The organism is Herpetosiphon geysericola (genome assembly GCF_001306135.1).
Classification (GTDB): domain Bacteria; phylum Chloroflexota; class Chloroflexia; order Chloroflexales; family Herpetosiphonaceae; genus Herpetosiphon; species Herpetosiphon geysericola.
In genome coordinates, this window is sequence record NZ_LGKP01000032.1 from 1 (window position 1) to 57671 (window position 57671).

Here is a 57671-nt window from a genome sequence, read left to right on the forward strand (position 1 = left end):
GTGTACAGGAATGTATGAGAGGCACCGTCGAGACGAGGCGGACAACTGGGGTGCTGTGGAGGCCGTGTGAACGGTAGAGCAGACACCCGCAGAAAGCCAAGCGATCATCGGTTGCCGCGCGTCGGCAGGACGCGGTGTGGCCAGAGGATGGTTGCATGGCAGGCAAGACTGGCATTGATGTGCGCTATGCGAATGAAGAAGTCGTCAGCTATGGGTGATTGGAGCGAGGGCGAACAATTTGGTACGTGTCGAGGTGGTTGTGCCCCACGCTGCTCCATCCCGAACCAGGCCGTGAACGCGACACACACCGAGGCTACTGCAGCACCCGCTGTGGGAACGTAGGGGGATGCGTACCATTCCAGATAGACTCCGTTGGATTTCCAACGGAGTCTTCTTTGTGGTTAATCTAAATCTAAGACCTGCTCTAAACCACGCTTCAAGCCCACAAATGTATTGACTTTGCGAATTGCCAATAACGCACCATCAATATATGGCTCTGCTCCATTGCCTGCCTCATGGCGCAGGATCAGCTTTTGGTCGGGCATACCAAATATTGCTTCAATACTAATCACGTAGCCTGGCAAGCGCACTGAATGCACTTGTTGCTCAGCCATCCGCGCTCCTCGGGTTGCTTGTTCGCCTACAATCTCTTCGGTTGGCACGGTTTGGGCTGATTCGCGCACTTGACCTAAGCGAAAGGCCAGTTCTCGGGCTGTGCCGCTTGGCGCATCGATTTTCTTGTCGCTGGCATAATCAATAATTTCGCTATGCGCAATGTAGCGGGCTGCAATCGAGGCAAATTTTTGCAATAAGACGACGGTTAATGCAAAGTTGCCGACTGCTAGCACGCCACGTTGAGCTTTCAAGGCTGCTTCGTGAATTGTGGCATAGGCATCATCATCTAAGCCCGATGTGCCAATGACCACATGCGCTCCGCTTGCCAAGGCTTGCAACACATTATCCAAGGCAACAGCTGGCTTGGTGTATTCGACAAAGACATCGCAGGGCTGGCTCAGCGCCTCGCTGGCCGTAGCAAAGACTGGACAATTCAGCGCAGGCTGATTCAACACAGCCCCCAACTCTTGGCCTGCATGGCTGCGTGAAACCGCCGCTACCAAGCGCAAATCATTGGTTTTGGCAAGGCCTTGGGCCAGCGCCGAGCCTGCCCAGCCTGTTGCTCCTGCTAAACATACACGAATCGACATAAGCATTCTCCTAGTAAGTTGATGTGATTTAATAATACAAGTTAAATGAAAACCCCCGTTGCTCAATTGAACAACAGGGGTTTGGTGTTGCCGATTGGGCTGGATTAGAAATCCATGCCGCCCATGCCACCCATACCGCCACCAGGAGCTGGGGCTGCATCCTTTTCAGGAATATCGGCGACCAAGGCATCGGTGGTCAAGATCATCGAGGCAATCGAGACGGCATTTTGCAAGGCCGAACGGGTTACCTTAGCTGGGTCGATGATGCCCATTTCAACCATTGAGCCATATTCGCCAGTGATGACGTTGTAGCCAAGGGTTGAGTTATTTTGATCTTTTTGCAAGCGGCGCACGGTGTCGATAATTACGGCACCATCTTCACCTGCGTTGCGAGCCAATTGGCGAATTGGTTCTTCCAAGGCGCGGCGCAAGATCAAGATTGCAGCTTTTTCGTCTTGGTTTGCTGGCTCAACGCTATCCAACGCTGGCAATACGCTCAACAAGGCAATCCCGCCACCAGGCACGATACCTTCTTCAACTGCTGCCCGAGCGGTTGAGAGCGCATCTTCGACGCGGTGCTTGCGTTCTTTCAATTCTGGCTCGGTTGCAGCCCCAACTTTGAGCACTGCTACGCCACCAGCCAATTTGGCCAAGCGTTCTTGCAGTTTCTCGCGATCGAAATCGCTGGTGGTGGTTTCAATTTGAGCACGAATTTGTTCGATCCGAGCTTTGATTGCATCTTCGTCGCCGCGGCCTTCGATAACCGTGGTTTCGTCTTTGTTGGCAATCACGCGGCGAGCGCGGCCCAAATCTTCGACCGTGGCGCTATCAAGCTTGCGGCCAATTTCTTCGCTGATAACCGTACCACCGGTGAGGATGGCGATATCTTGCAACATGGCTTTGCGGCGATCGCCGAAGCCAGGAGCTTTGATTGCCAATACGTTGATCGTGCCGCGCAATTTGTTCAACACGAGGGTTGGCAAGGCTTCGCCGTCGATGTCTTCAGCGATAATCACGAAGTTCTTGGTGAATTGCAAGACCTTTTCGAGCACTGGCAAGATTTCTTGGATCGAGCTGATCTTCTTGTCGGTGATCAAAATGTATGGGTCTTCCAAATCTGATTCCATGCGGTCGCTGTTGGTTACGAAGTAGGCTGAGATGTAGCCACGATCGAATTGCATACCTTCGGTATATTCGGTTTCGTAGCCCAAGCCTTTGCCTTCTTCAACGGTGATAACACCGTCTTTGCCAACTTTGTCCATCACTTCAGCAATCAAATCGCCAATTGACGAATCGGCAGCTGAGATGGTAGCAACGCTTGAGATATCGGTGCGATCGTTGACTGGCTTGGCCAAATCGCGGATTGCTTGCAACAAGACGGCGGTGCCTTTGTCCAAGCCACGCTTGATCATCATCGAGTTAGCGCCAGCAGCCACTTGGCGCAAGCCTTCGTGGACAATTGCTTGAGCCAAAACGGTAGCGGTGGTGGTACCGTCACCAGCAACGTCGTTGGTTTTGGTTGCAGCTTCAACCAACAAGCGTGCGCCCATGTTTTCAAATGGGTCTTTCAATTCGATTTCTTTAGCAACAGTAACGCCGTCATGGGTTACGGTTGGTGAGCCGAATTTTTTATCGATAGCGACGTTGCGACCGCGTGGGCCCAAGGTCGTCTTAACTGCATCTGCAACCACGTCCACGCCACGTTTGAGGGCGCGGCGGGCATCTTCATTAAAAGCAACTTGCTTTGCCATTGTTAAATAATCCTCCTAAGAAGCGTCGCGAATTAGCCTTAGCCTTGAACGACGGCCAAAATATCTTTTTCAGCCAAAATCAAATAATCTTCGTCGTCCAACTTGATCTCGGTGCCAGCATACTTGGCAAACAACACGCTATCGCCAACTTGCACTGCAACTGGCACTCGCTTGCCGTTATCATCCAACTTGCCTTCACCAACAGCCACAACGATGCCTTCTTGAGGTTTTTCTTTGCTCGCTGTGTCGGGCAGGAACAAGCCACTCTTGGTTTTTTCTTCTTTGGCTTGAGGCTTGATCACCACACGATCGGCCAAGGGGCGAATCCGGAAATCAGACATGATAATGTGTCCTCCTTAGTTGACCATTTAGCAATCTACTGTGATGAGTGCTAAATCCAAGTGTTAGTGTATGTGCTTCTGTTAAGCTTGTCAAGGCTTGGTTTATCACTCTTGGGCTGAGAGTGCTAAAGCGATTTAGCCCATTCTGAAGGTCAAAAACCGTGCTACTTGGCTCATTTATTTGCGTTAAGCGATTGTTAGAATTTAGCAAAATCGTGCTGCGAGTGCTAATTTGCCCAAGCTTGTTACTTTTTGGGCGTGCCCAACGATGTATTGAGTGCAAGGCCATGGCGATTCACACACCAGAGGAGGCTGACGATATGGCATTGATTCATCGCTTGGTTGCTGAACGGGCGCCATTCGATCAGCAAACGTTGGAGGATCACCGTGATGTGGCGTTGGCAGTGGCGGGCGATCACGAGGCCTTTGTGCGCTTGTACCAACGCTATATCACGCCGGTCTATCGCTTTCTTGTGGCTCGTTTGCAGCAGCACCACGATGCAGAGGAAGTCGCAGCCCTAGTCTTCGAGCGCGCGTGGCAAAGCCTTGGTCAATTCAAGCCCAATGGCCCATTCATCGGCTGGTTATTTACGATTGTGCGCCGCTGTTTAGCCGATTTTTATCGGCGCGGCCAACGCCGTCAACAGCAAACCCAATTATCCGATGACCTTGCCAGTCAGCAATTATCGCCCGAATTGACCATGCTGGCGCTTGAACAACAGGCCTTGTTGCAGCAAGCTGTGGCCCAACTTAACCCTGAACAACAGGAGTTGCTTCAACTGCGCTTTTTTGCCCAACTGCCCTATGCAACGATTGCCCAAATTGTCGGCAAACGTGAGGCTGCGGTCAAAATGGCCGCCTATCGCGCGCTTGAACAACTCAAACGGAGGCTCGCCGATGACCAATAATTTCGATCTTGAGCGCGCGTTGGCTGAGCTAGAAAACGGCGCACTTGGCCAACAGCTCAATGGGCAAGCCCAGCGGTTTAGCCCAGCACCAGCAACAATTCAACGAATTCAGGCTGGACTTCAGCCACCAGTAAAGCGAGGCAATGGTATGCAAGCATTCTTTCAACGTCGCCCAGCGCGGGTTTTGGCACTGGCTGTCTGTAGCGTCGCGGTTGGTTTGGGCTTAATATTTGGGCTGAATCAACCAACCAGCAGCGTTTCAGCAGCCGAGTTGATTCAACGCGCCGAAACCTTCGCCAGCCAGCCAATTGTGGCCAATGGCAAGGCGCGGCATATTGCAATTGAAATTTCAACCACCCGTAGCGATGGCCAAATTGGTGAGCACTATCGCGATGAGATTTGGCTAGTGCAAGGCCAATCGCATATTTTGCTCTATCAGCCAGCCCGCCAATCGCTGAACGGGCAACCAGTTGGCTATCAAATGGGGCCAACGATCGTCGATGAAAACTACTTTTGGAATTACAACGCCCACGACAATACTTCGGTCAAAGCGCCGTTCGATGAATGTTCGTTGAGCTTGGAACAGTGGGTAGGCGAAGGCGCTTTTGGCTCAGAGAGTAATTTTTCCAATGCCGCAATTATTGGCACTGAAGAACTTGCTGGGCGTCAGCTTACCATTGTCGATCTTGGCAGCACTATTGGTAAAGCCTGGATCGATGCCAATACTGGCCAGATTTGGAAATTTACCAGTAGCCAGACCTACGAAGGCATAACAACCGAAACCTTGGTGCAATTTGTGGTTGATGAAACGCTTGAATTGGATGCACTGCCTGCTGAATGGCAAACTTACACTGCGCCTGCTGGTAGCCCAATTATCGAACAAACCACGCCATACTGCATCTATGGCTAGCTTTCGAGCGATTCGAGGCGCAGTACCGTCGCGCCTTGATCGTTAACTTCGACAATCATCACCGCGCAGCCTGCCTCAATTGCTCGGCCACCGATCGCCCGGGCGTTAATGCGAGCTGCGCCTTTTTGATGTTCATAGGCAACAACCCCAAAGCCCTCTGCTGGCAGCGCTTCGACCACCACGCCTAGCTGGCCGATTGGCCCAACGTTGCTGGCAGCTGAACTAGCCTGCTGGACAATGCTGCGCTCGATAATCATGCGATAGAGCAATAAACCCACTGCCAAGCCACCAGCCAGCGCAATCAGGCCGCTGAGCCACCAATTGACCCCAGCACCACGGGCCAAAAAGCCCACCCCAGCCGCCGTAATCAGCCAACTTGCCAACACCAACGGCTGAATAAACAACCAGCGCGATGAGCGTTGCATTTGTTCGAGCGAGGGCCAGAGCGCTTGGCGGCGAGCCTTGGTAATGATGATGATCAGCAAACCCAAGCCAAATGCTGCCAGATAAAACCATTGATCAAGCGTCAAAGCGAGCGATCCTTTCAGCAATTAATCAGCAAGCTGCGCCCAACCTGTTGCAAGCCAGCGAGCTAGATTTTCGCGCCCGTTGTGGCGAGCAGTAGCGGCGGCCTCGTGCCACGCATAGCAAATCGCATAGTGCTCAACTTGCCAGCCATGAGCGTTGCGCTCGACGATCGCATAGCGTGCATGCGGGCTGCCTGCTTGCATAACGTGAGGGTACGGTAGATCATCATTATACGCGGGAATTCCAACACTGCCTGGATTGACGATTAATTGGCCGTTGGCCAGCTGAACTATGCGCGCACTATGGCTATGGCCACAGACGATCAGCGATTGGCTGATGCCTTGGATTGCGGCGCTAATTGCTTCTTCAGAATGTAAAAACACTCCGTGTGGTGTTACATGCTCCAACAAATAGGTGGTATCGCTGGTTGGTGTGCCGTGGCAACAAAACATATCATCAACAATTGCGGTTGCTGGCTGCTTGGCAAGCCAAGCTCGCTCGTTTGGGCCTAAATCGGCCTGCACAAAGCGATAACTGAGGTTTTTTTGCGCTGATGAAACTTCCTCGAATAGCAGGCGATCTTGGTTGCCACTAATTGAAATGTTGGCAATGTGCGCCAGTTGTTCAGCGCACCAGCGTGGTTACAGCACACTATACACACTATCGCCAAGATTGATGACCTGATCAACATTGCGTTGAGCAAGATCAGCCAAAACTGCGGCTAAGGCCAAGCGATTGCCATGAACATCGGCCAAAAGTGCCCAGCGTGGCATATGCAATCCTCCAATTTGATTGTATGGTTTGCTGATAGGCTCTGATTATAGTCGAGATAGACTGTTTGATGATTTTCCCTAGCAGCTGGCAGGGCGGGTATAGCCGCGATTGAGCCAATTGATGATCGTGCCACTTTGATAGAGTTCGAGGCACGAAAGGCTGCCAAGGTCGAATTTCCATTGCCAATAAAGCTCGAGCGGCGTTTGAAATACGTGGCAGCATAAGACTTGCAGGCTGGTGGCATGGGCAACCAGCAGGACACAACGTCCAGCGTAATGCGCAATGAGATCGTTGGTGGCTGCTTGAACCCGTTCGGCGACAGCTAAGAGGGTTTCGCCTTGGGGAGCGGGAATGTGCAATGGGTCGGCCCAATGCGCGCGGGCTTGCTCAGGATTTTGATCTAAAACTTGGCGATAGGTCAAGCCTTCCCATTCGCCATGATCAATTTCGTGCCAACGGGGATCGCTGGTAGCTTGATGTTGCGGTAGCGCACGCGCCAGCGTTTCGGCTGTGCGGCGTGCGCCACTGTGAAGCACAATTTCTGGAGTTTCCTCGCTGAGCCACCGCCCAAGCTGCAATGCTTGAGCATGGCCGCGCTCGCTAAGCCCTTCATCAGCACGACCTTGGTAGCGTCCCGCTTCATTCCAAGCGGTCGCACCATGACGGGCGAGTAGCAAACGCAGGCCTCGTGGATCGGTCATATTACTTGACGCGCTCCAAAATTGCGCGCATCCGTGGGATACATTGCTCGACATCGGCGATTGAAACCGCGCCAACCGAGAGCCGCATCCAGCCAGTTTCTTGGCGCAGGCCAAAGGCTTGGAATGGCACCAAGGCCACGCCTGCTTGCTCCAGCAAAATATCGCCAATTTGGGCGTTGCTGGTAATTGGCACGCCATCAAGGCTCTTGCCAACCAAATCGAATTGAGTTGAAAGATAAATTGCGCCTTGCGGGGCAATTGCATCAACTGGCAAGCCAGCAGCCTTCATTTCTTGCACTGCGTTGTAAATCAAATTCAGGCGGGCGCGAACTTCGTTATGCATATTGGCATAAAAATCGTCGAGCACTTCGACTGAATTCAAAATATGCGCCGTGGCTTCTTGCTCTGGGTGGGGTGCCCATGCGCCAACGTGATTCAAGAACGCTTTGATGCGATCGGTGATGTGGGGTGGTGCTACAACCCAGCCAACCCGCAAGCCGGTCGCTGCCCACGATTTAGAAATCCCATCAATGAAAATCGTGTAGGCAGCCATTTCGGGCATTACTTCGATTGGCGTAACGTGGCGAATATCACCAAGCTGCAATTCCCAATAAATTTGATCGTAAACCAAATAGAGCAAACGTAACCCAAGCTCTTTGCGGCGAGTATTTTCATTCACGATCAATTCGCTGATTTTGCGCAATTCCTCTGGCGAGATCATCGTGCCAGCTGGATTGAGCGGCGAGTTAATCGAGATCAAGCGCGCTTCTTGGATGAATGGCTCAAGCAAGGCAGCGGTCGGCAAAAAGCCGTCTTCTGGGCGGGTTGGAACCTCAATCGCCTTTGCGCCACACAAATAGGCATAGTGATTGTTGTTCCACGATGGCACTGGGTAAATCACCGTTTCACCTGGATCGATCAAAACGCCATAGGCGGCGTAGAGGCCAGGCCGCGCGCCAGAGATGATCTGAATGCTTTCCAAGGGATAGCGCAGACCCAAACGCTTTTCGTAGTGGGCAAGCACTGCTTTGCGCAATGCCAACACTCCTTCGGCGGGCGGGTAATTGGTGCGGCCAGCGCTATACGATTCAATCGCTGCATCGCGCAACGCTTCAGGAATAGGAAACTGTGAAGGCGCAAAATCACCGACGGTGAAATTACAGACTGTGCGGCCTTGGGCTTGCAACGTGCGGACATTACCGGCAATTCGCAAAATTTCAGAACCAACCATGCCACGCGCCATTGCGGAGATCGATTGGCTGCTCAGTTCAGTTGATGTTGGCTCGAAATATTCAGCAGCATCAACCGTTTCAATCAGTGTCATTGCTACACTCCTCGATGTTTGGGAGGAACAGTTTGGCTTGCGGGACGATTTCGCGTCCCTAAGTATAGCAGATGTGCTACGGGTACAATCAGCGACAACTTTGTGAACGAATGTAGGACAAATCGGCGATTAATCCACGAAGGGCACGAAGAACGCGAAGGCTATGTTTCGCCACGAATTCCACGAAGAATTGACTAATAGCCTCAAACCAAGAGCCATGCTTTCTCTGCGCCTCTGCGTTAAAGGTTTGATCCACGAAGGGCACGAAGAACGCGAAGGCTATGGTTCGCCACAGATTGCACAGATTTTTTAGGATTATGTTCTCTGTTCTATGCTCTATGTTCTTACTCCCTGACCTCTGACCCCTATTTATACCGATCGTAATATTTGGCCCGATAGGGCGAGCGCAACAGTTCCAAACCATCTTTGAGCCGAAAACTGATTTTTCGCAAGCCCATTTTGAGGCTAGTTGGTAAGCGGCGACGAACTGGCGTGGTGAGCCGACTAGCCAATGATGGTCGGCGGGCGCCAGTGCCAGCCTGCCAAACACTCACATAATCGCTTTGTTGCACTTTGAGGCGTTCGATTGGCGTGGCGCTAATTCGTTTGGCTTGAACCAATAAAAAGGCTGGACGGCGATTTTGCAACGTAACCCGCCCGCCAACTGCCTTGGGGTCGTGCACCCGATACCACGGCGCATGCGGATACATCTCGAAAACATACATTTTTTCCAGCTGATAGCCATTGTCGGGCGTCAAAATGCGCCAAAATAACTCTGGCGAAAATTGATAAAAGCCATGGCCAGCCATATTGTTGCACGGCGTAATCGCCAGAAAATGGCCACCTTCAGCAACCATGTTTAAGCTATTTTGTAGCGCGATTGGCAAATTGAAGATATGTTCAAGCGTGCCACCATCAATCACACAGCTAAATCGGCCATGCAACTCAGTGGGAATTGGCTGATTCAGATCGTGCAATATCGTTGCTGATTCATAATCGGAAAAATCGATTGAATCGGCGCTGCTGGCTCCAAGGTAATGGAGCAGCGGCTCGGCAAAAAGTGGCTCGCCATCAACAGCATCGCGGGTGAGGGTTTGGGCCACAATCGGTGGTAAGGTCTCACCTACTTCGGCAAAAACTTGTTGTAAATCGTACACCCCAAGGTGCATTCCCTGACGGCCTAGGGTTAAACTCTGTTTAAACTGGACACCAGTACTTCGGGCTTCCAAAAGGAAGCGAATAGTATTAGTTTCAAATCCCATAAAAGCTCCATAGTCAGGGCGAAAACCATCGCCTATAATGACCATAATCAGCGGAGGTTGCCTATGTCACAGCTTGCCGATCATACCATGCTCTTGGAATGTCCGATCGCAAACGCCCCGCATAGCCAGGTTGCGGTCAAGCTCACTGGCTCGGATACCGATGGCGCGTTTTCCTTAGTTGAATATACTAGCTTGCCTGGAACCGATGTTATGCAGCATATGCATACCCGCGAAGATAAAACCTTTATTATTCAAGCTGGAGTTTTTGAGTTTTTGATCAATGGCGAGACGATTATTGCCAAGGCTGGGGCTACGATTGATCTGCCGATGGGCGTGCGACATGGCTTTCGCACCCTTGGAACCAGTCCCTGTGTTGCATTAATAGTTGCAGCTCCTGCTGGTTTCGAATACTATTTCCATGATTTCAGCGATGCCATTCAACAATTTGGTTTGCCACTGCCTGCTGCCGCCTTAGCGCAGTTGAATCAGGCGTATGGGATTATTTTTGAAGAATAAGGATTCATCACTATGCCCCGATTGCCAATCCTAGCGCGGGATCGGCGGCGATTGCAGATCGCTGGCTGGTTGCTTGGCGCTGGGTTAACTGTGCCTTTGCTGCTGTGGTGGACGTTTCCCGCAACCTCGCTCGCCCCAATTCCGCCAACTGCAACGCCGCAAATCGTTCGGGTTGGTGCCACCCTCGATGAGCCGATTCCTGCCGATTGGCAAGCGCCGGTGTTGAATCCTGAACTCGAAGCCCAAGCTTTGGCTATTCCCGAAACCTTACCCTTAACCAGCAGTTTGTTGGCCGCGCCAATTTCTGCTGATACGGTGTTTACCACCACGATTGCAGGCTTGGTTGCAAGTGATGAATTGAATTTGCGCGATGGCCCAAGCGTTGATTATTTGCCCATGGCGATTTTGCCCAACACCACGCCGCTAACCGTGGTTGGCCGCTTTGAGGGCTGGCTGCAAGTGGTCACACCGCAACGGGCTTTGGGCTGGGTTGATGATAATTATGTGGCTTTGGCTAGCTCGGTGCAAGCGTTGCCCCAAATTGCTGAGCACGCCGACCCAAATCCGGCTTTATTGGCTGAACTAAATGTTGAACGAGCGAATGTGCGAGTCGCGCCCCAAACTGGCTCGGATATCATCACGACCTTGGGCTCTGAGCAAGGCCAGGTTAATTTGCTGCAACAACGTGCTGGCTGGTTTAATGTGCGTACCAACGATGGCACTGAGGGCTGGGTTTCAGCTGAGCTTTTACACGCAGATGACTATATTTTACGCCGCGTGCCAACCTTGAGTGCCTCGCCCAACGCGCTTGAGGCAGTGCGTTTGGCCAGCAAATACGTTGGCTATCCCTATGTTTGGGGTGGCGAAACTCCGCGCGGCGGCTTCGATTGCTCAGGCTTGGTGTTGTATGTTTATGGCAAATTGGGCATTGATATGCCGCACAGCGCCGCTGAACAATGGACTGGTGGCTATGGCCAAAAAATTACTAGCCAACGCGATTTAGTGCCCGGCGATATTGTCTTTTTCAAAAATACCTATAAAAAAGGCGTGAGCCACGTCGGGATTTATGCTGGCAATGGCAACGTGATTCAGGCTCTCTCCGAAAATTTGGGCATTCGCGTTTCCGATTTATCGAATAGCTATTGGAATAGCCGCTTCGTGGGGGCAATTCGGCCTTTTCCCTAGTTCATGGCCGATTGCAAATCGCGGTAGATTGCTACATGCTCAAACACAATCCCCAAGTTGACCAAGGCTTGGGCCACTTCAGGCCGCACGCCAATCAAGGCAACCTTGGCTCCTAGCAACTGCGCCGAATCAACCAAGCGCAATAAACCAGTTGCCACATCGTTATCAAACCACGAAAGCCCCGTCACATCGAGCAATAAGCGTTGAGCACGGCGCTGTTGAATTTCGCCCAATGCAATCACCTGCAAATCGCGCAAGCGTTCGTTATCAAGCGTCCCAACAATTGGCAACACCAGCGTATCGCCGCTGACTGGTAGCACTGGCACGCTGAGTTCGCGAATTGTTTGGCGTTGTTGCTCAATTTGGGCCACATAGGCTGCTTGTTCTTGATTCCGTTGTTGTAATTCGACAAGCGTGTGTTGCAATTGCTCTGTTCGCTGGCCAACTTGTTGCTCCAACGAAGCCCTTGATTCCTCCAGCGAATAATTAATTCGTTTGACCTCGCGCACGGTCAAATTCAAGCGTCGATGAAAACTAAATAATAACGAAATGATCATGGTCACAATCGGCGTTCCAGAGGTAATCATAATCAACAAGACATTAATTTTTGGGTAATTATATTGATCATTGAAAATAAAACCTAAGAAAGTTACAATGATAACCGAAATCCATGCCATAATGCTAATTTGTTTGAGATGATGGCTATTGACAAATTGTACAGCAATAATCAACATCAAAAAAACATATAAAACACTCAGTGGCCATTCGATTGGGTTGAAAAAAGTAATGATCATTGGCAATACAGTACAACCAATAATCATCAGATAGATACTTTGCTTAATTTGATTACGTCGAGCAAAAAAGCGCCCAGCAATAAAAAATAAGCCTTGGACAAGCACTGCAAAGCCACTTAGGGGGATTTTTGATTGCATGATGAAATCTGATGCATCAGGGATGATCACGGTGAGCGTCACGCCAATCAATAACCCGACATAAATCGCGATGGCAGTTAATCCCAAATAACGGCCTAAACGCAGGTGATCAGGCTGTTGATCGGGATCAACGGTGCGAGTGCTTTGCATAGATTTAGTTCCTTTAGCAACACAGTAGTGCTATTGTATCAAATTTTGGCCACTTGCAGACATAACAAAAAGGCAGCCAAGCTTGGCTGCCTTGCATTGATTAGGTAGTGACTGAAATTATTCTTTGTTGCCAAATAGCCCGCCGAGCAAGCCCTTGGCTTTGTCGGCAACATCCATCACGTTTTCGCCAGTTAGGAAGCCTTCAACTTGACCACGCAAACCTTCTGGCAATTTGTCACCCAAAAAGCCCTTGACTACTTCAACCGCCTTGTTGGCTTGTTCTTCGCTTAAGTTGGCCTTTTGGACGAGTTGGGCAATTAATTCTTTCATTGGTCACTCCTACGCTGCAAAAATCCTAACACTCAGAGTGTAGGCTCAAAAGTTTACCTCAACGTTAACGAATGGTTAGAAAGCCTTGGCTTTGGCTCGCTCGCGGCCATAAACCAAAATATCGTCGAGAAAGCGCGAAGGATTGCGGCTGTTGCGCTGGCGTTTTTTGGCATGCGAAAGATAGAGTTGTTCGCCAGCCCGCGTCAAAGCGACATAACACAAACGGCGTTCTTCTTCCACCCCGCCTGCTTCAACCAACGAGCGTTCGTGGGGCAGCGTGCCTTCTTCTAAGCCCGCCACATAGACGATTGGCCATTCCAAGCCTTTGGCTCCATGAATTGTCAGCAGTTGTACCGCATCGCGCTCATCTTTGTCCTCGACATTGGTCAGCAAGGCAATTTCTTGCAAAAATGCCGCAAGGTTGGTATGTTCGCCCGCAGCCACCCGCAACTCTTCCAAGTGGGCGAGGGCATCGCTGCGCTCAGGGTCGTTCCAATCCTTTTCGATCATGGCTTGGTAGCCGCTTTCTTGCAAGACGGTTTGCAGCAAGCCTTCTGGCGGGTAGGTTCCGCTGGCCAATTTGCGCCAACGATAGATTTTGCGTGCCCAATCGCTGACAGCTTGGCTCGCCCGATCGCTGAGTCCTTCCCAGGTCTCGCGCTTCAAAATCGCTTCGCCAAGCGGTAAGCCCAAGGCCGCAGCTTTGCTGGTGAGATGGGCAATTGTGTTGGCGCTAATGCCACGGGCTGGCACATTGATAATTCGATTCATGCTCAGGCTGTCGCTGGGATTAGCAATAATTCGCAAGAAGGCCAAGGCATCGCGAATCACCCGCCGATCGTAAAAGCCTGCTTGGCCTTTGAGCGAATAGGGAATCCGCGCTTGGCGTAAGGCGGTTTCCAGCCCTCGGCTCATATGCCGCGAGCGATAGAGAATTGCAATATCTTTGCTGCGGCGGCCTGTGCTGAGCAAACTGCCAATTGATTTGGCGATAGCATCGGCCTCAGCACGATCGTCTGCTGCTTCATTGATCACCAAAGCTGGCACTGGTGGCGAACGGCGAGCCGCTTTCAAGGTGAGCGCTGGCACGGCCACCGAATGGCGCATCACAGCGTAGGCTGCATCAAGAATTTCTTGGCGCGAACGATAATTGGTCAGCAACTCAACAACCTGCGCTTCGGGAAAATCGCGGGTAAAGCGATTGATAATCGTGTAATCGGCGTTGCGAAAGCCATAGATCGATTGTTGGGCATCGCCAACCGCAAATAATGAGCGTGGACGCTTGCCAACAGGTCGCGAAAGCAACTCAAGCAAGGCATATTGCGCCGAATCGGTATCTTGATATTCGTCGACCAGCACATGCGCCCAGCGCGATTGAACTTCGTCGAGCACATCGTGATGCTCAAACAGCAGCTTATAGGTCATCACAATCATATCGTCGAAATCGACGGCATTCGAGCGCTCAAGTTGGCGTTGATACGTTCGATAAATCGCCGCCGCATACTGGCTCAGCGGATCGTTGGCCATCTGGCGGGCGAGAGTTGGCGGCTGCATACGGCTTTTGAAGCGTGAAATCAAATTCAGCACTTGCGGCGCTTCAAGATCATGCGGCATGCGCCCAGTGTAGCTATCCATAGCTTGTTGCACGAGTTGCAACTGCTCATCGCCAGCGTAGATTGTAAAATTGGCGGTGTAATTGCGAATGCGCCCAGTAATATGCTGGCGTAACAATTTGCCACAGATGGCGTGAAAAGTTCCGGCGGTGAGGCCACGGCTGCGCTTGCCCAGCAAATCGCGCAAACGAGTGCGCAACTCACTAGCCGCTTTGTTGGTAAACGTCACCGAAACAATCGAATCGGAGCTTGCGCCCTGTTCGATCAGATAGGCGATGCGGTAGGTGAGGACGCGGGTTTTACCGCTGCCTGCGCCAGCCTTGACCAAAACAGGCCCAAGCTGCGCCATAACCGCCGCCCGTTGTTCGCTGTTGAGAGTATCAAACATAGTTTTTTCGGAAGGCAAAAATCAGAAGTCAAAAGTCAGAAGAGTACATAACATTGATCAACTCTGAAGATTGCTAGTATTTAATCAAACGCTATCAAAAAATAAGGCAAAAATCAAAGGTACAGCATTCTGCCCTTTGACTTTTGCCTTTTGACTTAGCTTACAAAGCGAATGCGGAGGCTATCGCCGATGCCAACGCCGAGCATGCGGGCTGCATTGCCGTTGCGCACCGCCAATTCGAGCCGTTCGCTGGAGCCAAAGAGCGCCATCACCATGCCCCACTCGCTATCGGCGTAAGTGCGGCAAATTCGGCCAATTCGCTGATCGAGAATGCCGATTTCGACTTGCTCGATGCTGCCATGCTGGGCAATAAAATCGCGGGTGATGTTAGTAATACAATTACCAAAATTATCAACGTGGATGATTCGGCCTTCCCATGCATCATCAAGGCGATGGCGTGGCTCGGCTAGCGGCAACTCGACCAATTCAGCCAATGGGTTGCCAAGTTCTTCAGCTTTCACGCCTTTGGAAAGATGGGCCGCAACTGGGGCGAAAATATCGCGGCCATGGAAGGTTGCGCTCACGTTAGGCAACCACCAGCGCGTATCGCTCAGTTCGATCAACTGCAATTGCTCGCGGCCAAATTCTGCCACAAGGTCTTTCCACACATATGAAAGTACTCCGTTATCGGGAGCCACAAAGGCCCAGCGTGGCGAACATAACGCCACGGCCTTGCGATCGCCGCCCACCCCTGGATCAACAATTACCAAATGGACAGTGCCATCGGGAAAATAACGATAGCCTGTGTGCAATAAATAGGCTGCTTGGGCAATCCGCTGCGCATCAATTTCATGGGTTACATCGATTAAAGTTGCCTGCGGATTAACCGAGAGAATCACTCCTTTAAGCACAGCGCTATACGCATCAACACTGCCAAAATCGGTAGTTAGGGTCAAGATTCCATTCGGTTGCATAAACTCCCGCCAATAGTTTGCGTAGGTCAATTGTTGTTAACGCCGTTTAGTATACGAGAATGCGTAGCGAAAGGCAAAATAAAGGATGAAGGATGAGGGATGAGGGATGAAGTGAAAGCTTGAAACCACGAAGCACGCGAAGATCGCGAAGGTTAAGTTTTTCGCCACGAATTGCCCGAATTGTACGAACAATATTCCGATAGCCGATAGTCATACTTTTCTCTGCGCCGCTACGTTAAGCATTTGATCCACGAAGGACACGAAGGCTAGGTTTTTAGCCATAGATTATTTGGATTATTTTCCAATAGCCAATAGCCTGATACCTATGTGCTATGCTCTCTGTTCTATGTTCTCTCTAATGTGACTTTTATGCTATCCTACTCTCCAGAAAGTATGGGCTGGTTGTGACTGAGGATAATCATGACACTACGTGAGCAGGTTGCATTAAGTGTTGCGCAGCTAGCGCAATGGGCAAGCCGCCAATTTGGCTTTGGTGGCGGCACAAATTTACCTGGTCGAATTGCACGGCGGGTTGCGCCCGACGTATTGCGGCATCAGGCGCAGCGGCTCAATGGCGGCGTGATGCTCATTTCTGGCACCAACGGCAAAACCACGACCAGCCGCATGATCGCGGCTATTTGTAGCCAAGAAGGCCAGCCTGCATTACATAATCGGGCTGGCGCAAATTTGATCACTGGGCTAACCGCTGCCACCCTCGATCTAGGCATTTGGGGCGAGCCGCACTATCAACGGGCCTTGTTCGAGGTTGATGAGGCCCATTTGCCCGCCGCCATCGCCGAAACCCAGCCCCGAGTGGTGTTGCTGCTCAATCTCTTCCGCGATCAGCTTGATCGCTATGGTGAGGTTGATACGCTGGCCGCAAAATGGCAAAAGGTGCTTGCCACGCTGCCCCGCACAAGCACCGTTGTGTTGAACGCCGATGATCCTGCAATCGCCGATTTGGCAACTGGCTTGCAAGCCAACGTGCTTTTTTATGGCCTCGAAGATACGCGTCATGGCAACGATGCGCTGCGCCATGCAGCCGATTCGATTTTCTGTCGCCGTTGTGGCCAGCCCTATCGCTATGATCCTGCCTATTATGGCCATATTGGGCGCTATCACTGCCCCGCCTGCGGTCATCGACGGCCAGAGCCGCACATTGGGCTGCGCCAATTGGAGCTTGATGGCACGCGCGGCAGTACCTTGCGCGTCGTGTTGAATCAAGCTCAAGGCCAGCAAGCGCTCGAATTAACCTTGCCGTTGCCTGGGCTTTACAATGCGCTCAATGCCTTGGCTGCGATTGCCGCCACCAGCGCCTTGGATGTGCCGTTGCCAATTATTCGCGCTGCCTTGGAGCAATTTAGCGCCGCCTTCGGGCGGATCGAACGCTTTGACTATCAGCAAAAACAGGTTTTGATGGCTTTGATTAAAAATCCGATTGGCGCAAGCGAAACTGTGCGCATGATTACCAGCGGGAGTCAAGCGCCGCTTAACTTGATGATTGCAATTAACGATAAAATTGCCGATGGCACTGACGTTTCATGGCTTTGGGATGCAGATTTTGAGGCTTTGGCTGGCCATACTCAACAGATTGTTGTGAGCGGCACGCGGGCGGCTGATATGGCGAATCGGCTGAAATATGCTGGGATTGACCAGCAACAAATCCATGTCGAGCCCGATTTGGCACAAGCTTTTGATCGAGCAATTGCCAACGATACAGCCTTGACGATGCTGCCAACCTACACGGCCATGCTCGAAATGCGCGAGGTCTTAGTCGATCGCGGCGTGCTCAAGCCATTTTGGGAAAGCTAATAGCTGGGGGAAATGCTGATGTCTGAACAAGCCGATTGCGTGATTATCCGGCCCAATGAACAACATGGATTTGCTGGTAAACAAGGGCTGAACTATTTTGCTGGTATTGCCGCCGAAACCGCAGGCTCGCAGGCGCTGTGTATGCACATGCTGCGCATGCCTGCTGGCGCACGAGCCAATGCCCATCACCACGAAAACCACGAAACCGCAATTTATATGCTGAGCGGCACAGTTGAAATGTATTATGGTCATCAATTAGAGCGCCATGCAGTTGTGCATGCTGGTGAGTATGTGTATATTCCCGCTGGCATGCCGCACTTTCCCTTCAACCCATATGCTGAAGAAGCAGTGGCGATTATTGCCCGTACCGACCCCAACGAGCAAGAAAGCGTCGTGCTGCGCCCAGATTTGGATGGGTTGCGGGCGTAGGGTTTTTAACCACGAAGGACACGAAGCGCACGAAGTAAGGCTATAGGCTCTGATTAGCTGGATTTTAATTAATCCCTGCCAGCCAAAAGCTTATAGCCATGATTCCTCTGCGCCTCTGCGTTAAAACTCATCCCTTACCTCCTATGCTCTATGTTCTTACTCATCCCTTAATCATAAACGTGCCATACATATCGCTTTGATCGTCGTCTGCTTGGCGATCGTCCTCGATAACCCACATGCCATCAATTTCGTTCCATTCGGAGAGCCGTTGCAAGCCTGGCTCAAGCAGCGTCCATGGCGCAATAAACTGGTTGAGTTGGGCAACTGTACGCGGATAAATGGGGCTGCCCATGGCCTGATAGCGCGCCAGTAATTCTTGCAATTTGGGGTTGGGATTTTCGGGCAGGGTAAGCCACGACATGGCGAGTTGCGAGCCAGGGCTGCACCAATTGTATAGGCGTTGCAGCGTTTGGCGCAACACCTGATCATCTAAAAAATAGGAAACCCCAATGATGCAGATTGCCAACTTGCGCTCGCCTGCAAAATGTTGGTCGGCTTGGGCCAAAATGGATTCAAGCTCGGCAATATCGGCGTGGTGATAAATAACTCGAGGATTGTTGCCGATAATTTCACGCGCATAGGCGACGGTGGCCTGATCATAATCGTTGTACAGCACCAAGGCATCGGGGCGAATTTCGTGAATATAACCTTGGGTCGGCAAGCCGCTGGCCAAATCAAGATAGCGGGTAAAGCCCGCATCGGCCAAACGATTGATCGCAATATCCAAAAACCAACGATTTAAGCGCGCGCCATTTTCAATCGTTGGAATCATCTGCACCAAGCGTTCTGCTGCCGCGCGATCAACTGCAAAATTGTGGCTCCCACCCAACAAATAATCGTAAATTCGGCCTGCATTCGGTTGCGATGGATCAAATTCCACGGCCAGCACTCCTCAACCTATAGCATGTTTTTATTCTTACGATTTGCTGCATTCATAAAAACTAACACTTATTAATATAGATCGTAGCGCGCAATGCTGCTCTTTTCAAGAGAATTATTGTCCTATTTTGGCCTCAGATGCTTGCTTGATCCGAAAGCTATCGATCATGCCAAAGGCGAGCCATGTGACCATGGCAATGTCGCTGGAGAAATAGCCTTGATCAACCCCGCCATGCAGCCAGCCAGCTACTAAGGCTGCAATCGCTGCGAGCGCTAACCAACGCTCAGGCTGAGCGCTATGCCAAATCTGCCAGCTATGCCGCAGACTGCGCCATGCCAAACTGGCAAAAATGATTAAGCCTACAATTCCAACCCGCAACCATAGATCAAGCAGCAAGTTATGCGGATGGGCGGTGTTGCGCTCTGCAAGGTCGTTGGCCAGCGCTGGCTCAATATAGCCCCGATTATATTGGGGATTAAAATAGAAATAAAATTGATCAAGCCCAATGCCCAAAACTGGATGATCGCCAATCATGGCTGCTGCTGAACGCCAAATGCTCAAGCGTGCTGAGCTTGAATCGCCAGTGACGCTCAAACGTTCAGGCCCACTCAACGACGAATAGAGCAACAACCCACCAAGCACCACGCTGGTGATCAGCGGCAGCCACCAACGCCGTGGCAAGCAACTCAGGCCAATTAATACTAAGGCTACTGCAAAACGTGCACCCTTGGAATAGGTCAACATCAGGCTGAGCACCAAGACACTGCTGACCCCAAGATAGAGCACCGACCACGCCGCCGTTTGCCAGTTGCGCTTGCGCCAAAATTGCCACAAGGCCCAAGCAGCAGCCACAACCGCCAACATACTCGCCCGATCCATCCACAGTGCCAAATTGTTGGGGTGGCAATAGACCGATGAGGTGCGTTTGGTGCCGCCAGAATCAACGATCAAATCGCTAAAACACATGCCCGTGCCATCAATCGGCGTCCAATCGAGGTCGCGCCATTGCAAAATGCCAATTACTGCCACAATTGCGCTGCCAGCCAGCAAGCCCCAAAGCAGCCAACGCCGCACAGGGTAGCGCGGTTGCCAATACAGAATCAAGCCATACAACAGCAATGGCTCGACGATCATCCAGCGCCATTCGCGCCATGCCTCTGCTTGGCCTTCAGGTACCGCCAGAGTTGCAGCAAATGTCGCAATCAGCAGCCAAGCCAAGGGCAGCAGCAGCATGCGCCAATGTTCGCGCCACCAAACTCGCCATACCGTGCGTCCACGCAGCAAGCGCCAGCCAAGATCAAGCGTAGTTACGCCCAAAACAACCAGTAACAGCAGTTCGTGCAAGGGAAAATATTTGCCATCGATAAACGGAAAGTCTCCATCCCAAAAGCCGCGCGAGCGATAGTTGAAAGGAATTGTTGCGGCCACGCCAGCCAAGCCAATTTCAGGGCGTAACCAAGCAAGCGCCGCAAAAAGCGCCAGCAGCGCCAGCGCAAAGAGCAAATTATGCGCAGCAGCCTCATCGATGCCAACCAAGGGCGCAAAGCGTTTTGGTCGATACAAAGCCAAAATTGCTAAAGCCGCGATGCCGCTAACCCCGACAGTTGCCAATGGATGCCAACGCCAACGTGCAAGCATCATACAATTCTCTTTCGTACTAGGACGCTCCAAAAACGCTTCAATGCTATTATCAAGCCGAGCCAAAGCCCAAATGGAATGCTGGCCCAAAGCCACCACCACGCCCGTTGGCGGCTAATCGTCAGCGCTTGCCAATCGCCGCGAATCCGCAACTGATGCTGGCCTAGTTCGCCCTCAAAGTGTTTGGTTGTAAGCACTTGGCCATCAACTTCTAGCTCAATTGGGCCTGCACTTTCGACGCTCAGCCGTTCGCCCCACCAATTTGCCACGTATTCGTCGCTGTTTTGCCAGAGTAAATCAGTTGGCTGATAACGGCCAATGCCCAATTGGGGTGCTTGATTCAGATACGACTTGACGGCGCTATAGGCTGGCAGTTCAGCCCAATCGCTCTTGAGCAAGGCAAAATGAATCGTTGGATCTTCGGGTGAGAAGCCAACCCCAGGCCGCAAAAACCAAATATTCATCGCGCCCAGCCATGGCCATTCTTGGCGTGCTCGTTGCAAATATTCAACCAGATATTGGGCTTTTTGTTCTTCGCTGACTGGCGCGCCATATTGGGTCGCCACTGGTGAGCTGTTCCAGCCAAATTCGCTAATCCAAACCGCTTTATGCTCGTCGCCATAGCGCTCCATCACTTCGCGCAGCAACACCACCCGCGTTACATCAGTGCGCGAATCGAGCGGGCGTTGCCAAAGTTTATTGCGCTTCAACGAACCATCGGGGTTGAGCACTGGGCGCACATAGCGATTTTCGGTCGCTGGCTGGCCAAGGCCATAGCCCTGCGCACTGAAAATATCAAAATAGGCCGACCCGCCGCGCTCGTAGATTTGGGCCAAAAATTCGAGATCGTTCTTGGCTTGCCAATCGAAGCCATCAGCAGGCGTAAGGCTCGGGAAGATGATGATTGCATCAGGGTTGGCGGCTTTCGCGCTGGTATAGCCAAGTTTCAATAATTCGATAAATTCAGCAGGATTGGGATCGGCCCAATTCCACTCGTGGCCATAATTTGGCTCGTTCCAAATTTGAAAAAAGCGCACTTTGCCGCGATAGCGCTCAACCACGGCATTCACGTAATCGCCATAATCTGCATAATTATCGGGTGGGCCAGTCGAGCCAGGGTCTTGCTCGCGTTTGGCGACGCGAAAACTCTCCATCGGCAAGTTTTGGCGTGCCCAGCTTGGCGGGCGATCAAGCCGCACGATCAGTTGCAAATTGCGGGCTTGGGCGGCGGCCACAATCCCATCGTATTTCGTCCAAGCTGAGATTGCATCGTTTTGGTCGACCGTGCCATCGCCATTGTAATCGTGGCGATAATCGCGAAAATCGTTTTTGGCGTGAATCTCAATATCTTCCCAAGGAAATTGCACGCGCAGCCAATAAAACCCAGCAGCTTTGGCTGTATCGAGGGTGCGCGAAATCACCTCGGGCGCTTCGAGGTGTAAATTGGGCAAATTCACGCCGCCTTGTGGCACATTGGCCCAAGCAATTGCTTGATCGACGTGGGTGCTTACGCCACGCCATTGCTCATTTTCAAGCCACGACCAAACGGCGAGGCTGCCTGCGCAAACCCCAACGATGAGAAGCCAAAAGAGTGGTTGGAATCGAAAAAATCTGCTTCGTTGCATAGCGCAGGCCATTATCAACCAGCGTTGCAGGCTTGTCAAAAGCCTAAAAACAAAAAATCACCGTCAAAACGGTGATTGGTGGTCGGGGCGAGAGGATTCGAACCTCCGACCTCAGCGTCCCGAACGCTGTGCTCTACCGGGCTGAGCCACGCCCCGACAACGCTAAGATGATACACCATGGCTTGGTAGTTGTCAAAGCTGCGCTAGGGTATTTGTTGCAAAATTGTAACGTGCTGGGGGCTGGTTTTGAGCCACGAAGCTTTTTTCGCCACGAATTCCACGAATTGCACGAATGAGTATTTTTTAGCCACAGATTGGCACAGATTATGGGGATTATGTCCTCCTAGCCCATAGCCTAGCGCCATGGTTTTTAACTCGCCCTTTTTGGCTTCTGACTTTTGACTTTTGCTTTCATCCCTCATCCTTCATCCTTCGTTCTGCTCTGCGTTGAATGCTCTACGTTCTATGCTCTACGTTCTGCCTTCATCCCTCATAATTCATCCTTCATCCTTCTATAAAAGTCCTTTGATCTCCTCGGCGGCTTTGCGGGTCATGCCGGGCACGGCGGCTAGCTCCTCGATGCTGGCATTGCGAATGCCATCGAGCGAGCCAAAGGCGTTGATCAAGGCTTTTTTGCGTTTGGGGCCGATGCCTGGAATATCTTCCATCGTCGAGCGCAGCATGCCTTTTGTGCGCAACTTGCGGTGATAGCTAATCGCAAAACGATGAGCTTCTTCATCGATCCGCTGCACAAGATGCAAGCCAGGATCGTTTTGGGCAAAGGCGATTGGCACGCGCTGACCTGGCTTGACCAAGCCAAACGGCAAGTGGCCTTTGGTATCGCCCTTGACCAAGCCAACCACCGGAATATGCTCGAAGCCCGCTGCGGCCAAGGTTTTGGCGGCTGCATTCACTTGGCCAATCCCACCGTCGATCAAAATCAGATCAGGCAGGACTGTCCAAGTTTCATCGTTGCTAGCTGGCTCGGCGCTTGCTTGCTCTGCTGGCTCTGGATCAGCGCTTTGGCCCGTATCATCGGCACGAGCAAAGCGCCGTTGCAGCACTTCGCTGAGCGAGGCCACATCGTTTGCGCCTTCGACGGTTTTGATTTTGAAGCGGCGATAGTGCTTTTTGGCTGGCTCGCCCTGCTCGAACACCACCATACTGCCCACCGAATTGGTGCCTTGGGTATTTGAAATGTCGTAGCATTCGATGCGTTGCGGCAATTCGGCCAAATTCAAGACATCGCGCAATTGGCTTAATCCAGCTGTTGCTCGTTGTTCGGCGTTGAGCCATTGTAAACGCAGTTGATCGAGGGTTTGGCTGGCATTACGGGCGGCCAAATCGACCAAATCTTTTTTATCGCCGCGCCGTGGCACTTGCAAACTGACCTTGTGCCCGCCCTTGCTTTCCAGCCATTGCTCGATAATTTGGGTTTCTTCGGGATAATCGGGCAGCAGAATATTGGGCGGAATATCGGCGGCTGCATCATAAAATTGGGTTAAAAATGAACTCATTAAGGCTTCTGGATGTTCTTCCTCAGTGCCTTGCAGGGTAAACGGCTCCGAACCAATGAGTTTGCCGCCGCGAATATAGAAAACTTGGACGACTGCTTTGCCTTCATCGCGGGCAAAGGCAATCACATCTTGGTCGCTGGCGGCGGTATTGAGCACCTTTTGGCGCTCCATCACCCGCTCAACCGCTTTGATTTGGTCGCGCACATAGGCTGCGCGTTCGAATTGCAAATCTTCGGCGGCTTGGTTCATTTTTACTTTGAGATCGCGCAAAATTGCCTCGGGCTTGCCGCTTAAAAATAACCGCACTTGATTAATCGCCGTGCTATATTCTTCGGTGGTGCAATTATTGGCACATGGCCCAAGACAGCGTTTAATATCATAATACATACAAGCTCGATTCATTCGAGCATGCTTTTTAAACATATCATCGTTACATAAGCGAAACGCAAATAATTTATTTAATAATTCAATTGTTGCATAGACGCTGCTGGCTTTGGCAAATGGTCCAAAATAAATGCCCCCATCTTCGAGCACTTTGCGCACACGTAATACCCGTGGCCATTCTTCCTTGGTAATTTTAATATATGGATAACTTTTATCATCTTTGAGCAATACATTGTAGCGTGGGCGATGCTTTTTGATTAGATTCATTTCTAAAAGCAAGGCTTCTAGCTCGGTGTCGGTGGTAATAAATTCAAAATCGGCGATATTTTGCACCAAACGGCGGGTTTTGCTGGTCAGGCCGCGTGGCGCACCAAAATACGAGCGCACCCGATCGCGCAGGCTTTTGGATTTGCCCACGTAAATGATCGTATTGGCTTGATCGCGGTAGATATACACGCCTGGGGCAAGCGGCAAGTTGCGCAAGCGCTCTTCAAACAGCGCATGATTGGCAATATTAGTATGGGATAAATCTGGCATTTTCGCACCTCTGTGCTAATTATACCGCATCTTTGCCGAACATGTTAAAAGCCGACTAGCCTGCTCTGCTAGTCGGCTCAAGCCTAGAAAATTTATACCTTCAGCAGTTCGCCAAAATCGCCACGGCCATTGCCTAAGCCAGAGATCGAATAGCCCGAAACGCCAAATTTGGCCCACGCGCCACTCGCCGGAAAGAAAGGTCGAATTTTACGGGTGATGCCAACTGTGCCAGCAAAGCGTGCTGGAATTCGATACAGTTCTTGCTCGTGCACAACCAGCACATCGAAATTCATGCCCACATTAAAGCCATTGATTTTTTTGGGAATGCCTTCGAAACTCAACAACAAGCGGCCTTGTTGATCGGCGCTAATCCGGTCGCGGCTAGGATTCGTCCATGAAATGCGGGCTAATTCTTTGGGCAAGTGCCAAATGTTGCGTCCGCCAGCCACCGATTCATCTAAATCGACGACGAGGCCGTGAATCCAAATTGCGGGACGTGGGCCAAGCTTGAGCACCAAGCCACAGGCAGCCTCGCCATAGTGCAAGGTTGAGCCTGTGCCATATTGACCAACCAACGAAAACCCCAAACTGCGGCCTGCTGGTAGCCAAAGTGGCTTAAGCGGCGCTGGCAGCAAGTCGGCGACAGCGTTACGTTTGACTGGATGCACACACCAAACCCATGTTCCTTGCATGACCCATGGTGCTGGCGGATAGCTGGTTGTGGCTGCAATACGGTCGGCTTCGACCGTCGAATCGTAGAGGGCGGACACAGTTATACCTCATAATGCGCCAAGCAGCGCAGCAAATGGATTATCGGTATCATCATCTGGATCATCGGCCACGGTTTGGCGCTTGATCGGCGGCGGGCTAGGAACTTCTTCATCGTCATCAAGCGCCCAATCGAGATGCAACGGGCGATCGCCAGCCATGGCAACTAATTGAGCGAGGCTAAATCGTCGAATGCTAATCTGATCTGGCCATTGTTGGGCTTGTTCAGGATGTTCGATTAGGTGGAAGCGACTTTGATCGCCAATGATATCAGCAATGGTTGGCGGTGGGGTATGCGGTGCATCGGGGCTACGCATCAACGCTTGAACGGCCTCAGCATCAGGAATGCCAGTATCGACCAATAGCAAGGTTGTGTAGACCCGGGGAATAATTAATTGCAGGGCTGCGCGAATGTCGTGGAGTTGGGTTGCTGCTTTACGAATTGTATGCGCTGAACGACTAGCTTTGACCTCAAACACATGTACGCTGCGCCCAACCTCCACCAAGGCATCAATTTCGCGATATTTACGAATAGTTTGGCGGCCACTGCGCTCGTCGTATTCGAGAATTCGGCGCTCGGAAAGCGCTTGACCCTGCGCTGCGAGCCATTCGCGCAGCAACTGTTCGGCTTCGCCGCCAAACAAATCGCGCTGCCGCGGTGGCCGAGTTGCCCGCTGATTCTCCCGAGCAATCGTCATTTGTTCAACAAACGCCCGATACTGCGGGTCGTCGAAGGTTGTGAGTCGAGCACGCACAAATCGCACAGTTGCAATCCCCCACTAAACTATCTGTATGCTACCACATAGAAGAAAGGATGAAGGATGAAGAGCAGGATTCAAAAGGCAAAAGGCAAAGGACAGAAATCAAAAAAAGAACAGAGAGCAAAGAGCATAGAACAGAGGAAAGGATGAAGGATGAAGGATGAGGGATGAAGGATGAAAGGCTATTGGGAACATAAGCATAAAAATCTGTGGCTTAAATAATTATCATTCGTGGAATTCGGGCAATTCGTGGCAAAAATCAAACCTTCATGCCCGTCGTGGATCAATCATTAGAACGCAGAGACGCAGCGAACAGATGGCTGTTGGCTTTGGGCTAGCGAAAGTATCATCAGGGAAATCTGTGCCAATCTGTGGCTAAAAAAGGGATAAGGCTCTAGGCTAGGGGCTATCAAAACATTGAATGAAAATTCAACCAATCTCCGATAACCAAAAGTCTGTAGCCTATAGCCAATTCCCTCTTCGTGTTCTTCGCGCTCTTCGTGGTTTCTATGCTTCGTGCTCTTTGTGCGCTTGGTGGATCAAAACTCAAATCGGCGTGGCGCTGCTGGAGCACGATCATTATCCGCTGGCTGCAATTGATATTGCCACCAACCAACATCATGCCACTGGCCATGTTTGAAACCGGCTTGGCGAAACACTCCAACCGGCGTAAAACCAATTGCCTCGTGCAAGCCCACACTTTTGGTATTCGGCAAGGTGATGCCTGCGTAGGCTGAATAATAGCCTAGCGCTTGAAGCTGCTGCAAAAGCTGTTGATAGAGCGCCCTGCCAACGCCTTGACGCTGAGCACTATTGGCCACATAGACAGTCGTATCGACCGACCATTGATAGGCTGGGCGGCTACGATGTTGGCTGGCGTAGGCATAGCCCTGCACCTGCCCTTGCGCATCAGCCCAAACCAACCAAGGATATTGTTCAAGAGTTTTGTTAATTCGCTGTGCAATTTCAGTGCTTGTCGGGGCAACGACTTCAAAGGAAATCACCGTTTGTTCAACAATTGGCGCATAAATTGCGTGAATTGCAACTGCATCAGCCAACGTGGCAACCCGAATGCTTGGCATAACGACCTCATCTAGAAAAAGCCCTTTTCATGATAGCTGAAAAGGACTTTAGTGGTTTGAACTAGGCTGCATCTGCTTTGAGCGTTGGCAGCACTTCAGGCTCGCGCGCTTGATCAACGACCACAGGTTTGCTTGCGTTTTTCAACGACATTCGCGCCTTATTGCAATCACATTATTGTGATTCTGATTTGGCGTTTGTTGCGAACTGTTGGCGAATTGCCCGGCTATGTTGGCCCAATAATGGTGGCGCCAAACGAATACTTGCAGGAGTTGCTGAGAATTTAAAGGGTATCCCCAACAGCTTCAAATCGCCAATGGTTGGGTGCTCTATGTTCACTACCATCTCACGGGCCAAGACCTGCGGATCGTTCAACACCTGACCAATAGTACGCACAGCCCCAACCGGAATGCCTGCTGCTTGAATGAGCTTAACCCACTCGGCGCTTGGTTTTTGGCTAAATTGCTGCTTGAGCAAGGCTACCAATTCGCTGCGATGCTGCACGCGTTGCGGGTTGGTGCTAAAACGTGGGTCGTCTGCCCAAGCTGGTTGTTCCAAAACAGCGCACAAACTTTGCCATTGGCGATCGTTACCAACTGCCAGCGCAAACGCGCCATCGCTAGCCTCAAAGCTTTGGTAGGGCACAATCGTCGGGTGCGCATTGCCATAACGCATTGGCTCCTCGCCAGTTATTAAGTAGGCGCTGCCAACATTGGCTAGCCAAGCAACCTGCGATTCCAACAACGAAATATCAATATGCTGGCCAAGCCCTGTCCGTTCGCGGGCATACAAGGCCGCCAAAATTGCGTTGCTTGCCAACATTCCGCTCGTTAAATCGACAACCGCCACCCCAACTTTGCTGGCCTCGCCGTTGGCAGGCCCAGTGATGCTCATCAAGCCTGCGGTTGCTTGGACAATAAAATCGTAGCCTGGCAGCTCCGATTCTGGCCCGCTGGCGCCCATACCGCTGATTGTCAGCGTGATCAAACGGGGATTTTGCGCCCGCAAACTGGCTAAACTCAAGCCAAATCGTTCGAGTGTGCCTGGGCGAAAATTCTCGACCAAGATATCTGCTTGATTGGCAATAGTGCGAATCAATTCAGCATCGGCGGCAGTTTTAAGGTCGGCAACCAGCGAGCGTTTATTGCGATTGACCGCCAAATAATAGGCACTTTCGCCAGCAACAAATGGCGGCCCCCAGCGCCGAGTATCATCACCTTGTGGGGCTTCGACTTTGATCACATCGGCCCCAAGATCACCAAGAATCATGGTGCAATATGGGCCTGCCAGCACGCGTGAGAGGTCGAGCACCAGCAGGCCTGCGAGCGGAGAACTCAGCATTGAGCAGTACCATTAACTAGAGGAAGCAGCAGCTTCCTTGGGCGAATTATGCAGCGCAACCATACAACGAGCCAGTATTTTGAGCAAATGCTGGGTCAGGAGCATTGGTTTGGCTTGATTATCGCCACATGGATGCAAAAATCGTGAATAACAGCATGCCAATTCGCGAGAAGCTGGGGTACACTTAATACTGTTTCAACTTCTGGATAGGAGTGGTGTGTTATGATCGATTTTGGGCCATTGAAGGACGGTACACAAACCTTGGGCGAGCTTGGGGCCAGCCTAAGCAAGCAAGATCTTTGGGATGCAACCGATGAGATGATTGGCGATCTGCTGAGTTTATTAACCGATGCGGTTGACGCTGATATTGTTTTCGTCCCATCCGATCCCAAGGCCAACGATCCTGGGGCTTCCGAGGAAGAACGGGATATGGCTTGGACTTTTGGCCATTTGATTTGCCATATTACCGCTGGCAACGAAGAGGCTGCTTTGACCGCCTTGGCGATGGCTTCGGGCATTTTGCCCAACGAACGCTTGCGCTATGAAATGCCATGGCAGGATTTGCAAACTGTTGAGCAAGCCCGCCAACGCCTCGAAGAAAGCCGCCGTATGTGCCTCAGTATGCTCGATGCATGGCCCGACCAGCCGCATCTTGAAATTAGCCAAGTGATCTACGAGGGGTGGGGGCCGCTCAACGCCCATGGTCGCTACTTCCTTGGCTTGAAACATACCAACGATCATGTTGAGCAGTTTCACGAAACGATGCGCCAAGCCAAAGCCGCCCGCAGCTAAATAACCGTAACCACGTAGCAAGGACACATCGCAATTAAGCTGATGTGTCCTTGCTGTTTAACCCCTGACCTGTCCCTTTGGAACATAATCATGCGACCAAAGTCGGATATTGTTATGCACATTTTAGCATATACTATATAGTCTGCTGGTTCGGGATAACCAACACAAAGGAGGCATGCGTGAAGCATCTAGATCAGTATCGACGGTTACTGGCGCACTTAAAGCCCTACCCTAGGCAAGTGTTCTATGCCTATGGCTCAACCCTCTTGGCAGTCGGCTTAAACATTGCAATTCCCCAATTGCTCAAACAAGCGATTGACGAAGGGATTGCCAGCGGCTCTAGTCGAGCTTTGCTAATCACTGCGCTGATTATTTTGGGCGTGGCAGTTGTGCGGGTTATTTTCGGCTTTGCCCAACGCTATTATAGCGAGTGGCTGAGCTTTCGGGTGGCCTACGATTTGCGCAATCGTTTTTACGATGCGATTCAACGGCTGCCATTTTCGTTCCACGATCGCTCGCAAACAGGCGACCTGATGAGTCGCGCGACCAGCGATATTACTGAAACCGAGCGTTTTGTCGGGGTTGGGCTACTCGAACTTAGCTCGACCATGCTCTTGCTTTTCGGCATTATCGTGGCCATGCTGGTGGAAGATTTAACCTTAACTGGCTTGGCACTTTTGCCCTTGCCCGTGCTGTTGTATGCCACAATTCGCTTTGGCAACACCGTCGAGCCGCTGTTTACCAAAATTCAAGAGCAAATGGGCAAGCTCTCGACCATGATGCAAGAAAGCCTAACTGGCATTCGCGTGGTCAAAGCCTTTGCCCGCGAGCCATATGAACTAGAAAAATTTGATCGCGATAATGGCGAGTGGTATAACCGCCGTTTTGCCGTGATTCGCATTTGGGGCAATAGCTGGCCCTTTTTCAACTTTTTGGTCGCGATCAGCGTGATTATTTTGCTCTGGATTGGCGGCCCGCAAGCGATTGATGGCACGATTACGGTTGGCTCGTTATTCGCCATGATTAGCTATGTGCTGTTGTTGAACAACCCAGTGCAACGCTTAGGCTTTACCGTCAACTTGGCAGCGACGGCAGTTGCTAGCTCGGCCCGCGTGTTTGAAATTATCGATACCTACGATGAATTGGCCGATAAAACCAATGCTCAGGGCTTGGAGCATGTGCAGGGCCACGTCAAATTTGAGCATGTGTCGTTTGCCTATCGCGAAGGTGGCCGCCCAACCTTGCACGATGTTTCGTTCGAGGCCAAGCCAGGCCAAGTGATCGCCTTGATGGGGCCAACTGGCTCTGGCAAAAGCACGATCACCAACCTGATTCCACGCTTCTACGACCCAATTGAAGGTCGGGTGTTGGTCGATGGCCACGATGTGCGCGATTTGGCAATTAAGAGTTTGCGTGAACAAATTGGAATTGTGCTGCAAGATTCATTCTTATTCAGCTCAAGCATCGCCGACAACATTCGCTACGGGCGGCCCGATGCTAGCGACGAAGAGGTGATTGTAGCGGCCAAAGCCGCGCGCGCTCACGATTTTATTCTCAATTTCGGCGAAGGCTACCAAACTAAAGTTGGCGAGCGTGGCGTGACGCTTTCTGGTGGTCAGCGCCAGCGCATCGCAATTGCCCGCGCCTTGTTGCTCAACCCACGGATTTTGATTTTGGACGATTCGACATCAAGCGTAGATACCGAAACCGAGCACTTGATTCAGCAAGCGCTCGACCAATTGATGCAAGGGCGCACGACCTTTGTGATTGCCCAACGCTTGTTGACGCTCAAAAATGCCGACCAAATTTTGGTGCTTGATGCTGGCAAAGTGGTGCAACATGGCACGCACGAACAATTATTGGCCCAACCTGGCCTCTATCGCACCATCTACGATCTGCAACTCAAAGATCAAGAGGAAAGCCTTGTTGAAGAACAAAGAGCATAGAACATAGAGCATAGGACTTTGGTGGTGTTTTTTGACTTTTGACTTCTGCCTTTTGATTTTATGAGGGTTTTCCATGACAACCAAAGCTTTAGTGCCGTCGCGCAAGCGCGATGATGAAATAGAAAAAAAGGTCGCCGATTTATTGCCCAAGGACGATGAAAATAGCTTGGGCAAGGCCTACGATCCGCGTTTGATGCGCCGTTTATTGGCCTTTATCGTGCCCTACAAACGCACCATGGTTGCAGCAATCGGGCTGATGATTATTGGCACGGTGCTGTCGGTGGTTTCGCCGTGGGTCATCGGCCAAGCAATTGACGTAGGCATCAAGGCCAAAGCGCTCAATTCGCTCTACACCTGGACGATTATTTTTGCGGTGGTTTCGTTGGGCGAATGGCTCTCGAACCGCTCGCGGATTCACTTATTGGCAGTGGTTGGCACGGGCGTGGTAGCTGATGTACGCTCAGCGCTGTTTCGCCATTTGCAGCGTTTATCGCTCAATTTTTACAATCGTTATAGCGTTGGCCGCTTGATGAGCCGCCTGATCTCCGATGTTGATGTGTTGCAAGATTTTGTTACATGGTCGATTACTGGGCTAACTCGCGCAACCTTCTCGTTGGTGGGCATCACGATTGCCATGCTCTGGCTGAATTGGAAATTAGCGCTGGTCACCTTTGCCGTGCTGCCAATTATGGTCATCGTGACCAACTACTGGCGGGTGCGGGTGCGTCAAGCCTATCGCTCAACCCGCGAACGAATCGCCTTGATCAACGGCTATTTGAACGAATCGATCTCAGGGATTCGGGTGACCAAGAGTTTTGTGCGCGAAGAGGCCAACGGCGAGCACTTCGACGATCTCAATCGCTCGTATTTCAATGCTAACACCAGCGCCGCGCGTTTGGCCGCGACCTTCTTTCCCGCTGTCGATTTCATGGGTTCGTTGGCAACGGCCTTGGTGGTGGGCGTTGGTGGTTGGTTGGTGGTCGGCGATGAGCTAACGCCTGGGGTATTGGTGGCGTTTGTCTTGTATGTCAGCCGTTTCTTCGACCCAATTTTGGAGTTGGCGCAACGCTACAACACCTTTCAATCGACCATGGCTTCATCGGAGCGCATGTTTGCCTTGCTTGATACCGAGCCAGATATGCTTGACGCGCCGAATGCCAAAATCTTGCCAGCAGTACGTGGTCATGTGATGTTTGACCATGTATCGTTTGGCTATGCTGATGGCGAGCCAGTGTTGCGTGATGTGACCCTCGAAGCCCAGCCTGGCGAGACGATTGCTTTGGTTGGCGAAACTGGGGCTGGCAAAAGCACGATTATTCGTTTACTTGGGCGTTTCTTCGATGTAACCGATGGCGCTGTGCTGGTCGATGGCCATGATATTCGCGAAGTAACCCAAGCCAGTTTGCGCCAACAACTGGGCATTGTGCTGCAAGATACCTTCCTCTTTGGTGGCAGCATTAGCGATAATATTCGTTATGGCCGTTTGGATGCCAGTGATGAGGCTGTGATTGCCGCCGCCAAAGCGGTTGGCGCCCACGAATTTATCGAGCGCATGCCCGAAGGCTACAACACCGATGTTGGCGAAAATGGGGTGAACTTGAGCGTTGGCCAACGCCAAATTCTCTCATTTGCCCGTGCGTTGTTGGCCGACCCACGCTTGCTGATTTTGGATGAAGCGACCAGCAGCGTTGATACCACGACCGAGCGCCAAATTCAGGCCGCTTTGGATACGCTGATGCGGGGCCGAACCAGCTTTGTAATTGCCCACCGTTTGAGCACAATCACCAGCGCCGATAAAATTGTGGTGCTTGATCGTGGCCAGATTAGCGAAATGGGCACCCATGCAGAGTTGCTAGCCCGCAAAGGCCGCTACTACAACCTTTACACCATGCAATGGAGCAAAGGCAACGGTACGATTGGCGAGTAAGAACAATACAACATAGAGCATAGAACAGAGGGGACGCTAGAGAATTTCGGTTCTCAGCGTCCCTTCTATTGATCCACGAAGAGCACAAAGGGCACGAAGCATGGGAACCACGAAGAGCACGAAGAGTCACGAAGATAGGATTATAGGCTATAGGCTATTGGATGTTCCAACTCATCCTCGATAGCCCATAGCCATCAGCCATGCCTTCATTGCGCCGCTGCGTTAAAGTGCTCTTGCTTCGCTTTCCTGAAATCTGACTCCTGAAACATATTTTGACTATTGCTTGCAGGTGCTTATTTTTTGATCGGTCTGGTTTTGGTTTCAATGGTTGGTGTAATTGGCTGCTTGCTTACGGTGAATTCGATAACTGTACTATTAAGTTTCCATTCGGTTGTATTGCTGGCTGGAGCGCCAACAATCGCCAATTTGTGGAAGCCTAGTTTTGGTATCCATCTTTGATTGGTCTCGACAAAGGTATAGGGTGGCGTATGATCAATTGGATAGGGGGACTCGTCATCAAGCAGAAAGGTGACATGGCCAATCGTCGGAGGATTTGTATGCACCTGAAGATTAAAATGCTTGGTTGGTAACGAATCAAGGATAATAATTGCCGGATCAGGCATGGGATCAAAGCCAGGAATCGGCAGGTTGGTATCGCCATCAAGCAAACTCACCCCTACAATCTCGATGCTTGGGGCAATTGTCGGAATGATCAGCGTTGGCCAAACAGTGGTGGTTGGATTGAGCATAATTGGCGTGCCATTGAGATCAGTCCATTGATAGGTTTCTAGATTGAAGAGTGCTTCAAAATGAACGCCCACCGAAATCACCAGCGATGGCAGCATTTCCCGCACAATCGTCAAGCCACCTAAATCAACCGGAAAATGGAATTCATTGATAAACTCACCATTTTTATAAACAGTGAGATAGCCCGATATAATTGCATAATTCGCAGGTTTATGGATGACTCCATTGCCTTCGACGAAAACATCGGTGCCATTAACCAGCCCATGCCAGCAATTAATGATAAATCCTGGCGGGCCTGGCTCTTCGATATAGTTCTTGCATTCTTTTTGGGCAAAAAGCCGATATTCTTCGGTTGGCGTGTTTGCAATTGGTTCGTAAGTGACGAATGGCGATGGTATATTGAGGCTGGTTGGTGTGGTATTTTGGTCTAAACTGGTTTGATTGCGGCTACAACTCACTGCCAACAATCCAACCAGTAGCAATCCAATGAGCAACCGATAGCGCATGGTAAACCCTCTCAACAGTGCTCAATCAACGAAGGGAATTTTGTTGAGGGATTGAGCATGCTACTAGCCTAAATCGTAGCCCCAAGCCCAAGCAATGATAATTGGCTGAGAATGCGATTATAGTGAGCGACGAAGCGCACGCCAATTGCTTTTTTAATCCACGAGGGACACGAAGAACGGGAACCGCGAAGGGCACGAAGATCACGAAGGCTGAGTTTTTTTGCCACAGATTGGCACAGATGATGAGGATTATGTTTCCGATAGCCAAGAATTTTTAGCCACGAATTGCCCGAATGACCTGAATAATGTTCCGATAGCCTAGAGCCATTAGCCCATAGCCATGGGTTTTTAGCCACAGATTGCCCAGATTATTGAGATTATTATTCTGCTAGCTCATAATAGCCATCGCTTCTCTGTGCCTCTGCGTTAAGAAACCGATCTCCAGCCCTCAATTACCGATCCCCAACACCTATGTTCGCTCTTCTTTGCTTTATGTTCTTTTTTGCCCTCATCCCTTCCTGTGTTCTATACTCTTTTTTGACTTTTACCTTCTGCCTTTTGCTTTTGCCCTCATCCTTCATCCCTAATTTAAGCTACTATTAGCGCCTAAGCTGATTTGCGAGGTTGTATGCGAAATCTAATTCTCAAGCTCATTGCCCAATTCTTTTTCATTCGGCCAGCCAAAAACCGTACCTATGGCGATTATGAGAAGCTTTTGACCGAAAGTGGTGCGGCGATTGAACAGCGCACGAATAACGCCAGCGACCTGCCCGAAAATCGCCAGCAACTGCGGCATATTATCGGCATCGAACGTTGGGGCGTGCAGCGGCTCAAAGTTTGTTTTGGCGAGCCATTTAATCGCGATGAATACGAGGCCTATGCGCCAGCAGAAGATCGCTCATGGCCGCAATTAATCGCCGATTTCAAGGCCACCCGCCAAGAAACGATTGCCTTGGCCAAACGCTTTGCGCTTGAACAACCAAGCAGCGACGTGGTTGAACACAACGATTTTGGCCCGCTCAATGCCCGTACATGGCTGCAATATCTCTATTCCCACGCCGCTAAAGAGGCCAAAGGCTTGCGCTAAACTGCCAACTTGAAGCTGCTAGCCAAAAACATGCAGATTGCTAAAATCTGCTACCATAAAGCGCCATTGCCTGCGATGGCGTTTTGTTGTGCCAACCAACCCTCATCGCTATGCCGCGTGCGTTTGGCATGGCTCAAGGAGTAGCGTGTGAAATTATTTAAAGCCAAAGCACCAATGCGGATTGGTTTTTTTGGTGGGGGCACTGATGTTAGCCCCTATGCAGAAGAACATGGCGGCAAGGTGCTCAATTGTACGATTGATAAATATGTGCGCTGTATGCTCAAGCCCACCGATCAGCCTGGCATTACGATTCGCTCGCTCGATTTGAGTGCGGTTAGTCGGGCGATGACTGGACGTGAATGGTCTGGCAAGCTCTCGTTGCCCCAAGCGGTGATCGATGCCCACCCCGAGATCAGCGGCGTTGAAATTACGATGTTCAGCGATGTGCCACCAGGTTCAGGTTTGGGTTCATCATCGGCCTTGGTGGTGAGCATGCTCAAACTGCTCGACACCGCCTACAACCTCAAGCTCGATGCCTATGAAATGGCCGAATTGGCCTATCGGATCGAACGGGTTGATTTGGGGATTCCAGGCGGACGCCAAGACCAATATACCGCTGTGTTTGGTGGCATGGCTGTGCAGCACTTTGGCGGGCCGCAGGTCATTATCGAGCGCGTAGCAACCAACGAAGATGCCTTATTGGAATTAGAATCGTGCTTGATTATTGGCTATGTGCGCGATCGCAAGCTACTGACGCACAACTTGGTGCAAGACCAAGTGCGGCGTGTGACCGAAGGCGAAACTTTGCGCCTACACGATGAAACTAAAGCCATGGTCGACGAAGGTGCGAAGCTTTTGCGCCGTGGCCAAATCAAAGAATTTGGGAAACTCCTGCACCACGCTTGGGAAATTAAAAAAGCCTTTTCGCCACATATTGCGCCGCCGATTGTCAACGAAATTTACGATCTTGCGCTGCGCCAAGGTGCGTGGGGTGGCAAATTATCTGGTGCTGGTGGCGGTGGTTTTATGTGCTTCTGCGTGCCATTCAGCAAACGGCTGCAACTTGAGGCGGCCTTGATTGAAGCAGGCGTGACCGTGCGCCCGTTCTCGTTTACCAAGCAAGGCGTGCATGCTTGGAGCGTCGAAGAAGACGATTAATAATTAAAGCCCAAGTGACGATGGATGAAGGTCGCTTGGGCTTTAATCACATAAAGGTTTAGCCTGATCCTCTGTATTTTTTGAACTTCGCTTTGTTCAGTAGGAGGAATGTATGCAGCATGGACGACGTTGGTGTTCGGTGGTCGGCCTTTTGGCTCTAGTCCTTTTCCCCGTTATTATCCACGCCCAAGAACCACAAGCGATTCCCGCTAAGAATCAATTCAATCCGCCAGCCCATGATCCATTCGGTGTAACGACGACCAACCAAACAAACCCCAAGAGTTCTAACGAGCCAGATATTTATGGCGCTTTAGCCAGCGGCAGCGCTGCCCAATGCGGTAGTGGAATTACAAATTGGACAACGACCTCAGCTGCGTTGATTCCGATTGTCAGTTGTAGTTTGACCTTCTCGGAGCCTGGCTTTGTCTATCTGGCTGCTTCGGCCTCGCTTGGCATTGCTAGTGAAAGTAGCAGTTATGAAGCATACTTTCGGCTGGGTGTCGATAGCACCAGCGGCGATCCTGGCACTGAGCGTTGGCTCAATATTTATACCGACAGTAGCGATGGCACCGATAAAAACCTAGCGGTCTCAAAGATTGTTGGGGTTACGGCGGGAACCCATAATTTCTATTTTCTTGGTGCGCGCTTCTCAGCAAGCGGTACGGTCAATCTTTACAATCCAATTTTGAGTGTGCTCTATTTTCCAAATTCAAGTCCAATCAAAGCCTGTAACGCCAACCTCAATGGCAATTGGACAACCAGCAGCGAGACCTTAACCGAAATTAACAGTTGTAGCTTGAATTTACCCCAAGCTGGCCATGTTTACATGAACGCCAATGCCTCTGCTTCATTTGTCAATCAAGCCTACGAAGTTGAAACCCGCCTGGCAATTGATACAACCAACGTCGCCGGAAGCTATCGCTGGACAAATATTGAGAGCGATACAGGCGATGGGACTGATGAATCGGTGGCTACCAGCCAGCTGATGCCAGTGACCAGTGGCACGCATTCGTTTAAGTTCTTGGCAGGGCGCAGCGCTGGCACAGGCACGGTCAATTTGTTTGATCCTTCGTTGAGTATTATTTACTTTCCAGCAGGAGCAGTTAATGCAGTGCGCTGTGGTCAAGGCGGCGCTGGCAGCTGGAGCAACGCGATTAATACATTTTCGACCTTGGCTTCGTGTTCGATGCTCACTGGCAATGGCGTTGTATTTATGGATGGTAACGCCTCAGCAGGATTAAACAGCGCTAGCGGTGCTGCTTGGGAAGGCTTGTTCCGCTTCAGTATTGATGGGACTGGCCTAGCAACCACCGATCGCTGGATTAATGTCTATCCTGATAGCGGCGATGGCACTGATCGAGTGATCAATAGCCAAGGCTTAGCCTTGCTCTCCCAAGGTGTGCATAGTTTTGCCTTTACTGGCCGACTTTATGCAGGCACAGGCACTGCTCACGTCTATCGGCCAGCGCTGATTGTGCTTGCTTCGCCAACCAAGATTTTCATCCCAGCGGCAATTAAATAATCGGCTAAAAGTAAAACGGCTGAGGTGGTTGCCTCAGCCGTTTTTGTGTTTATTCGTCGTCAGCGTCGAAGTTGTTACTATCGTTGCTGGTTTCGTCTTCTGGTGGTGGGAAGTAAATGACTGCCGCTTCCTCGACGAGGAAATCTTGCTCTTCGGCCAATTCGCCCAGCAAATAGCTGCGGGTTGCTGGCCGTTGGACATTGACCCCCAAGAACAGATCATCGATGCTTAGCTCGAAGCCAGCGCGATCGCCTGGGCGTGGTTGGCCAACTTGCTCCAACACATAGCCAGCGGTTGTGGCTAAGCGGCGGCGTTCGCCCGACGTCAAGACCTTCATGTTCTTGAGCCGTGGCAAGCGTTCTTGGCTGGCAATCAAATCGTTATCAGCATCGCAGTAGAAATTGTGCTTAACGAAGGCATAGCGGCCTTTTTTATCGTCTTGTTGCAACAACTTCACTTCAGCGCCGCTGGTTTCTTCATATTGCAGCGTCCAAACACTTGGGTCATCGGTTGCCGAAAGCGTAATCAACGCGCCAGGCACCAAATGTTCCTTGAAGAAATCTTCGAGGCCATGCAACCAGCCACCGCGGTTGGCGGTTGGGTAGCGCAATTCAGCCAAGTAGAAACTATAGTGCTGTGGCGATTCGATCCGCAAAATGGCCGTGCGTTGTTCTGGCAACAATGGTTGTGGCAACAAGGCCTTCAAGGCTGCATCGTAGGGCAATACGCCGTATTCCCATTCGAAGAAGCTCAAGAAGCGGCTGAGTTGGCGATTTTGCTTAATATCAGCGGCGCTGGTTTGGCTCAAGCTATCATCGAATTGCGGAGTTTCTTCGAGGAAGCTATAAAACTGACCAAGCTCGCTGGTTTTCAAGCGTTTGGTGCCAACTGCTGGCAAGCCTTTGGCGCTCCACAAGCGTGCGCCTTGCACCCCAACAAACTCGAAATCTTTTTCGCGATTCAAGCGATAATTCAAGGCAAAGCGGAAGGTGACATAATCGTTATCGCGGGGATTTCGATAGTACACATCGCTCAAAATTGACGTATCGGGCATTGGCTCGCCTTGTTCCACGATATACTCGCGGATGCGGCGCAAATCGCCTTTGCTGAGAGTTGGGATATTTTCTTCAGCAAAATATTCATCACCAAAGGCCACAATCCGGCGCAATGGGTCATTATCGATTGCTTGCGATAAAGCTGCTTGAATGCTGTTGCCATGCTCGGCCAAAATTGCTTCGACCGATTGGGCAAAATCAAGTGCTTCGCCGTTTGGCAGAACCAACGAGGTTGAGTTGGCAACCGGAGCTGGAGCTGGCTTTTCAACAACGATTGTTGGCGCAACCGTGGCTGGCGCAGCTTCGACTGGTGCAACAACTTCTTCGAAGGTTTCATCCTCATCAGCGTCATCAGTGGGGCTAGCCAAGGCTGGCGTGATGGGATTGATAATTTCGCCTTCTTCGCCAGTTGTTGGCGAGCGTTGCTGCCAATAATCCGAGATAAAGACTGGCTCAATCGTGGTTAAAGCAGGGCGAGTACGGGTAATCACCACGCTCAAATCATCGATTGGCAAGGGATTTTCTGGCTCGTGCAGCCGTTTGGCAAAGCTATGGCGTGTATCGATTTGAGGCTCGGTGTAGTAGCCGAGGCGGGTTGTGGCATAGACCACTTGCTCGCCCTCGTCAATGCGCCGAAAAATTTGGCTATTGGCTTCAAGGGCGGCGCTGATGCTGGCTTCTAAGGCACTGGCATCAACCCCATCTTGGCTGGCGATAAACGCTGCAAGATTGGCTACGGTTTGGCGAACCGGAACATTTTCGGGAAAAAAGGCACTTTGCAGCATCATCACATTGAAGGCACGCTCAGCCAGCGTTTGCTGCTCGCTGCTACCATTCCATGTTGGTTGAGCCGGTGCATTGGTTGGACTACTCATCGCCCTTCCTCCTCAACCACCAGCGAGCGCAAAATTTCGACATATTTCGCGGTGATCGCTTCTAACGTTTGAGGCTGGTTGGATGTCCGCAACCATTGGATCAGACGTTCCAAGCCAGTTTCACCGAGTCGAATTGATTTAACATCAATTGGCATATCGGTCTGTGTTCTCCACCAAGCCCCAAATTGCTAGGGCATGGTTCTAATAAAGAGTCATTACAGTAGGCGCAAATGGTTATGACCCCATCTGGCGATGCGGTAACGGCTATTATACCATACAACCGCTGATTGCATGCGGAATCAAGCTAACACCACACCAACTCTGTTCGATGCTCTATGGGTACTGGTTCATCCCGTTAACCATCGCAGGGAAGGTTTTCTATCGATTCACCACCCTTCCGTCCCGCCTCAAGGCGGGAAACGCAGGGGGCTTTAATCCCCCTGCACCCCCTCAAGGACAATCCGCGACCAAACTGCATCCATTGATGAACCTGCGGATAGGTGGGGGACAGTAAAAACCGACCCTTGGAATGCTGCTGTTGTTAATCCAATAAACCAGTACATCTACGCTCTATGTTCTTTGCTCTATGTTCTCATCCTAGCGTATACATTGTGCGTAGAATGAAACTGAATCGCATTCAGGAGTTCGCGCTATGAGAATTATTAAACGGATTGCCCTTGGTTTGCTGACCATCATTGTGCTGTTCGGGCTTGGGTTTGTATTTTGGGCAAGTATGGCCGCAGAACCCATGTCTACCGCAACTGCGGCGTTGGTGTCTGATCAAACGGTTACGGTCACGCAGGGCGATTGGCTGATTTTTGAGCCAACAACTGCGCCAACCACTGGCTTTGTTTTTTATCCTGGGGCGCGGGTTGCCGCCGCCGCCTATGCGCCCATGGCCCACGAATTGGCCCAAGCTGGCTATCTGGTGGTGATTGTGCCAATGCCGCTAAATATGGCGATTTTTGGCGCGAATCGCGCCGATGCGGTGCTTGCAGCCTATCCCCAAATTGAACATTGGGCGATTGGTGGGCATTCGTTGGGTGGGGCGATGGCAGCCAAATATAGTTATGAACATGCCGAGGCCATCGATGGCCTGATTCTTTTGGCTGCGTACCCCACTGCTAGCAATAGTTTGGCCGATCGGCAGCTTGCCAGCGCCATGATTTATGCCAGCAACGATGGCTTGGCAACCTTGGAAGACATTGAAGCAGCCCGCCCGTTGATGCCTGCCACGACCAAGTGGGTCGAAATTCAGGGCGGTAACCATGCTCAATTTGGCTGGTATGGCGAGCAAGTAGGCGACTTGCCAGCCACAATCGACCATGCAGAGCAACACAAACAAACCGTCCAAGCTGCGCTAGACGTACTCCAACAACTTGATCAATAATGCTGCACGATCTTGAATAGGTTGGCTGATTGCATGGATGAGCGTTTTCGTTGGTGGCCGACAAGCAGTCGCTATCGACTCATATTAATTGTTTTGCTGGTTGGGGCGGCGGCGGTACGTTTGGGATTATGGCTCTTGCCAAGCCACCAACCAGCCAATGATGAAGTTGAATACCTCGCGGTCGCCCGCGATTTGTTGGCTGGCAATGGCTGGCGTTTTTACGCTTCGTATCCATGGTTGCGTGCGCCGCTGTACCCATTGTATTTGGCTGCAACCCTCTGGCTGAGCAATAACGATCCCCAAATTGCGCTCTTGTTTAATATCGGGCTGAGCCTCTTCCACGTGTGGTTGTTGTGGTTGCTTGGGCGCGAATGGGCTGGCGATCAGGCCAAAGCAGAAAAAGTTGGTCTTTGGACAGCTGGCTTGGCAAGCGGTTTGCTGACCTTCGCTACCTTCGCCAATTTATGGATGAGCGAAACGCTGTGGAATGTGCTATGGGCTAGCAGTTTGTTGCTGATTTTGCGTTGGCAACGCAGCAAGCAATTGCGTTTTGCGTTGTTCGCAGGCTTGACAATTGGCCTAACAATTTTGACCCGCTCATTGCCAATGGCCTTTTTGCCAGTGCTGCTTGGCTGGATGTGGTGGAATTGGCGGAGTTGGCGCAGTGTGCAGCATGGCTTGGCCTTGGGCTTGGTCACCTGCGCGGTGATTGCGCCATGGTCGCTGCGCAATTGGCTAGCCTATGGGCGCCTCATTACGGTCGAAACAGGCTTTGCCTATAATCTTTGGGCCTTCAGCGAGCCGCCGCTTGAGCTAAGCGAAATCAACACCATCCTTGCGGCGATTCCCAATCCTGCTGAGCGCGCCGATTATGCTTCGGCCCGTGGCCGCGAGTTGTTGGCGGCTGATCCAAGTATTTTGGCCCGCAAACCATGGACAAATACCGTCTATTTGTGGCGCATCAAGCCGATTGAAGATCGCTTTTTGCAAGCCAATTATTATAGCGACGTTGCTTTGCCCTACCTGCTTGTGGCTTTGATTTTCGATGATTTTTGGTATATCGCTTGCGTAATTTTGGCGCTGTGGGGCTTTGGGCGTGCGCCGCGTGATGATCGTTGGTGGTTGGGATTGCTGTGGGTTGGCTATATCGTTGGCAGCACAATGTTTACCCATGGCGAGGCCCGTTATCGCCAGTTTTTCTGGCCAATTATGCTGATTTATGCAGCATTTTGTTTAGCAAAAGTACGCATCACTACGCCAATTTGGCAACGCTTGGCAGCAACTGCGCTTGGGTTGATTATTGGTTGGGTGATTATCGATCATTCGCCGTGGCAATTGCTGCAACAACAAGTTCAGCGTGGTTGGTGGCATTGGCGTGCAGATCAAGCGCTTGCTGCTGGCGATTTGCCCCAAGCAGAGGCTGCAAGTTTAAAGGCACTCAACACATTGCCCTCAGCAGATAGTTGGTTGGCCTTTGCCGATATCAAAACTCAATTTGGCCAACCAGATGCAGCCCTCGAAGCCTATATTGCCGCAACCAATCACAATCACGATTATCCTTTGGCCCATTATCGCCTAGGCAAATATCTGCTTGAACGCGGCGACCAAACTGCTGCCAGCAACGCATGGGCCAATCAGTATGTTGATAGCAGCAGTTTGCTGGCGACGGCGTGGCAGGCAGCCGATCGGCCAGCTGAGCATTGGCTTGACGTGGGCGCTGGCTTGGATATTGGCTTAATTGATGGCTTTTATCCAGCTGAAAGCTTGGCCGAGAGCACTGCGCGCTGGTCGATGGCCAAGGCCAAGCTTCGTTTGCCAGCTGGTAAAGCAACAATGTTACGTTTACGCTTGTCTAATCCACGGCCTATCGATGCCCCAGCGGCCAAACTGGGCATTTGTGTTGCGGCTACCCAGTGTGTTCAGTTCGACGAGCTTGGGGCTGAGTGGCGAGTATTCCACGTGCCGCTCGCTGCTAGCCAGCATGAACGGCAAATTGAAATTTTGGCCCAACCATGGCAACCTGCGAGCGACCAACGTCAGCTTGGGATTGTGCTCGATTGGGTCGAAGTAGTGAGGTAACGATGCGTCGCTCTTGGTTAATTGGGCTTGGCTTGGGGTTGATCTTGGTAACGGTGCTTTTCGCGCGGCCACTGAGCCAACGAGCATTTTTGCCAATTGCCCAACGCAATGCGTGGTGGCAACCAGCGGTTAATTCAACCATGCAATTGCAATTTAGTGGCATGCCGCTTGATCTTTCCCATGCCGTAACCGTCTATGATGTGGATTTGTTTGATACGAGCAGCGCAACTGTGAGCCAATTGCAGAGCCAAGGCCGCAGAGTCGTGTGCTATATCAATGTTGGCGCGTGGGAAGATTGGCGAGCAGATGCGAATGCTTTTCCAAGCAGCGTGTTGGGCAACGATTACGAGGGCTGGCCTGGCGAAAAATGGCTTGATATTCGCCAAATTGAGCTGCTTGCGCCGATTATGCGCGCACGGATGGATGAATGCAAAAGCAAAGGCTTTGATGGCATCGAGCCAGATAACATCAATGGCTATCAAAACCCAACTGGTTTTAGCCTGAACGCCAACGATCAATTGGCCTATAATCGTTGGCTGGCCAACGAAGCCCATAGCCGTGGCTTATCGATTGGATTAAAAAACGATTCCGAGCAAGTTGACGAGTTGTTGGCGTATTACGATTGGGCCTTAACCGAGGATTGTTTTGATCAAGGCTGGTGTGGCGAATTAAGCCCATTTATTGCTGCTGGCAAGCCAGTTTTTGCCATTGAATACACTGATACTGGGGCGCAAACCAGCCAATTTTGCCCTCAAGCCCGCCAATTGGGCATTAATGCCATGCTCAAGCATCGTGAGCTTGATGCCTATCGCGTCGGCTGTGAACAATAGCAATGGTGCGGGATAATGAATGTTCATCCCGCACCATTCCTCCTTTATTTTAGCCGCGTTCGTCTTTGCCAGTTTCAAGGTCGCCAGTTGCAACCATGAGGCCCAGCCATAGGCCACGGGCAAAGCGATAAAAGATGATATGAAAAATCGACATGACAACCAGCAAGGCCAATAAGCCCATCATCAGCTGGTCGCTGGCATAAATTACCAAGAAAATGCCGCCAATAAAGCCCAAAAAGATGGTGAGCACAATGTTAATGCCCATTGCCCCAGTGCTTTGATTGCCCGTGGCTTCGTAGCCAACGCCGCAAACGCTACAATTTGGGTGAATATCGTAATAACTGCGAAACAGTTTACCCTTGCCGCACAACGGGCAACGCCCAATAAAGCCACGCAGCATTGCTAAAAGAAAGTTTCCCATACTATTCCTTAATGATGTGACAACGCTGGCACATCGTTCACTACTTCAGTTAAGGGCATTATACGCCCCAAACTCCAAGCAAAAGCTAAAAACAGGCCCTAAATCGACTGATCCTGTTTAGCATACGTGATTCTTGGGCTTTGTCTATCGAGTTTAGAGCGGAGTTGATCCACGAAGAGCACGAAGCGCACGAAGGTTGAAACCGCGAAGGACGCGAAGATCACGAAGCACATTTTTTCGCCACAGATTGCCCAGATTATTTTTGATTAGGTTCTTCCTAGCCACGAATTCCACGAATTGCACTAATGATTAGATTATTTTAGCCACAGATTGCCCAGATTGTTTTGATTATGCTTTCAATAGCCAAGAGCCTAGAGCCAATAGCCATACTTCCCTCTGCGCCTCTGGGTTAAAAACGTGATCGATGAAGCATACAACGGCTTTATTATTTCGCTACAGATTCCACAGATTATTTTGATTTTTGCCTTCTGCCTTTATGCTCTATGTTCTATGCTCTATGTTCTGTTGGCTTTATGCTCTATGTTCTATGCTCTATGTTCTGTAACCCGCTGCATCAGCCCAGTGATGCGTTGGACACTGCGGCGCTGGGCAATGGCAAACTCGACCGCCTGCCAATCGCCAGTCAAAATGACCAATTGGCGGGCGCGGGTAATTGCCGTATATAGCAAAGGTCGATTGAGCAGCACATTGTAATAGCGTAGCATTGGCACAATCACCACCGGGTATTCCGAGCCTTGGGCTTTATGGACGCTAATTGCATAGGCCAAGGCCACTTCATCAAATTCATTCCATTGATAGACCACCGTGCGCGTATCATCGAAATAGACGCTGACGGTGCGTTCATCGTGGTCGATGCTTTGAATCAGCCCCAAATCGCCGTTGCTCACATCGAGATCATAATTGTTGCGGGTCTGAATCACCCGATCGCCTTCGCGAAACAGGGTTCCTGCAAGAGTTGCTTCTTGCAGATTTGGCTTGGCCGGATTGAGCGCTGCTTGCAGTTGGCTATTAAGTTCGAGCACACCAGCTGCGCCGCGATGGGTTGCCGCCAACACTTGAATATCGCGCAAGGGATCGAATTGGGGAAACTGGCGCGGAATACGGGTTGTCAACAACTCAACGATCATCGCGCTACATTCAGCAGGATTGCTGCGCGGAAACCAATAGAAATCGCCGCGATTGACACTCGGCAGTTGGCCTTGATTGATAGCGTGGGCATTGGTAATAATTTGGCTATCGGCTGCTTGGCGAAAAATCGTATCCAAATGCACGGTTGTGATGCTGTTGCTCGCCAATAAATCGCGCAGCACCGCGCCAGCCCCAACCGCTGGCAATTGATCGGGGTCGCCAACCAAAAGCAAATGAGTGGTTGGCGCCAAAGCCTTAACCACATGATGCGCCAACAAAATATCGAGCATTGAAGTTTCGTCAATGACCACCAAATCGGCGGCTAAGGGATTGTGCTCATTGCGGCCCCAGCGGTCGTTGCCAGCGCCGCCAGCATATTCCAAGGTGCGATGCAGCGTGGCTGCTGGATGATTGGTCGTTTCGCTGAGGCGGCGGGCAGCGCGACCAGTGGGCGCGGCCAAAATTGTGCGCAAACCTACCTGTTGCAACAAAGCCAAAATCGCCTGCACCGTTGTTGTTTTGCCAGTCCCAGGCCCGCCAGTCAGTAACACTACTTTTGAACGCAATACGGCGAGCACTGCTTCTGCTTGGCGTTCGCTTAAATCGAAATTGGCGTTATGCAACTGGCGCAGAATAATGGCATCGCTTTGCTGCTTGAAACGCAGTTGAATTGCGCTGGGCAATTGTTGCAAGCGTCGCAAATTGGCGGCCAACTCGGTTTCTGCATGGTAATAAGCTGGCAAATAAACCAAATCGCCATCGAGCACCAACAAGACCGCTTCGGTGGCAAGCGCCAATTGTTCAGCAATCAAGTTACGCGGCAATTCCAAAATGGCTTGGGTTTGTTCGATTAATGCTGCTTGAGGTAGGGCGCAATGGCCTTCGCTGTTAGCAACTGTGCCGAGGGTATAGCGCAAGCCAGCAATCACCCGACTTGGCGCATCGCGAGCTACGCCTAAGGCTTGGGCAATTTGGTCGGCGCTTGGAAAGCCAATGCCTTCAATTTCCAAGGCAAGCCGATAGGGGTCGTGCTGTACAATGTGGCTGGCTTGCTCACCGTAATGGCGAAAAATTCGCAACGCCAAACCTGTGGTCAGCCCAACTGCTTGGCCTAGCTCCAACAAGGCCTTGATGGAGCGTTGCTCTTGCCAGGCGGCGATAATTGCAGCGATTTTCTTGGTGCCCAAGCCTTTGACCTCGCGCAAGCGTTCGGGCGTTTGGTCGAGCACATCGAGAGTTGCTTCGCCAAAAGTGTCGGCAATGCGTTGGGCATTGACTGGGCCGATGCCAGGTAGCAAACCAGAAGCCAAGTAGCGCACAATGCTTTCGTTGCCAGTTGGGCGGGTGGTTTGATAGCTGCTGACCTCAAATTGCCGCCCATGGGTGCGATGCTCAGTCCATTCGCCTTCGAGCTGCAAACTTTCGCCCACTTGCACATCGGGCAAGCGCCCAACAATCGTGATCACACTGCGCTGGCCTTGGGCTTTCAAACGCGCCACGGTATATCCCGTTTCTTCCGAGCGATAGGTGATGCGTTCTAAGTTGCCAGTTAGTTGCGCCATAGTAAAGTCAAAAGGCAAAAGTCTTCACTTCGTGATCTTCGCGTCCTTCGTGGTTTCAGGCTTCGTGCCCTTCGTGCCCTTCGTGGATCAATAATCCAAATCCTATGTTCTATGCTCTCTGTTCTCACTTCTTCGGTACTTGCACCGTCCACAATTGGCCGCCAAATGGCTCGTTGAGCAATTCGATGGTTAAAGTATTGGCATTTGAATTGACTGAGCGTGGAATCGTTGCCGTGCCAGTGCTCATTTTGCCGTTGCGCACGCGAATAGTTTGGCGTTCTTCGCGCAAACGATAGACAATCCCGCTGGTATCGCTGACCGCAATATTATTATTCGTTAGGCCCAATTGCACAATTCCCGGGGTGGTATTTTGCACGCTCCAATGCAGCACGATCTGATCAGCGCAAAATTGCACCCGATCAAGGGTTACTGCCACATAGGCCTCTTCGCTGGCGCGACTATCGATCGTATACCATTGATAGGAAACAGGATCACGGGCTTTGCGAATGGTCTGGCCAAAGGTGGTGATACAGCCGCTTGGCGTTGGCGAAGCCGCCGGAACTGGAATTGTGCCATAGATCTCAGGCGTTGGTGCATTTGAGATAATCGTAATATTGCGGCCCTGCACCAGCACCAAAATCAACAAGAGCGAAATAACCGCCCAACCTAATACATTGAAGCGGGTGCGCAGCGAACTATCGCGCACCCGTTGTTGCCAGGTTTTGGGCAATGCTGGCTCGATAACTGGCTCTGGCACAACAATTGGCTCAGGCACGATAACTGGCGGCGGCGGATCAGAAGGCGTGTCATCCCACGCGGGCATGACCCCAGCCACCAATTGATTAACCTCTTCCCAGATCGAGCAATTCAGCAAACGCGGAATCTTGAGCATTTCCTCGTCGGTGAAGCTAATTTCGTCGGTGCGCTCAGTCACTAAGTGGGTTGGTAATTCATCTAAGCCCTTGACATTGACCCGCCAATCGAGATTAATTTCCGAGCCACGCTCCAAAATAGGCGAAATTACGATCAGGCGTTTGCATGCGCGAAAATCGGTTTGGCTGGCCTTTTGCTCCGACATAATTTCGTGCTGATGGTCGTGCAAGAAATTCCGCACCGCGTAGTAATAGGCAATCACTTGATTGTAGGGATTTTTGCGGCCTTGATTGAGCCATTTGACCGAACCTGAGCTACTGACAACCTTCCAGCGCCCATTGACCGAGCCATAAACCTTGCCATCGCAGTGCTTCATTTCGACAATAAAGACTGCATCGTTCTTTAACACCACAAGGTCAATGGTATGGCCACCGACGCTAAAATTCGCCAGCATGACATATAGGCCTTCCAAGCGGTCGAGACCGTTGGCTAAGGCAATAATTGCTTTGCGCTCATTGGGGTGTTCGGGCTTTTCGCCAATCCAAACTTGAACGGCCACGGGTACGCTCCCTAGCCAAAAAAGAGCTAATTCTGTGCTTATATTATCATTGTTTCGTTGCTGCGTGCATTGACGAATTGTTAAAAATAGTTGAAAAAGCAAAAGTATGCAATAATGGATTGGATTTTTGATTCACGCTGATGTGGAAAAGCAACATGTTAATTACGATTGATATTGGCAATACGAATAGCAAAATCGCCGCATGGGATGGCGATCAGATGGTGGCGCATTGGCGGTTATCGACCCAACGCCAAAAATTAACCGATGAATATGCGGTTTTGGTGCGCAGTTTGTTTGAGCTGCGGGGCATCTCGATTAATCAGATTGAGGGTTGTGCAATTTCGTGCGTTGTGCCGCCATTAACCAGTGTTTTTAGCGAATTGAGCCGCACCTATTTGAATGTTGAGCCAGTGGTCATTGGCCCAGGCATCAAAACTGGTATGCGTTTGTTGATCGACACGCCGCGCGAACTTGGCGCTGATCGGGTTGCCAACTCGGTAGCTGCCTTTCGCCGCTACGGCGGGCCAGTGATTGCAATTGCCTTTGGCACAGCAACAGCATTCGATGTGATTTCTGCTGAAGGCGATTATATTGGTGGGGCAATTGCACCTGGGATTGGCATCTCTGCTGATGCGTTGTTTCGGGCTGCCGCTAAGCTCTATCACGTCGAATTAGCCCGCCCGCCACGAGTGATTGGCAAAAACACCTCGCACTATATGCAATCGGGGATTGTTTTGGGCTATGCGGGTTTAGTTGAAGGCTTGGTTACGCGCATGTGGCAGGAGCTTGGCGCGCGTGGCACGGTGGTGGCAACTGGCGGCCAAGCAGAAGTTATCGCCGATATTATTGCTGGCGAAACTCATGTGATCGATCACGTTGATCCATGGCTTACTCACGAAGGCCTGAAGATGATTCACGCCATGAATCGCCAATAAGTGCCCGATTAAATCAGCCCATGGTTTGTGTTGCAGCCTGCGCAGAGCAGAAGCACCAACCATGGGCTGATTGTTTTGATTGCTTAACTATGGCGTTCGGCGTAGGCAATGCCTGCTTGCAAGGTCGCCTCAACCACCAAACTATTGAAATTCATGCCGGTGGAAACGAGCGCTTGGGCAACTTCTGGCCGAATGCCAACCAACATTGGCTCGCTGCCCAATAGCCGCACGCTATCGATCAGCTCTGAGAAGGCTTGGCTGACCAAATTGTCAATTACTGGCACGCCCGTAACATCGATAATAATCCAGCGCGGGCGGTCGCTTGAGATGCGGCCAAGCACGTTGGTTTGTAAGGTTTTAAGCCGTTGTGGGCCTAGTTCGCCAATTAATGGCACAACCAACATGCGCTTGCCAACAGGCAAAATCGGCACACTCATTGAGCGAATAATTGCCCGTTGATTTTGAATCGTTTCGAGTTGGGCGGCTGCATCGCTGCGGGCAGTTTCGGCCTCGTTGCGCGCTTGATCGACGCGTTCAACCTGATCGCGTAAGGCTTGTTGCTCGCTGTTGATACTATCGAGCAAATGGTTGAAGGCCACCACCACATCGCCAATTTCATCGAGGCGCTTGACCTCGGCCCGTTGCTGATAATCGCCAGCAGCCACGGTTTGGGCAGTTTGTTGCAATGCGCGAATTGGCTTGAACACCATATATTGAAATAAGATCATCAGCCCGATCAGCGCTAAAAGGGCAATTCCCCCAAGCACATTCATATAGCGCAAGGGGTTGTTGGAGATATTGGCGCGGCGTTGAACGCCCTCATCGGTGACTAAATCGCGGTACGCTTTGAAGCGGGTATCGAAGGATAAATTCAAATCGCGCACTTGGTCGAAGCGGCGCTCAATCACACGGGGATCATCGGTAGCAGCTTTATCGATAAAAAGTTGCGTATCTTCAATAATCGATTGGACTGAACGGCGCAGCGCAACATACGATTCTTGGGTTGGCTGATTGGTGTCGCCAGTCAAGCCATCCATCACGCCAATCAGGCGTTCAGTTTCGCGCACCCAGCCAGTCCGCGAGAGCAAGTATTGATCATCCTTGGTTTGTAAAAAGGCTAGTGTATTTTGGGTAACGCCTTGAGCGCTAGTTTGCAACCGCAGCAATGAATCGAGCTGCGGAATCGTTTGATCGATCAGCGCCTCGACATCAGTGCGATACTTACCCAGTGACCAGCGGGCAATGAGATTGGCACTGCCCACCACAATCACCAGAATGATCAGGCCCAAGCCAAAACGTTGACGAATCGATGAACGCATAATGCCTCAGTGTAAATAGTGTTGATACGATCAATGCGATTATGCTGTTGTTGATTCGTTGAGCGTTGCAACAATGGCTTATAACACCATTTGGGCGGCCCGCCCCGCAACTAGGAAGCAAAACAGCGCAACGGCGACTGTCCAACCGACCCCACCCAAAACTGCTCCTACGCGTGCGCCGACACTAGGCCGAGCTTCAATTAAGCGTGGAATAATTTCCTTGGTTAGGGTGCGATAGCCTGTCGCTAACAAAACGGCTCCAAGCACAAGATGCGCTAAGCCAAAGCCTAAAATGCCGAGATTGCCAATCAGCTGCATATTGTGTCGTCTCCTTTGTCGATCAAGGATGCTGCCTCTCTATTCTACGGGAGAACTGCCCGACCTGCAACTAATTGAGCAGCAAAAACACGATAAATCCAGCAACTAGGGTTGGTATTACTTGACGGCTATACCAAGCTACAATGATCGCAATTGCCCCAGCTGCCATTTTGGGATTAATCAGATCAATCTGCTGATTGCTAATCGCTAAATCACTGGCAATAATCGCCGCCAACACTGCCGCTGGCACAAAGCGCAGGCCGCGCTGAATGATTGCTGGAAAGTCGGCGTTATTCAGCAGCCCAATGAACGAATAGCGAATCCCAAAGGTGATCACGCCAATCACCACAATCGTGAGCCACAGACTCATGCTTGCTTCCCTTCAATCGCTAAGCCAACCCCAATGCCCACGACTGCCGCTGCCATTAAATCGAGTTTGTAGGGCAAACCAGATGCAAGCACCGCCACGCTGGCCCCAGTTACCGCCGCAGCAATCAGCGCTTTATCACGCAAGATTGGAACCACAATGCCAATGAATGTGAGCGCCGCCGCAATATCCAAGACTGGCATAGGCGGCAGTTGACTGCCAACCAAAATACCAATTGCTGTGCTGATTTGCCATGAGATCCAGAGCATAAAGCCAGCCCCAAAAAAGAACCAATGACCATGTTCAGGGTCGTTGCGTTCTTGATAGTTGGTAATCGCCACCGCATAGGCTTCGTCGGTCAGCAAATAGGCCAACAGTACCTTCCACCAGCGGCTGAGCGGTTGCACATACGGCGCAAGCGAGGCGCTATACAAGGCATGGCGTAAATTGACCACCGTCGATGTGAGAATAATCGCCAGATTGGGCGAAAATGCACCAAACATTTGGGCAATAATCATTTGTGAGGAGCCGCCAAATACAATCGTCGACATAGCTTGAATGAACCATGGCGATAAGCCAAGTTTTAATGCAGTTACCCCATAAATAATCCCAAACGGAATTCCGCCAATAATAATTGGTAGCTCGGCTTTGGCTCCGGCCAACCATGCTCGGTACTTTGGCTGCATGCACGCTTCCTCAGCTAAAAAAAGAAGCAGGCTGTGCGACCAGCCTGCTCAACAATCATGCCATATCCTTAGAGACTTTGCAGAAACGCCGTGACTCCTTGGCTGGCTAGCTCTGGCTGCTCGATGAAATAGCAATGACCGCTCCCAGGGATTAACTGGAATTCTGCATTGGGCAGCAAATATGCCAGCAATCGCCCGTTGCCAATTGGCACCAAGGCATCTGCATCGCCATGTTGCACCAGCGTTGGGTGTTGAAGCTTGGGCAGGCGCTCGATCGTGCTGTGATTCATAATTGCGCTCCATTGGCCCATAAAGCCATGCGCTGGGCCATGATTGCGCATCCCAACCTCGATATATTCTTCGATGACATCGGGATGGGCGGCAACAAAGGCCGGAGCAAAATTAAAGCGTACGCTATCGTGCATCACTTGCTCCGCGCTTTTTTGGGTTCCGCTGAGCATCAATTCCAATACCCAAGCTTCTGGGGCAAGGTTGCTCGCTTCGGCCTGAAACTCGGCGGGCAGGGTTGGAATAGCGCTTGGGTCGTTGGTGGAGTGCGAGAGCGTACAACCCAAGACCAAGCCTTGCACTCGTTCTGGGTAATTCAGCGCCACATGTTGGGCGATCATCCCGCCCATTGAAACGCCCCAAACGTGGGCGCGCTCGATGCCAAGATGATCAAGCAAGCCAATGGCATCGGCGGCGAAATGCTCCATGCTATAGGCGGTGAAATCAGTTGGGGCAGTAGTTTGGCCGACCCCACGATTATCGAAATAAATCACTTGAAAATGGTCAGTTAAGAATGGCAACTCTTTGCGCCAGCCATCGAGCGTGCCGCCCAAACCCATAATTAACAGTAAGGGTGCGCCGTTTCCAGCGACTTCATAATTGAGCGTAATGCCATTAATTGCAGCCTGTGGCATGCCAAGATACCTCCAAAAAATTCACTAAGCCACTGAGCGTTCCATGATGATTCGCAGCCACGCCAATAAGCCAAATTCAATTGCCGTCATCACACAGGCAACCATTGCTGGGCGGGCCAGTTGGGTCAAGCGCACAACCGTATTTTCGCTGCGGGTAATCATCGCAATAATCATAATATTGACGATAAACATCACGCTGAGAATGCCCACTGTGCTGAAGATTGCCAATGGATAGGCGATAAACGGCGAGGCCAGTTGGGTCAGCACAAACAGACAAATCGCTACCGCCACCAAAATTGCGTAATCGCGCCACCCGCCAATAATTCGTTGGTCGGTGCGGGCGTTGGCGCGCACGCTAATGTTGAAGGCAAATAAGATCATCGTGCCCATGCTAATGCCCATCGCCAAGCCAGAGAGAATGCGCAAGATTGGCTGCGGTGTGTAGAGATTGTAGTTGCCAATATCAAGCAGCAGCGAGTTAAAGCCATCGCTGCCCATCCAGCCAACGCTCAGAATCAGCACAATCCCAATGGCCAAGGGTGGCAATTTGGCGGCGCGGCCACGGCCCATCGCAACCAAGGTGATAATCGTCGCCAAAAAGCCGCTATATAAGCCAGTATTGCGCTGACAGAGCGGCATCATCGTGCCGCCAAGGCTTAAGGTATGTTCCTTGGAGCAAACGCCATGCACCACCCAGCTGAGTTTTTCGGTGAATCCACCAGGAATCAAAAACAGGCCAGCGATGGTCAAGGTCAACAAGACGCCGAGCAAGCCCCATAAGGCTGGGCGTTCATCGCGCTCTGGCAGCGGTTTGGGCTTCCGTGCTTCTTGCACCAGCACTTCGCGCTCGGCTTTGCGGGCTTCAACTTGCTGCTTGGCCTTTTCAAGCACTAAACGATTGAGATCACGGTCATTCATGATCGGGCTTACTCCTGCTACTTGGGGGTTGGTTTCAGCGCTTAGGGTTGCCCAAAATCGCTGATCAGCTTATTGGCTTGCGAGCGGCTGATGGCGCCAACATGGATTTTTTGCACCAGCCCATCGCGGTCGATAAAGTAGGTTGTGGGCAGATAATTGACATTAAAGGCTTTGCTAATGCTGCCATCGCGATCAAGTGGCAATACATAGCTTACCCCAACTTCGCTGGCAAAACGCTGCACAACCTCGGCATTTTCATCTTTGTTCACACCAATAAAGACCACATCTTGGCGTTCGCGGGCAATTGCCTCGAAATCGGGCATTTCGGTGCGGCATGGCACACAAGTAGTTTGCCAAAAATTGAGCACCACGACTTTGCCGCGAAAATCGCTGAGCGCGACTTTTTTGCCTGCTTGCTCATAGCTTAGCTCGGGAATTTGCTCGCCAATTTGCACCGTACCTTCGGCCAAACTCAAATTTTGGGCGAGGCTTACGGTTGCGGCTGGCAGGCTTTGTGCTGTGGAGCTGGTTTGACTGGCACATGCAGCCAGCAGGCATACAATCAATCCAAATGAGGCTAAACGGCCTAGCATGGTTAAACTCCTTGATTTGGATTCGGTATAGAGTTGAGTGCATTGCGGATGGTAGTCTCATTAAACGGATAGTACCAAGATTGGGCTGCAATTTGCAGCACAGGTATCTTATACTTATAACGCTCATACACCGTTATATCATCGAGAATATTGATACAGACCAGCTGAGCCTGAAACTCGTGGGCTAGCGCTTCTAGCCACTGCTCGGCTTCGTCGCATAAATGACACCCTGGACGCATATAAAGCTGCCAATCCATAATGACCCTCCTAGCATGCTATTGTACCGCGTCCACGCTCAACGAGTGTATTGTTTTGGAAGGAGCTTGCTCATGCCCCCGATTGACGTTCGTGGCCATAGTTTGATGTACGATGATACTGGTGATGGCGAAGTTGTGCTGTGTATTCATGGCTTCCCGTTCAATCGCTCAATGTGGGATGAAGCCCGCATGGCCTTGGCTAGCCGCTATCGGGTGCTTAGCCCCGACCTGCGCGGCTTTGGCGAATCGAGTGGCAGCGATAGTTGGACGCTCGACGATCAGGCTAACGATTTGATCGAATTGTTGGATCGTTTGGGCATTGATCGCGCTGCGGTACTGGGTTTATCAATGGGTGGCTATATTGCTTTGAATTTGGCGCGGCGCTATCCAGAGCATTTGTGGGCAATGGTGTTAATTGATACCAAAGCCACAGCCGACAACTACGAAGCCAAGCAAAATCGGCTTAAAACTGCTGAGACCGCTCTCCGCGAAGGTGCTGCACCGATTGCCGCCCAAATGCTGCCCAAATTGCTCAGCCCTGCTAATGCAGATGATCAGCGTTTAGTTGAACGGCTGAACAGCATGATGCTCACGACGAATCCCAAAACGATTGCCAACGCCGCCCATGCCATGGCCAGTCGCCCCGACTCAACCCAATATCTTTCGACGATGGCGATGCCAAGTTTAGTAATTGTGGGCAACGACGACCAAATTACCACGCCCCATGATGCGCATGCGATGGTTAATGCCTTGCCAAACTCCAGCTTGGTCACAATTCCCGCTGCTGGGCATATGAGCGTACTGGAGCAACCAGAAATTGCCTATGGGGCAATTCGCGCCTTTTTAGAACAAGCCCACAATGCTTGATTGGCATTGTGCTTATCGCTATAATCAGCAAATTGGATTATCGCTATCGAAGGAGTTGTGCTCATGGATTTGGGCAAACTATCGCGCCGTCAATTTTTAGGCGCCTCTGGCATTGTGACGTTAGGTTTGTTGGCTGGTTGTGGAGCCGAAGAAACACTTCTGCCTGCTGCAACGATTGAGCCAGCTGAATTTAACGCCGATAGCGCATTACAACTGCTCAAAGATGGCAATGCCCGTTTTGTAACCAATCGCACGATTGATCCCAACCAAGACCCAAATCGACGCAGCACGACGGCCAAAGGCCAAAAACCGTTTGCTACAATTGTTGGTTGCGTCGATTCACGGGTTGGCCCAGAAGTAGTGTTCGATCGCGGCATTGGCGACTTGTTGGTGGTGCGTACTGCGGGCCATGTGATTGATGCGGTCGAAATTGGCAGCATTGAGTTTGGCGTCGCCGAGTTGGGTACGCCGCTGGTGCTGGTGTTGGGCCATCAAAAATGTGGTGCAGTCAATGCCACGATCGAATCGATCGAAAGCAACACGCCAGCCCCCGACCAAATTGTTTCGATTGTGGAGCATATTCGGCCAGCCTTCGATGCAGTCACCGCCACTGACAATGAACCTGCTGATTTGCTTGATGCTGTGGTGCGCGAAAATACCAAGTTGACCGTTGCCGCCCTGAAAGCAGCGCCGTTGTTGGTCGAGCTTGAAGCAGCTGGCAAAGTGCGCATTATTGGCGGCTACTATAGCCTCGATAGCGGCATAGTCGAGTTTTTCTAGGAGATAAGATTCCCTGAGCTTTCCAAGTTCATCACAAACTCATTGTTCGCCAGCAATCGAAATTGAGGGGATGCAGGGGGATTAAAGTCCTCTGCGTTTCCCTCCGGCGCAGGGACAGAAGGGTGGCGAAAAAACGCATACAATTAAAATCCCTTTGCCTGCACAACATGCGATGTTGCGCTAAGGGAATGCTGAATTAACATAGTCTTTAGATACACATCTTGGGTAGCGGAACCATAACTGTGTTGGAGCCACTGTTTGCTATGCTGGGAGCAAGGCTGCTTTGCATACAAGGAAGGGTTTTCCTATGGCTCCACCAGTTGTTTTACCAGATCTGCAAACATTAACCGTTGATGCGGCGGCGGCGCTGGCTTTTTTACTTGCTGGTAACGCGCGTTTTGTCGCCAACCATCCTCTCGATCCTCATCACGATAGCCTCTACCGCCAACAATTAACCCAAGCTCAACATCCTTTTGCTATGATCCTCGGCTGCATCGATTCGCGGGTGATTCCTGAATTGTTGTTTGATTGTGGTTTTGGCGATTTGTTGGTGATTCGCACGGCAGGGCATGCAATCGATGAAGTGACGGTTGGCAGCATTGAATT

The 57671-nt window shown here is 51.2% G+C and carries 53 protein-coding genes and 1 tRNA gene (1 of these 54 running past the window's edge); 19 read left to right on the forward strand and 35 right to left on the reverse strand.

What is annotated here, in order from left to right:
• Positions 1-401: 401 nt before the first annotated feature.
• From dapB to groES, 3 genes are all read right to left on the reverse strand, one after another.
• The gene (gene dapB / locus SE18_RS19805) at positions 402-1205 is read right to left on the reverse strand and encodes a 4-hydroxy-tetrahydrodipicolinate reductase (RefSeq protein ID WP_054536207.1); all 804 of its coding nucleotides are present in this window, start codon (positions 1203-1205) and stop codon (positions 402-404) included.
• 104 nt (positions 1206-1309) lie between these two features.
• Entirely contained in the window at positions 1310-2956 is a 1647-nt protein-coding gene (gene groL / locus SE18_RS19810; RefSeq protein WP_054536208.1) for a chaperonin GroEL, read from the reverse strand.
• Between the two features lie 38 nt (positions 2957-2994).
• Positions 2995-3297: a co-chaperone GroES gene (gene groES / locus SE18_RS19815; RefSeq protein ID WP_054536209.1), complete on the reverse strand. Its 303-nt coding sequence runs from the start codon at positions 3295-3297 to the stop codon at positions 2995-2997.
• A gap of 320 nt (positions 3298-3617) precedes the next feature.
• On the opposite strand from groES, the gene SE18_RS19820 reads away from it, so the two are divergent.
• The gene (locus tag SE18_RS19820; protein ID WP_054536210.1) at positions 3618-4205 is read left to right on the forward strand and encodes an RNA polymerase sigma factor; all 588 of its coding nucleotides are present in this window, start codon (positions 3618-3620) and stop codon (positions 4203-4205) included.
• On the forward strand, positions 4195-5115 hold the full coding sequence (locus tag SE18_RS19825; RefSeq protein WP_054536211.1) for a hypothetical protein: 921 nt from the start codon (positions 4195-4197) through the stop codon (positions 5113-5115). The genes SE18_RS19820 and SE18_RS19825 overlap by 11 nt, the downstream gene beginning before the upstream one ends.
• Here the strand turns inward: SE18_RS19825 and SE18_RS19830 are convergent.
• The 6 genes from SE18_RS19830 to SE18_RS19850 all read right to left on the reverse strand — a co-directional run bounded on the left by SE18_RS19830 (position 5112) and on the right by SE18_RS19850 (position 9704).
• Positions 5112-5645 carry a hypothetical protein gene (locus SE18_RS19830; protein ID WP_054536212.1) on the reverse strand — a complete coding sequence of 178 codons (534 nt, stop codon included), beginning with the start codon at positions 5643-5645 and terminating at the stop codon, positions 5112-5114. The genes SE18_RS19825 and SE18_RS19830 overlap by 4 nt on opposite strands.
• Before the next feature lie 21 nt (positions 5646-5666).
• The gene (locus tag SE18_RS19835) at positions 5667-6263 is read right to left on the reverse strand and encodes a metallophosphoesterase family protein (protein ID WP_083470039.1); all 597 of its coding nucleotides are present in this window, start codon (positions 6261-6263) and stop codon (positions 5667-5669) included.
• Positions 6264-6284: 21 nt separating this feature from the next.
• On the reverse strand, positions 6285-6416 hold the full coding sequence (locus SE18_RS28190; RefSeq protein ID WP_269083560.1) for a hypothetical protein: 132 nt from the start codon (positions 6414-6416) through the stop codon (positions 6285-6287).
• Between the two features lie 78 nt (positions 6417-6494).
• On the reverse strand, positions 6495-7118 hold the full coding sequence (locus tag SE18_RS19840; RefSeq protein ID WP_054536214.1) for a histidine phosphatase family protein: 624 nt from the start codon (positions 7116-7118) through the stop codon (positions 6495-6497).
• 1 nt (position 7119) lies between these two features.
• Positions 7120-8442 (reverse strand): pyridoxal phosphate-dependent aminotransferase, encoded by a 1323-nt coding sequence (locus tag SE18_RS19845; RefSeq protein ID WP_083470041.1) that lies wholly within the window; start codon positions 8440-8442, stop codon positions 7120-7122.
• Between the two features lie 365 nt (positions 8443-8807).
• Positions 8808-9704 (reverse strand): class I SAM-dependent methyltransferase, encoded by an 897-nt coding sequence (locus SE18_RS19850; protein ID WP_054536215.1) that lies wholly within the window; start codon positions 9702-9704, stop codon positions 8808-8810.
• A gap of 63 nt (positions 9705-9767) precedes the next feature.
• Here SE18_RS19850 and SE18_RS19855 point away from each other — a divergent pair, with 63 nt between their 5' ends.
• The gene (locus SE18_RS19855; RefSeq protein WP_054536216.1) at positions 9768-10220 is read left to right on the forward strand and encodes a cupin domain-containing protein; all 453 of its coding nucleotides are present in this window, start codon (positions 9768-9770) and stop codon (positions 10218-10220) included.
• 12 nt (positions 10221-10232) lie between these two features.
• Entirely contained in the window at positions 10233-11405 is a 1173-nt protein-coding gene (locus SE18_RS19860; protein ID WP_054536217.1) for a C40 family peptidase, read from the forward strand.
• On the opposite strand, the gene SE18_RS19865 is transcribed toward SE18_RS19860, so the two are convergent.
• The 4 genes from SE18_RS19865 to SE18_RS19880 form a co-directional block, all read right to left on the reverse strand.
• Positions 11402-12487 carry an STAS domain-containing protein gene (locus SE18_RS19865; protein WP_054536218.1) on the reverse strand — a complete coding sequence of 362 codons (1086 nt, stop codon included), beginning with the start codon at positions 12485-12487 and terminating at the stop codon, positions 11402-11404. The genes SE18_RS19860 and SE18_RS19865 overlap by 4 nt on opposite strands.
• 117 nt (positions 12488-12604) lie before the next feature.
• Entirely contained in the window at positions 12605-12817 is a 213-nt protein-coding gene (locus tag SE18_RS19870; protein WP_054536219.1) for a hypothetical protein, read from the reverse strand.
• Positions 12818-12892: 75 nt separating this feature from the next.
• On the reverse strand, positions 12893-14818 hold the full coding sequence (locus SE18_RS19875; protein WP_054536220.1) for an ATP-dependent helicase: 1926 nt from the start codon (positions 14816-14818) through the stop codon (positions 12893-12895).
• Between the two features lie 155 nt (positions 14819-14973).
• A complete protein-coding gene (locus SE18_RS19880) occupies positions 14974-15792 on the reverse strand; it encodes an SAM hydrolase/SAM-dependent halogenase family protein (RefSeq protein ID WP_054536221.1) in 819 nt (272 codons plus the stop codon).
• Between the two features lie 420 nt (positions 15793-16212).
• Here SE18_RS19880 and SE18_RS19885 point away from each other — a divergent pair, with 420 nt between their 5' ends.
• On the forward strand, positions 16213-17604 hold the full coding sequence (locus SE18_RS19885; protein ID WP_054536222.1) for a Mur ligase family protein: 1392 nt from the start codon (positions 16213-16215) through the stop codon (positions 17602-17604).
• A 12-nt stretch (positions 17605-17616) separates the two neighbouring features.
• On the forward strand, positions 17617-18033 hold the full coding sequence (locus SE18_RS19890; RefSeq protein WP_054536223.1) for a cupin domain-containing protein: 417 nt from the start codon (positions 17617-17619) through the stop codon (positions 18031-18033).
• 160 nt (positions 18034-18193) lie between these two features.
• Here SE18_RS19890 and SE18_RS19895 read toward each other — a convergent pair whose 3' ends face one another.
• From SE18_RS19895 to SE18_RS19940, 9 genes are all read right to left on the reverse strand, one after another.
• A complete protein-coding gene (locus SE18_RS19895; protein ID WP_054536224.1) occupies positions 18194-18973 on the reverse strand; it encodes an SAM-dependent methyltransferase in 780 nt (259 codons plus the stop codon).
• A 114-nt stretch (positions 18974-19087) separates the two neighbouring features.
• On the reverse strand, positions 19088-20614 hold the full coding sequence (locus SE18_RS19900) for an O-antigen ligase family protein (protein WP_054536225.1): 1527 nt from the start codon (positions 20612-20614) through the stop codon (positions 19088-19090).
• Positions 20611-22236, reverse strand: a complete 1626-nt coding sequence (locus SE18_RS19905; RefSeq protein ID WP_054536226.1) for a cellulase family glycosylhydrolase — start codon at positions 22234-22236, stop codon at positions 20611-20613. The genes SE18_RS19900 and SE18_RS19905 overlap by 4 nt, the downstream gene beginning before the upstream one ends.
• A 79-nt stretch (positions 22237-22315) precedes the next feature.
• A tRNA-Pro gene (locus tag SE18_RS19910) sits at positions 22316-22392 on the reverse strand.
• A gap of 356 nt (positions 22393-22748) precedes the next feature.
• Positions 22749-24674 carry an excinuclease ABC subunit UvrC gene (gene uvrC / locus SE18_RS19920; protein WP_054536228.1) on the reverse strand — a complete coding sequence of 642 codons (1926 nt, stop codon included), beginning with the start codon at positions 24672-24674 and terminating at the stop codon, positions 22749-22751.
• A 92-nt stretch (positions 24675-24766) separates the two neighbouring features.
• Positions 24767-25444, reverse strand: a complete 678-nt coding sequence (locus SE18_RS19925; RefSeq protein WP_054536229.1) for an acetoacetate decarboxylase family protein — start codon at positions 25442-25444, stop codon at positions 24767-24769.
• 9 nt (positions 25445-25453) lie between these two features.
• Entirely contained in the window at positions 25454-26206 is a 753-nt protein-coding gene (locus SE18_RS19930; protein WP_054536230.1) for a hypothetical protein, read from the reverse strand.
• A gap of 536 nt (positions 26207-26742) precedes the next feature.
• The gene (locus tag SE18_RS19935) at positions 26743-27285 is read right to left on the reverse strand and encodes an arsinothricin resistance N-acetyltransferase ArsN1 family B (RefSeq protein ID WP_054536231.1); all 543 of its coding nucleotides are present in this window, start codon (positions 27283-27285) and stop codon (positions 26743-26745) included.
• A gap of 172 nt (positions 27286-27457) precedes the next feature.
• Positions 27458-28624, reverse strand: a complete 1167-nt coding sequence (locus SE18_RS19940) for a CaiB/BaiF CoA transferase family protein (RefSeq protein WP_054536232.1) — start codon at positions 28622-28624, stop codon at positions 27458-27460.
• A gap of 222 nt (positions 28625-28846) precedes the next feature.
• Between SE18_RS19940 and SE18_RS19945 the strand changes: the two genes are divergently transcribed.
• From SE18_RS19945 to SE18_RS19955, 3 genes are all read left to right on the forward strand, one after another.
• The gene (locus SE18_RS19945) at positions 28847-29416 is read left to right on the forward strand and encodes a DinB family protein (RefSeq protein WP_054536233.1); all 570 of its coding nucleotides are present in this window, start codon (positions 28847-28849) and stop codon (positions 29414-29416) included.
• A gap of 179 nt (positions 29417-29595) precedes the next feature.
• A complete protein-coding gene (locus SE18_RS19950; RefSeq protein WP_054536234.1) occupies positions 29596-31362 on the forward strand; it encodes an ABC transporter ATP-binding protein in 1767 nt (588 codons plus the stop codon).
• Between the two features lie 73 nt (positions 31363-31435).
• Positions 31436-33289 carry an ABC transporter ATP-binding protein gene (locus tag SE18_RS19955; protein ID WP_054536235.1) on the forward strand — a complete coding sequence of 618 codons (1854 nt, stop codon included), beginning with the start codon at positions 31436-31438 and terminating at the stop codon, positions 33287-33289.
• A 293-nt stretch (positions 33290-33582) separates the two neighbouring features.
• On the opposite strand, the gene SE18_RS19960 is transcribed toward SE18_RS19955, so the two are convergent.
• On the reverse strand, positions 33583-34542 hold the full coding sequence (locus SE18_RS19960) for a hypothetical protein (RefSeq protein ID WP_054536236.1): 960 nt from the start codon (positions 34540-34542) through the stop codon (positions 33583-33585).
• Between the two features lie 628 nt (positions 34543-35170).
• Between SE18_RS19960 and SE18_RS19965 the strand changes: the two genes are divergently transcribed.
• The 3 genes from SE18_RS19965 (at position 35171) to SE18_RS19975 (ending at position 38309) form a co-directional block, all read left to right on the forward strand.
• On the forward strand, positions 35171-35629 hold the full coding sequence (locus SE18_RS19965) for a DinB family protein (protein WP_054536237.1): 459 nt from the start codon (positions 35171-35173) through the stop codon (positions 35627-35629).
• Positions 35630-35776: 147 nt separating this feature from the next.
• Positions 35777-36787, forward strand: coding sequence for a GHMP family kinase ATP-binding protein (locus tag SE18_RS19970; protein ID WP_054536238.1), 1011 nt, complete (start codon positions 35777-35779; stop codon positions 36785-36787).
• 112 nt (positions 36788-36899) lie between these two features.
• Positions 36900-38309, forward strand: coding sequence for a hypothetical protein (locus SE18_RS19975; RefSeq protein ID WP_054536239.1), 1410 nt, complete (start codon positions 36900-36902; stop codon positions 38307-38309).
• Between the two features lie 49 nt (positions 38310-38358).
• Here SE18_RS19975 and SE18_RS19980 read toward each other — a convergent pair whose 3' ends face one another.
• Positions 38359-40239, reverse strand: a complete 1881-nt coding sequence (locus SE18_RS19980; protein WP_054536240.1) for a hypothetical protein — start codon at positions 40237-40239, stop codon at positions 38359-38361.
• A gap of 652 nt (positions 40240-40891) precedes the next feature.
• Between SE18_RS19980 and SE18_RS19985 the strand changes: the two genes are divergently transcribed.
• The 3 genes from SE18_RS19985 to SE18_RS19995 are packed head-to-tail and all read left to right on the forward strand — an operon-like array spanning position 40892 to position 44538.
• Positions 40892-41629 (forward strand): alpha/beta hydrolase, encoded by a 738-nt coding sequence (locus SE18_RS19985; RefSeq protein WP_054536241.1) that lies wholly within the window; start codon positions 40892-40894, stop codon positions 41627-41629.
• 33 nt (positions 41630-41662) lie between these two features.
• The gene (locus SE18_RS19990) at positions 41663-43708 is read left to right on the forward strand and encodes a glycosyltransferase family 39 protein (RefSeq protein WP_054536242.1); all 2046 of its coding nucleotides are present in this window, start codon (positions 41663-41665) and stop codon (positions 43706-43708) included.
• 2 nt (positions 43709-43710) lie between these two features.
• Positions 43711-44538: an endo alpha-1,4 polygalactosaminidase gene (locus SE18_RS19995; RefSeq protein WP_054536243.1), complete on the forward strand. Its 828-nt coding sequence runs from the start codon at positions 43711-43713 to the stop codon at positions 44536-44538.
• Between the two features lie 49 nt (positions 44539-44587).
• On the opposite strand, the gene SE18_RS20000 is transcribed toward SE18_RS19995, so the two are convergent.
• The 3 genes from SE18_RS20000 to SE18_RS20010 all read right to left on the reverse strand — a co-directional run bounded on the left by SE18_RS20000 (position 44588) and on the right by SE18_RS20010 (position 49102).
• Positions 44588-44959: a DUF983 domain-containing protein gene (locus tag SE18_RS20000; protein ID WP_054536244.1), complete on the reverse strand. Its 372-nt coding sequence runs from the start codon at positions 44957-44959 to the stop codon at positions 44588-44590.
• A gap of 545 nt (positions 44960-45504) precedes the next feature.
• Entirely contained in the window at positions 45505-47670 is a 2166-nt protein-coding gene (recD2, locus tag SE18_RS20005; RefSeq protein ID WP_054536245.1) for an SF1B family DNA helicase RecD2, read from the reverse strand.
• 124 nt (positions 47671-47794) lie between these two features.
• Positions 47795-49102 (reverse strand): nuclease-related domain-containing protein, encoded by a 1308-nt coding sequence (locus tag SE18_RS20010; protein WP_054536246.1) that lies wholly within the window; start codon positions 49100-49102, stop codon positions 47795-47797.
• A gap of 155 nt (positions 49103-49257) precedes the next feature.
• On the opposite strand from SE18_RS20010, the gene SE18_RS20015 reads away from it, so the two are divergent.
• The gene (locus SE18_RS20015) at positions 49258-50037 is read left to right on the forward strand and encodes a type III pantothenate kinase (RefSeq protein ID WP_054536247.1); all 780 of its coding nucleotides are present in this window, start codon (positions 49258-49260) and stop codon (positions 50035-50037) included.
• A gap of 83 nt (positions 50038-50120) precedes the next feature.
• Here SE18_RS20015 and SE18_RS20020 read toward each other — a convergent pair whose 3' ends face one another.
• From SE18_RS20020 to SE18_RS20055, 8 genes are all read right to left on the reverse strand, one after another.
• On the reverse strand, positions 50121-51356 hold the full coding sequence (locus tag SE18_RS20020; protein WP_054536248.1) for a HAMP domain-containing protein: 1236 nt from the start codon (positions 51354-51356) through the stop codon (positions 50121-50123).
• 78 nt (positions 51357-51434) lie between these two features.
• Positions 51435-51674: a hypothetical protein gene (locus SE18_RS20025; RefSeq protein WP_054536249.1), complete on the reverse strand. Its 240-nt coding sequence runs from the start codon at positions 51672-51674 to the stop codon at positions 51435-51437.
• Between the two features lie 70 nt (positions 51675-51744).
• Positions 51745-52044 (reverse strand): AzlD domain-containing protein, encoded by a 300-nt coding sequence (locus SE18_RS20030; RefSeq protein WP_054536250.1) that lies wholly within the window; start codon positions 52042-52044, stop codon positions 51745-51747.
• Positions 52041-52727 (reverse strand): AzlC family ABC transporter permease, encoded by a 687-nt coding sequence (locus tag SE18_RS20035; RefSeq protein ID WP_054536251.1) that lies wholly within the window; start codon positions 52725-52727, stop codon positions 52041-52043. Before SE18_RS20035 ends, SE18_RS20030 begins: the two co-directional genes overlap by 4 nt.
• 68 nt (positions 52728-52795) lie before the next feature.
• The gene (locus tag SE18_RS20040; protein ID WP_054536252.1) at positions 52796-53650 is read right to left on the reverse strand and encodes an alpha/beta fold hydrolase; all 855 of its coding nucleotides are present in this window, start codon (positions 53648-53650) and stop codon (positions 52796-52798) included.
• 24 nt (positions 53651-53674) lie between these two features.
• The gene (locus SE18_RS20045) at positions 53675-54568 is read right to left on the reverse strand and encodes a DUF2085 domain-containing protein (RefSeq protein ID WP_054536253.1); all 894 of its coding nucleotides are present in this window, start codon (positions 54566-54568) and stop codon (positions 53675-53677) included.
• 41 nt (positions 54569-54609) lie between these two features.
• Positions 54610-55161, reverse strand: a complete 552-nt coding sequence (locus SE18_RS20050) for a TlpA disulfide reductase family protein (RefSeq protein WP_054536254.1) — start codon at positions 55159-55161, stop codon at positions 54610-54612.
• 2 nt (positions 55162-55163) lie between these two features.
• Positions 55164-55418, reverse strand: a complete 255-nt coding sequence (locus tag SE18_RS20055) for a glutaredoxin family protein (protein ID WP_054536255.1) — start codon at positions 55416-55418, stop codon at positions 55164-55166.
• A gap of 72 nt (positions 55419-55490) precedes the next feature.
• Between SE18_RS20055 and SE18_RS20060 the strand changes: the two genes are divergently transcribed.
• The 3 genes from SE18_RS20060 to SE18_RS20070 form a co-directional block, all read left to right on the forward strand.
• Positions 55491-56285 carry an alpha/beta fold hydrolase gene (locus SE18_RS20060; RefSeq protein WP_054536256.1) on the forward strand — a complete coding sequence of 265 codons (795 nt, stop codon included), beginning with the start codon at positions 55491-55493 and terminating at the stop codon, positions 56283-56285.
• Positions 56286-56348: 63 nt separating this feature from the next.
• Complete coding sequence (locus tag SE18_RS20065) at positions 56349-57065, forward strand: carbonic anhydrase (protein ID WP_054536257.1); 717 nt, start codon at positions 56349-56351, stop codon at positions 57063-57065.
• A gap of 307 nt (positions 57066-57372) precedes the next feature.
• Positions 57373-57671, forward strand: the 5' portion of a protein-coding gene (locus SE18_RS20070) for a carbonic anhydrase (RefSeq protein WP_054536258.1). It continues 340 nt past the right edge of the window; the window shows 299 of its 639 coding nt (coding positions 1-299); its start codon is at positions 57373-57375; its stop codon lies off the right edge, out of view.

Bases quoted from the DNA above. Each gene is read 5' to 3' on its own strand.
- SE18_RS19840 (WP_054536214.1), bottom strand. From the start codon at position 7,118: ATGACCGATCCACGAGGCCTGCGTTTGCTACTCGCCCGTCATGGTGCG.
- SE18_RS19980 (WP_054536240.1), bottom strand. From the start codon at position 40,239: ATGAGTAGTCCAACCAATGCACCGGCTCAACCAACATGGAATGGTAGC.
- SE18_RS19885 (WP_054536222.1), top strand. From the start codon at position 16,213: ATGACACTACGTGAGCAGGTTGCATTAAGTGTTGCGCAGCTAGCGCAA.
- SE18_RS20035 (WP_054536251.1), bottom strand. From the start codon at position 52,727: ATGCAGCCAAAGTACCGAGCATGGTTGGCCGGAGCCAAAGCCGAGCTA.
- SE18_RS19875 (WP_054536220.1), bottom strand. From the start codon at position 14,818: ATGTTTGATACTCTCAACAGCGAACAACGGGCGGCGGTTATGGCGCAG.
- SE18_RS19985 (WP_054536241.1), top strand. From the start codon at position 40,892: ATGAGAATTATTAAACGGATTGCCCTTGGTTTGCTGACCATCATTGTG.
- SE18_RS19940 (WP_054536232.1), bottom strand. From the start codon at position 28,624: ATGCTGAGTTCTCCGCTCGCAGGCCTGCTGGTGCTCGACCTCTCACGC.
- SE18_RS20020 (WP_054536248.1), bottom strand. From the start codon at position 51,356: ATGCGTTCATCGATTCGTCAACGTTTTGGCTTGGGCCTGATCATTCTG.
- SE18_RS20050 (WP_054536254.1), bottom strand. From the start codon at position 55,161: ATGCTAGGCCGTTTAGCCTCATTTGGATTGATTGTATGCCTGCTGGCT.
- SE18_RS20000 (WP_054536244.1), bottom strand. From the start codon at position 44,959: ATGGGAAACTTTCTTTTAGCAATGCTGCGTGGCTTTATTGGGCGTTGC.
- recD2 (WP_054536245.1), bottom strand. From the start codon at position 47,670: ATGGCGCAACTAACTGGCAACTTAGAACGCATCACCTATCGCTCGGAA.
- SE18_RS20015 (WP_054536247.1), top strand. From the start codon at position 49,258: ATGTTAATTACGATTGATATTGGCAATACGAATAGCAAAATCGCCGCA.
- SE18_RS19890 (WP_054536223.1), top strand. From the start codon at position 17,617: ATGCTGATGTCTGAACAAGCCGATTGCGTGATTATCCGGCCCAATGAA.
- SE18_RS19905 (WP_054536226.1), bottom strand. From the start codon at position 22,236: ATGCAACGAAGCAGATTTTTTCGATTCCAACCACTCTTTTGGCTTCTC.
- SE18_RS20065 (WP_054536257.1), top strand. From the start codon at position 56,349: ATGGATTTGGGCAAACTATCGCGCCGTCAATTTTTAGGCGCCTCTGGC.
- SE18_RS28190 (WP_269083560.1), bottom strand. From the start codon at position 6,416: ATGCCACGCTGGGCACTTTTGGCCGATGTTCATGGCAATCGCTTGGCC.
- SE18_RS19820 (WP_054536210.1), top strand. From the start codon at position 3,618: ATGGCATTGATTCATCGCTTGGTTGCTGAACGGGCGCCATTCGATCAG.
- SE18_RS19975 (WP_054536239.1), top strand. From the start codon at position 36,900: ATGCAGCATGGACGACGTTGGTGTTCGGTGGTCGGCCTTTTGGCTCTA.
- dapB (WP_054536207.1), bottom strand. From the start codon at position 1,205: ATGTCGATTCGTGTATGTTTAGCAGGAGCAACAGGCTGGGCAGGCTCG.
- SE18_RS19935 (WP_054536231.1), bottom strand. From the start codon at position 27,285: ATGCCAAGCATTCGGGTTGCCACGTTGGCTGATGCAGTTGCAATTCAC.
- SE18_RS19990 (WP_054536242.1), top strand. From the start codon at position 41,663: ATGGATGAGCGTTTTCGTTGGTGGCCGACAAGCAGTCGCTATCGACTC.
- SE18_RS20060 (WP_054536256.1), top strand. From the start codon at position 55,491: ATGCCCCCGATTGACGTTCGTGGCCATAGTTTGATGTACGATGATACT.
- SE18_RS19825 (WP_054536211.1), top strand. From the start codon at position 4,195: ATGACCAATAATTTCGATCTTGAGCGCGCGTTGGCTGAGCTAGAAAAC.
- SE18_RS19900 (WP_054536225.1), bottom strand. From the start codon at position 20,614: ATGATGCTTGCACGTTGGCGTTGGCATCCATTGGCAACTGTCGGGGTT.
- SE18_RS19955 (WP_054536235.1), top strand. From the start codon at position 31,436: ATGACAACCAAAGCTTTAGTGCCGTCGCGCAAGCGCGATGATGAAATA.
- SE18_RS19870 (WP_054536219.1), bottom strand. From the start codon at position 12,817: ATGAAAGAATTAATTGCCCAACTCGTCCAAAAGGCCAACTTAAGCGAA.
- SE18_RS19960 (WP_054536236.1), bottom strand. From the start codon at position 34,542: ATGCGCTATCGGTTGCTCATTGGATTGCTACTGGTTGGATTGTTGGCA.
- SE18_RS19965 (WP_054536237.1), top strand. From the start codon at position 35,171: ATGCGAAATCTAATTCTCAAGCTCATTGCCCAATTCTTTTTCATTCGG.
- groL (WP_054536208.1), bottom strand. From the start codon at position 2,956: ATGGCAAAGCAAGTTGCTTTTAATGAAGATGCCCGCCGCGCCCTCAAA.
- SE18_RS19860 (WP_054536217.1), top strand. From the start codon at position 10,233: ATGCCCCGATTGCCAATCCTAGCGCGGGATCGGCGGCGATTGCAGATC.
- SE18_RS19850 (WP_054536215.1), bottom strand. From the start codon at position 9,704: ATGGGATTTGAAACTAATACTATTCGCTTCCTTTTGGAAGCCCGAAGT.
- SE18_RS20030 (WP_054536250.1), bottom strand. From the start codon at position 52,044: ATGAGTCTGTGGCTCACGATTGTGGTGATTGGCGTGATCACCTTTGGG.
- groES (WP_054536209.1), bottom strand. From the start codon at position 3,297: ATGTCTGATTTCCGGATTCGCCCCTTGGCCGATCGTGTGGTGATCAAG.
- SE18_RS19945 (WP_054536233.1), top strand. From the start codon at position 28,847: ATGATCGATTTTGGGCCATTGAAGGACGGTACACAAACCTTGGGCGAG.
- SE18_RS19865 (WP_054536218.1), bottom strand. From the start codon at position 12,487: ATGCAAAGCACTCGCACCGTTGATCCCGATCAACAGCCTGATCACCTG.
- SE18_RS19880 (WP_054536221.1), bottom strand. From the start codon at position 15,792: ATGCAACCGAATGGAATCTTGACCCTAACTACCGATTTTGGCAGTGTT.
- SE18_RS19995 (WP_054536243.1), top strand. From the start codon at position 43,711: ATGCGTCGCTCTTGGTTAATTGGGCTTGGCTTGGGGTTGATCTTGGTA.
- SE18_RS20025 (WP_054536249.1), bottom strand. From the start codon at position 51,674: ATGCAGCTGATTGGCAATCTCGGCATTTTAGGCTTTGGCTTAGCGCAT.
- SE18_RS20055 (WP_054536255.1), bottom strand. From the start codon at position 55,418: ATGGATTGGCAGCTTTATATGCGTCCAGGGTGTCATTTATGCGACGAA.
- SE18_RS19855 (WP_054536216.1), top strand. From the start codon at position 9,768: ATGTCACAGCTTGCCGATCATACCATGCTCTTGGAATGTCCGATCGCA.
- SE18_RS20040 (WP_054536252.1), bottom strand. From the start codon at position 53,650: ATGCCACAGGCTGCAATTAATGGCATTACGCTCAATTATGAAGTCGCT.
- SE18_RS19845 (WP_083470041.1), bottom strand. From the start codon at position 8,442: ATGACACTGATTGAAACGGTTGATGCTGCTGAATATTTCGAGCCAACA.
- SE18_RS20045 (WP_054536253.1), bottom strand. From the start codon at position 54,568: ATGAATGACCGTGATCTCAATCGTTTAGTGCTTGAAAAGGCCAAGCAG.
- uvrC (WP_054536228.1), bottom strand. From the start codon at position 24,674: ATGCCAGATTTATCCCATACTAATATTGCCAATCATGCGCTGTTTGAA.